This window comes from Bacillus sp. R86525, from assembly GCF_042466195.1.
In the GTDB taxonomy this organism is placed as follows: Bacteria; Bacillota; Bacilli; order Bacillales; family Bacillaceae_G; genus Bacillus_A; species Bacillus_A nitratireducens.
Genome location: NZ_JAXHPX010000007.1, coordinates 3,398,264 through 3,455,934 on the forward strand (window position 1 = coordinate 3,398,264; position 57,671 = coordinate 3,455,934).

General features: G+C 34.7%; 67 protein-coding genes and 1 pseudogene (2 of these 68 running past the window's edge). 15 read left to right on the forward strand and 53 right to left on the reverse strand.

Annotation, left to right across the window (positions count from 1 at the left end; translation table 11 throughout):
- Nucleotides 1-686 carry the 5' portion of an alanine racemase gene (alr, locus tag SJY24_RS20140; RefSeq protein WP_377865936.1) on the reverse strand. Its footprint begins 490 nt before the window's first position, so 686 of the gene's 1,176 nt are visible here — the first part of the coding sequence; the start codon lies at nt 684-686; its stop codon lies beyond the left edge, outside the window.
- Between the two features lie 171 nt (nt 687-857).
- On the opposite strand from alr, the gene SJY24_RS20145 reads away from it, so the two are divergent.
- Nucleotides 858-1,319: a DinB family protein gene (locus SJY24_RS20145; RefSeq protein ID WP_377865937.1), complete on the forward strand. Its 462-nt coding sequence runs from the start codon at nt 858-860 to the stop codon at nt 1,317-1,319.
- A gap of 7 nt (nt 1,320-1,326) precedes the next feature.
- Here the strand turns inward: SJY24_RS20145 and SJY24_RS20150 are convergent, their stop codons facing one another.
- The 17 genes and pseudogenes from SJY24_RS20150 to SJY24_RS20230 form a co-directional block, all read right to left on the reverse strand.
- On the reverse strand, nt 1,327-2,103 hold the full coding sequence (locus SJY24_RS20150) for a Cof-type HAD-IIB family hydrolase (protein WP_377865938.1): 777 nt from the start codon (nt 2,101-2,103) through the stop codon (nt 1,327-1,329).
- Nucleotides 2,104-2,109: 6 nt separating this feature from the next.
- Entirely contained in the window at nt 2,110-2,700 is a 591-nt protein-coding gene (locus SJY24_RS20155) for a histidine phosphatase family protein (RefSeq protein ID WP_377865939.1), read from the reverse strand.
- Nucleotides 2,701-2,814: 114 nt separating this feature from the next.
- Nucleotides 2,815-3,015, reverse strand: a complete 201-nt coding sequence (locus SJY24_RS20160; RefSeq protein ID WP_377867285.1) for a 4-oxalocrotonate tautomerase — start codon at nt 3,013-3,015, stop codon at nt 2,815-2,817.
- Nucleotides 3,016-3,030: 15 nt separating this feature from the next.
- Nucleotides 3,031-3,819 (reverse strand): 2-keto-4-pentenoate hydratase, encoded by a 789-nt coding sequence (locus tag SJY24_RS20165; protein WP_377865940.1) that lies wholly within the window; start codon nt 3,817-3,819, stop codon nt 3,031-3,033.
- 3 nt (nt 3,820-3,822) lie between these two features.
- Nucleotides 3,823-4,848 (reverse strand): 4-hydroxy-2-oxovalerate aldolase, encoded by a 1,026-nt coding sequence (dmpG, locus tag SJY24_RS20170; protein WP_377865941.1) that lies wholly within the window; start codon nt 4,846-4,848, stop codon nt 3,823-3,825.
- Nucleotides 4,835-5,734 carry an acetaldehyde dehydrogenase (acetylating) gene (locus SJY24_RS20175; RefSeq protein WP_377865942.1) on the reverse strand — a complete coding sequence of 300 codons (900 nt, stop codon included), beginning with the start codon at nt 5,732-5,734 and terminating at the stop codon, nt 4,835-4,837. The genes dmpG and SJY24_RS20175 overlap by 14 nt, the downstream gene beginning before the upstream one ends.
- Before the next feature lie 30 nt (nt 5,735-5,764).
- Nucleotides 5,765-6,538 (reverse strand): 2-keto-4-pentenoate hydratase, encoded by a 774-nt coding sequence (locus SJY24_RS20180; RefSeq protein ID WP_000905638.1) that lies wholly within the window; start codon nt 6,536-6,538, stop codon nt 5,765-5,767.
- Between the two features lie 127 nt (nt 6,539-6,665).
- Nucleotides 6,666-8,135: an aldehyde dehydrogenase gene (locus SJY24_RS20185; protein WP_001031173.1), complete on the reverse strand. Its 1,470-nt coding sequence runs from the start codon at nt 8,133-8,135 to the stop codon at nt 6,666-6,668.
- 12 nt (nt 8,136-8,147) lie between these two features.
- On the reverse strand, nt 8,148-8,606 hold the full coding sequence (locus tag SJY24_RS20190) for a RidA family protein (protein ID WP_377865943.1): 459 nt from the start codon (nt 8,604-8,606) through the stop codon (nt 8,148-8,150).
- Nucleotides 8,584-9,622: pseudogene (locus tag SJY24_RS20195) on the reverse strand (amidohydrolase family protein). The gene SJY24_RS20190 and the pseudogene SJY24_RS20195 overlap by 23 nt, the downstream one beginning before the upstream one ends.
- Nucleotides 9,607-10,146 (reverse strand): 3-hydroxyanthranilate 3,4-dioxygenase, encoded by a 540-nt coding sequence (gene nbaC / locus SJY24_RS20200; protein WP_000047731.1) that lies wholly within the window; start codon nt 10,144-10,146, stop codon nt 9,607-9,609. Before nbaC ends, SJY24_RS20195 begins: the two are co-directional and overlap by 16 nt.
- Before the next feature lie 46 nt (nt 10,147-10,192).
- Nucleotides 10,193-10,723 carry an FAD synthetase family protein gene (locus SJY24_RS20205; RefSeq protein WP_001220346.1) on the reverse strand — a complete coding sequence of 177 codons (531 nt, stop codon included), beginning with the start codon at nt 10,721-10,723 and terminating at the stop codon, nt 10,193-10,195.
- Between the two features lie 16 nt (nt 10,724-10,739).
- A complete protein-coding gene (locus SJY24_RS20210) occupies nt 10,740-11,486 on the reverse strand; it encodes an IclR family transcriptional regulator (protein WP_000561977.1) in 747 nt (248 codons plus the stop codon).
- 149 nt (nt 11,487-11,635) lie between these two features.
- The gene (locus SJY24_RS20215) at nt 11,636-13,108 is read right to left on the reverse strand and encodes a 4-hydroxyphenylacetate 3-hydroxylase family protein (RefSeq protein ID WP_377865944.1); all 1,473 of its coding nucleotides are present in this window, start codon (nt 13,106-13,108) and stop codon (nt 11,636-11,638) included.
- A gap of 172 nt (nt 13,109-13,280) precedes the next feature.
- Nucleotides 13,281-14,435 carry a stage II sporulation protein P gene (spoIIP, locus tag SJY24_RS20220; protein ID WP_002075600.1) on the reverse strand — a complete coding sequence of 385 codons (1,155 nt, stop codon included), beginning with the start codon at nt 14,433-14,435 and terminating at the stop codon, nt 13,281-13,283.
- A 71-nt stretch (nt 14,436-14,506) separates the two neighbouring features.
- The gene (locus SJY24_RS20225) at nt 14,507-15,478 is read right to left on the reverse strand and encodes an SPFH domain-containing protein (RefSeq protein WP_016129236.1); all 972 of its coding nucleotides are present in this window, start codon (nt 15,476-15,478) and stop codon (nt 14,507-14,509) included.
- Nucleotides 15,479-15,480: 2 nt separating this feature from the next.
- Nucleotides 15,481-15,909, reverse strand: coding sequence for an NfeD family protein (locus SJY24_RS20230; protein WP_377865945.1), 429 nt, complete (start codon nt 15,907-15,909; stop codon nt 15,481-15,483).
- Between the two features lie 262 nt (nt 15,910-16,171).
- Between SJY24_RS20230 and SJY24_RS20235 the strand changes: the two genes are divergently transcribed.
- Nucleotides 16,172-17,401, forward strand: a complete 1,230-nt coding sequence (locus SJY24_RS20235) for an MFS transporter (RefSeq protein WP_377865946.1) — start codon at nt 16,172-16,174, stop codon at nt 17,399-17,401.
- 49 nt (nt 17,402-17,450) lie between these two features.
- Here the strand turns inward: SJY24_RS20235 and SJY24_RS20240 are convergent, their stop codons facing one another.
- From SJY24_RS20240 to spoIIP (SJY24_RS20260), 5 genes are all read right to left on the reverse strand, one after another.
- Nucleotides 17,451-18,926 carry an amidase family protein gene (locus SJY24_RS20240; protein WP_377865947.1) on the reverse strand — a complete coding sequence of 492 codons (1,476 nt, stop codon included), beginning with the start codon at nt 18,924-18,926 and terminating at the stop codon, nt 17,451-17,453.
- Between the two features lie 187 nt (nt 18,927-19,113).
- Nucleotides 19,114-19,560: an NUDIX hydrolase gene (locus SJY24_RS20245; RefSeq protein ID WP_377865948.1), complete on the reverse strand. Its 447-nt coding sequence runs from the start codon at nt 19,558-19,560 to the stop codon at nt 19,114-19,116.
- Between the two features lie 23 nt (nt 19,561-19,583).
- Nucleotides 19,584-20,324, reverse strand: coding sequence for a M15 family metallopeptidase (locus SJY24_RS20250; protein WP_377865949.1), 741 nt, complete (start codon nt 20,322-20,324; stop codon nt 19,584-19,586).
- A gap of 11 nt (nt 20,325-20,335) precedes the next feature.
- Entirely contained in the window at nt 20,336-20,833 is a 498-nt protein-coding gene (locus SJY24_RS20255; RefSeq protein WP_088007833.1) for a GNAT family N-acetyltransferase, read from the reverse strand.
- A 286-nt stretch (nt 20,834-21,119) separates the two neighbouring features.
- Nucleotides 21,120-22,274 (reverse strand): stage II sporulation protein SpoIIP, encoded by a 1,155-nt coding sequence (gene spoIIP, locus SJY24_RS20260; protein ID WP_377865950.1) that lies wholly within the window; start codon nt 22,272-22,274, stop codon nt 21,120-21,122.
- 89 nt (nt 22,275-22,363) lie between these two features.
- Here spoIIP (SJY24_RS20260) and SJY24_RS20265 point away from each other — a divergent pair, with 89 nt between their 5' ends.
- Nucleotides 22,364-22,669 carry a hypothetical protein gene (locus SJY24_RS20265; RefSeq protein ID WP_377865951.1) on the forward strand — a complete coding sequence of 102 codons (306 nt, stop codon included), beginning with the start codon at nt 22,364-22,366 and terminating at the stop codon, nt 22,667-22,669.
- A 4-nt stretch (nt 22,670-22,673) separates the two neighbouring features.
- On the forward strand, nt 22,674-22,979 hold the full coding sequence (locus SJY24_RS20270; RefSeq protein ID WP_377865952.1) for a permease: 306 nt from the start codon (nt 22,674-22,676) through the stop codon (nt 22,977-22,979).
- On the opposite strand, the gene SJY24_RS20275 is transcribed toward SJY24_RS20270, so the two are convergent.
- From SJY24_RS20275 to cbpA, 4 genes are all read right to left on the reverse strand, one after another.
- Nucleotides 22,952-23,518 carry a DUF1572 domain-containing protein gene (locus tag SJY24_RS20275; RefSeq protein WP_377865953.1) on the reverse strand — a complete coding sequence of 189 codons (567 nt, stop codon included), beginning with the start codon at nt 23,516-23,518 and terminating at the stop codon, nt 22,952-22,954. The genes SJY24_RS20270 and SJY24_RS20275 overlap by 28 nt on opposite strands.
- A complete protein-coding gene (gene csaA / locus SJY24_RS20280) occupies nt 23,499-23,828 on the reverse strand; it encodes a chaperone CsaA (protein WP_377865954.1) in 330 nt (109 codons plus the stop codon). The genes SJY24_RS20275 and csaA overlap by 20 nt, the downstream gene beginning before the upstream one ends.
- A 66-nt stretch (nt 23,829-23,894) precedes the next feature.
- Nucleotides 23,895-25,232 (reverse strand): branched-chain amino acid transport system II carrier protein BrnQ4, encoded by a 1,338-nt coding sequence (gene brnQ4, locus SJY24_RS20285; protein ID WP_483861733.1) that lies wholly within the window; start codon nt 25,230-25,232, stop codon nt 23,895-23,897.
- Nucleotides 25,233-25,666: 434 nt separating this feature from the next.
- Complete coding sequence (cbpA, locus tag SJY24_RS20290) at nt 25,667-26,314, reverse strand: cyclic di-AMP binding protein CbpA (protein ID WP_377865956.1); 648 nt, start codon at nt 26,312-26,314, stop codon at nt 25,667-25,669.
- A gap of 256 nt (nt 26,315-26,570) precedes the next feature.
- On the opposite strand from cbpA, the gene SJY24_RS20295 reads away from it, so the two are divergent.
- From SJY24_RS20295 to SJY24_RS20305, 3 genes are all read left to right on the forward strand, one after another.
- Nucleotides 26,571-27,461, forward strand: coding sequence for a hypothetical protein (locus SJY24_RS20295; RefSeq protein ID WP_377865957.1), 891 nt, complete (start codon nt 26,571-26,573; stop codon nt 27,459-27,461).
- A 210-nt stretch (nt 27,462-27,671) separates the two neighbouring features.
- A complete protein-coding gene (locus SJY24_RS20300) occupies nt 27,672-28,979 on the forward strand; it encodes a hemolysin family protein (RefSeq protein WP_377865958.1) in 1,308 nt (435 codons plus the stop codon).
- Nucleotide 28,980: 1 nt separating this feature from the next.
- A complete protein-coding gene (locus SJY24_RS20305) occupies nt 28,981-29,463 on the forward strand; it encodes a DUF456 domain-containing protein (protein WP_000217328.1) in 483 nt (160 codons plus the stop codon).
- 24 nt (nt 29,464-29,487) lie between these two features.
- Here the strand turns inward: SJY24_RS20305 and SJY24_RS20310 are convergent, their stop codons facing one another.
- The 4 genes from SJY24_RS20310 to cls form a co-directional block, all read right to left on the reverse strand.
- Nucleotides 29,488-30,108 (reverse strand): NAD(P)-dependent oxidoreductase, encoded by a 621-nt coding sequence (locus SJY24_RS20310; RefSeq protein ID WP_377865959.1) that lies wholly within the window; start codon nt 30,106-30,108, stop codon nt 29,488-29,490.
- A gap of 102 nt (nt 30,109-30,210) precedes the next feature.
- Nucleotides 30,211-30,390 (reverse strand): hypothetical protein, encoded by a 180-nt coding sequence (locus SJY24_RS20315; protein ID WP_002171537.1) that lies wholly within the window; start codon nt 30,388-30,390, stop codon nt 30,211-30,213.
- 187 nt (nt 30,391-30,577) lie between these two features.
- Nucleotides 30,578-31,036: a spore coat protein gene (locus tag SJY24_RS20320; protein WP_377865960.1), complete on the reverse strand. Its 459-nt coding sequence runs from the start codon at nt 31,034-31,036 to the stop codon at nt 30,578-30,580.
- Between the two features lie 32 nt (nt 31,037-31,068).
- A complete protein-coding gene (gene cls / locus SJY24_RS20325) occupies nt 31,069-32,253 on the reverse strand; it encodes a cardiolipin synthase (RefSeq protein ID WP_377865961.1) in 1,185 nt (394 codons plus the stop codon).
- A 159-nt stretch (nt 32,254-32,412) separates the two neighbouring features.
- On the opposite strand from cls, the gene SJY24_RS20330 reads away from it, so the two are divergent.
- Nucleotides 32,413-32,499 carry a YjcZ family sporulation protein gene (locus tag SJY24_RS20330; RefSeq protein ID WP_000505094.1) on the forward strand — a complete coding sequence of 29 codons (87 nt, stop codon included), beginning with the start codon at nt 32,413-32,415 and terminating at the stop codon, nt 32,497-32,499.
- Between the two features lie 130 nt (nt 32,500-32,629).
- On the opposite strand, the gene SJY24_RS20335 is transcribed toward SJY24_RS20330, so the two are convergent.
- The 8 genes from SJY24_RS20335 to cotH all read right to left on the reverse strand — a co-directional run bounded on the left by SJY24_RS20335 (nt 32,630) and on the right by cotH (nt 40,335).
- Nucleotides 32,630-33,136 carry an acyl-CoA thioesterase gene (locus SJY24_RS20335; RefSeq protein ID WP_377865962.1) on the reverse strand — a complete coding sequence of 169 codons (507 nt, stop codon included), beginning with the start codon at nt 33,134-33,136 and terminating at the stop codon, nt 32,630-32,632.
- Nucleotides 33,137-33,255: 119 nt separating this feature from the next.
- Nucleotides 33,256-34,125, reverse strand: a complete 870-nt coding sequence (locus SJY24_RS20340; protein ID WP_044444221.1) for a TIGR03943 family putative permease subunit — start codon at nt 34,123-34,125, stop codon at nt 33,256-33,258.
- A 3-nt stretch (nt 34,126-34,128) separates the two neighbouring features.
- Entirely contained in the window at nt 34,129-35,025 is an 897-nt protein-coding gene (locus SJY24_RS20345; RefSeq protein ID WP_000418719.1) for a permease, read from the reverse strand.
- A gap of 199 nt (nt 35,026-35,224) precedes the next feature.
- The gene (locus SJY24_RS20350; protein WP_000932386.1) at nt 35,225-36,166 is read right to left on the reverse strand and encodes a magnesium transporter CorA family protein; all 942 of its coding nucleotides are present in this window, start codon (nt 36,164-36,166) and stop codon (nt 35,225-35,227) included.
- A gap of 186 nt (nt 36,167-36,352) precedes the next feature.
- Nucleotides 36,353-37,732, reverse strand: coding sequence for a putative polysaccharide biosynthesis protein (locus SJY24_RS20355; protein WP_377865963.1), 1,380 nt, complete (start codon nt 37,730-37,732; stop codon nt 36,353-36,355).
- 96 nt (nt 37,733-37,828) lie between these two features.
- Nucleotides 37,829-38,431: an undecaprenyl phosphate transporter UptA gene (gene uptA / locus SJY24_RS20360; protein ID WP_377865964.1), complete on the reverse strand. Its 603-nt coding sequence runs from the start codon at nt 38,429-38,431 to the stop codon at nt 37,829-37,831.
- A 104-nt stretch (nt 38,432-38,535) separates the two neighbouring features.
- Nucleotides 38,536-39,153 carry an NUDIX hydrolase N-terminal domain-containing protein gene (locus SJY24_RS20365; RefSeq protein WP_377865965.1) on the reverse strand — a complete coding sequence of 206 codons (618 nt, stop codon included), beginning with the start codon at nt 39,151-39,153 and terminating at the stop codon, nt 38,536-38,538.
- A 105-nt stretch (nt 39,154-39,258) separates the two neighbouring features.
- Nucleotides 39,259-40,335 (reverse strand): spore coat protein CotH, encoded by a 1,077-nt coding sequence (gene cotH, locus SJY24_RS20370; protein WP_377865966.1) that lies wholly within the window; start codon nt 40,333-40,335, stop codon nt 39,259-39,261.
- A gap of 181 nt (nt 40,336-40,516) precedes the next feature.
- Here cotH and exsB point away from each other — a divergent pair, with 181 nt between their 5' ends.
- On the forward strand, nt 40,517-41,080 hold the full coding sequence (gene exsB / locus SJY24_RS20375; RefSeq protein WP_377865967.1) for an exosporium protein ExsB: 564 nt from the start codon (nt 40,517-40,519) through the stop codon (nt 41,078-41,080).
- A 45-nt stretch (nt 41,081-41,125) separates the two neighbouring features.
- On the opposite strand, the gene SJY24_RS20380 is transcribed toward exsB, so the two are convergent.
- The 6 genes from SJY24_RS20380 to SJY24_RS20405 all read right to left on the reverse strand — a co-directional run bounded on the left by SJY24_RS20380 (nt 41,126) and on the right by SJY24_RS20405 (nt 45,995).
- A complete protein-coding gene (locus SJY24_RS20380; protein ID WP_377865968.1) occupies nt 41,126-41,737 on the reverse strand; it encodes a phosphoserine phosphatase 1 in 612 nt (203 codons plus the stop codon).
- Between the two features lie 13 nt (nt 41,738-41,750).
- Nucleotides 41,751-42,296, reverse strand: a complete 546-nt coding sequence (locus tag SJY24_RS20385; RefSeq protein ID WP_377865969.1) for a short-chain dehydrogenase — start codon at nt 42,294-42,296, stop codon at nt 41,751-41,753.
- Between the two features lie 12 nt (nt 42,297-42,308).
- Nucleotides 42,309-42,725 (reverse strand): FosBx1 family fosfomycin resistance bacillithiol transferase, encoded by a 417-nt coding sequence (fosB, locus tag SJY24_RS20390; RefSeq protein ID WP_377865970.1) that lies wholly within the window; start codon nt 42,723-42,725, stop codon nt 42,309-42,311.
- A gap of 58 nt (nt 42,726-42,783) precedes the next feature.
- Complete coding sequence (locus SJY24_RS20395) at nt 42,784-44,445, reverse strand: peptide ABC transporter substrate-binding protein (RefSeq protein WP_377865971.1); 1,662 nt, start codon at nt 44,443-44,445, stop codon at nt 42,784-42,786.
- Between the two features lie 76 nt (nt 44,446-44,521).
- A complete protein-coding gene (locus SJY24_RS20400) occupies nt 44,522-45,517 on the reverse strand; it encodes a DUF2628 domain-containing protein (RefSeq protein WP_377865972.1) in 996 nt (331 codons plus the stop codon).
- Nucleotides 45,518-45,542: 25 nt separating this feature from the next.
- Entirely contained in the window at nt 45,543-45,995 is a 453-nt protein-coding gene (locus SJY24_RS20405) for a methylated-DNA--[protein]-cysteine S-methyltransferase (protein WP_000283898.1), read from the reverse strand.
- Nucleotides 45,996-46,128: 133 nt separating this feature from the next.
- Between SJY24_RS20405 and namA the strand changes: the two genes are divergently transcribed.
- Nucleotides 46,129-47,166 (forward strand): NADPH dehydrogenase NamA, encoded by a 1,038-nt coding sequence (gene namA, locus SJY24_RS20410; RefSeq protein ID WP_377865973.1) that lies wholly within the window; start codon nt 46,129-46,131, stop codon nt 47,164-47,166.
- A 29-nt stretch (nt 47,167-47,195) separates the two neighbouring features.
- Here the strand turns inward: namA and SJY24_RS20415 are convergent, their stop codons facing one another.
- Together SJY24_RS20415 and SJY24_RS20420 are read right to left on the reverse strand one after the other, a co-directional pair.
- Entirely contained in the window at nt 47,196-47,855 is a 660-nt protein-coding gene (locus tag SJY24_RS20415; protein WP_001042741.1) for an oxidoreductase, read from the reverse strand.
- Nucleotides 47,856-47,971: 116 nt separating this feature from the next.
- Nucleotides 47,972-48,127 carry a hypothetical protein gene (locus tag SJY24_RS20420; protein WP_000540342.1) on the reverse strand — a complete coding sequence of 52 codons (156 nt, stop codon included), beginning with the start codon at nt 48,125-48,127 and terminating at the stop codon, nt 47,972-47,974.
- A gap of 266 nt (nt 48,128-48,393) precedes the next feature.
- Here SJY24_RS20420 and SJY24_RS20425 point away from each other — a divergent pair, with 266 nt between their 5' ends.
- Together SJY24_RS20425 and SJY24_RS20430 are read left to right on the forward strand one after the other, a co-directional pair.
- The gene (locus tag SJY24_RS20425) at nt 48,394-49,344 is read left to right on the forward strand and encodes a metal ABC transporter substrate-binding protein (protein WP_377865974.1); all 951 of its coding nucleotides are present in this window, start codon (nt 48,394-48,396) and stop codon (nt 49,342-49,344) included.
- A gap of 138 nt (nt 49,345-49,482) precedes the next feature.
- Nucleotides 49,483-49,953 carry a GNAT family N-acetyltransferase gene (locus SJY24_RS20430; RefSeq protein WP_113938276.1) on the forward strand — a complete coding sequence of 157 codons (471 nt, stop codon included), beginning with the start codon at nt 49,483-49,485 and terminating at the stop codon, nt 49,951-49,953.
- 137 nt (nt 49,954-50,090) lie between these two features.
- On the opposite strand, the gene SJY24_RS20435 is transcribed toward SJY24_RS20430, so the two are convergent.
- The gene (locus SJY24_RS20435) at nt 50,091-51,041 is read right to left on the reverse strand and encodes a CobW family GTP-binding protein (RefSeq protein WP_002086082.1); all 951 of its coding nucleotides are present in this window, start codon (nt 51,039-51,041) and stop codon (nt 50,091-50,093) included.
- 165 nt (nt 51,042-51,206) lie between these two features.
- Here SJY24_RS20435 and SJY24_RS20440 point away from each other — a divergent pair, with 165 nt between their 5' ends.
- A complete protein-coding gene (locus SJY24_RS20440; protein WP_377865975.1) occupies nt 51,207-52,109 on the forward strand; it encodes an aldo/keto reductase in 903 nt (300 codons plus the stop codon).
- Between the two features lie 24 nt (nt 52,110-52,133).
- Here SJY24_RS20440 and SJY24_RS20445 read toward each other — a convergent pair whose 3' ends face one another.
- A complete protein-coding gene (locus SJY24_RS20445; protein WP_377865976.1) occupies nt 52,134-52,718 on the reverse strand; it encodes a GNAT family N-acetyltransferase in 585 nt (194 codons plus the stop codon).
- Nucleotides 52,719-52,802: 84 nt separating this feature from the next.
- Nucleotides 52,803-54,266: a flavin monoamine oxidase family protein gene (locus SJY24_RS20450; RefSeq protein WP_377865977.1), complete on the reverse strand. Its 1,464-nt coding sequence runs from the start codon at nt 54,264-54,266 to the stop codon at nt 52,803-52,805.
- A 185-nt stretch (nt 54,267-54,451) separates the two neighbouring features.
- On the opposite strand from SJY24_RS20450, the gene SJY24_RS20455 reads away from it, so the two are divergent.
- Entirely contained in the window at nt 54,452-54,643 is a 192-nt protein-coding gene (locus SJY24_RS20455) for a DUF3896 family protein (RefSeq protein WP_377865978.1), read from the forward strand.
- A 104-nt stretch (nt 54,644-54,747) separates the two neighbouring features.
- Nucleotides 54,748-55,767 (forward strand): LLM class flavin-dependent oxidoreductase, encoded by a 1,020-nt coding sequence (locus tag SJY24_RS20460; RefSeq protein WP_377865979.1) that lies wholly within the window; start codon nt 54,748-54,750, stop codon nt 55,765-55,767.
- A 76-nt stretch (nt 55,768-55,843) separates the two neighbouring features.
- Here the strand turns inward: SJY24_RS20460 and SJY24_RS20465 are convergent, their stop codons facing one another.
- From SJY24_RS20465 to SJY24_RS20475, 3 genes are all read right to left on the reverse strand, one after another.
- The gene (locus SJY24_RS20465; protein ID WP_377865980.1) at nt 55,844-56,788 is read right to left on the reverse strand and encodes an alpha/beta hydrolase; all 945 of its coding nucleotides are present in this window, start codon (nt 56,786-56,788) and stop codon (nt 55,844-55,846) included.
- A gap of 265 nt (nt 56,789-57,053) precedes the next feature.
- Entirely contained in the window at nt 57,054-57,509 is a 456-nt protein-coding gene (locus SJY24_RS20470; protein WP_377865981.1) for a DUF3939 domain-containing protein, read from the reverse strand.
- 108 nt (nt 57,510-57,617) lie between these two features.
- Nucleotides 57,618-57,671: the 3' portion of a Dps family protein gene (locus SJY24_RS20475; protein ID WP_377865982.1), read on the reverse strand. 390 nt of this gene lie beyond the right edge of the window; the window shows 54 of its 444 coding nt (coding positions 391-444); its start codon lies beyond the right edge, outside the window; it ends in the stop codon at nt 57,618-57,620.

A 57,671-nucleotide genomic window follows, 5' to 3' on the forward strand; every position in this document is an offset into this window, starting at 1 on the left:
ATTCCAATACCGACACGAACCATATTTTGAAATGTGTTGCTAACTTCCATTGATCCTGCACTGTTTGAACTATGAATATATGGAAAATGAATTCCCAATTCTTTTGCTGTATTTACAGCTTTTTCGAATAAACTTGTTTGCATATTCGTATATGCTTTATCAGTTTCATCAGCGGTAGAGTAATGTGTAAACATTCCTACCACTTCCACATACTCCATACGGTTTAATTCTTCTAAAAATGGTTTCACTTCTTCTTCTTGTAAACCGATACGACTCATTCCTGTATCAATTTTCACTTGAATTTGTGCTTTCTTTTGAAGACGGTTTGCAATTTCATTTATACTTTGTAAGTCTTCAATTCTATAAACTGTCATCATAACGTCATATTGAATTGCATCTTCCACAGCTGCTACTGATGTATAGCCTAAAATTAAAATCGGTACAGTGATTCCAGCTTCTCTTAATTCTATTGCTTCATCTACAAATGCAACTGCAAGTTGGTTTATTCCTGCTTCGATAGCAGCTTTCGCAACTTCAACTGCTCCATGACCATACCCATTCGCTTTTACAGCAGCCATCATTGCAATATTTTCATCATTCACACGTTTTTTAAATTCTTTTACATTATGTTTTACAGCATTTAAGTCAACTTCAACAATTGTATCTCTTCCATATTTCAAGCTCATTGGTCTAACTCCTAACTCAATAATTACATTCCATTCTATTTCACGTTTCATATGACCTTTTACAATATAATACTTTTCAATATGCTAGTCAAACTACTAGAATTTTCGGAATTTTGAGTATGATATAATACCCTTAAGAAACTATTATATACGGAGATGAGGAGAATTACAATGTTTGTACAATCTGCGTTGCACCAACTTAAAGCTGCTGTTGATACTTCTATTCAAATGCTTAACCAATATAATGAAGACGATTTAAAAATACAACCAATTCACTCGAAGCGATCATTATTTGAAATGTGTGCACATCTTTCTCTTATTTGCCATGCAGATTTACTCATTTTAAATGGTATTACGGAAAAAAAATTACATACCTTTTATATAGAACAAATACCAAAAACAATTACTCAAATGCAACAAATGATGATAAAAGGGTACGAACTACTTTCTAAAACTTTCTTATCCTATTCCAATGAAGAGTTAGCGGAAATTATGACTGCTTATTGGGGGATTTCTTATTCTCGATTCGAATGGTTGCTTGAAATCGTTGCACACTTTTATCATCATCGCGGGCAAATTCATATTTTATTGTGCGAGCACATTAAAGATCCTAACATACCTTTATTTCAATAAAGGTATGTTAGACGACATGAAACTTCTCTAAGGCAAATAAAATACCACCTTCACTTGATTTCTTTGTAACGAAATCAGCTCTTGTTTTTAACTCTTCTCCGCCATTCCCCATCGCAATTCCTAATCCTACATACTGTAACATCTCAATATCATTCCCACCATCTCCAAAAGCAATTGCTTCTGATTTACAAATATTTAGGTGTTCCAATACCTTTTGAATTGCAGTTAGCTTCGATACTTTATTATCTTCCAACACATTCATAACGTAACCATGAAAACGTTCAAACGTAAGTGCTGGATATCTTTCAAAGAATTTTCGGGCTTCTGTTTCATCAGCATACAGACATACACAATAAATCTCTTCTGTTAAGTTTCTAACTTTGTCAGGATAACACTCTAAATTTAACGTTTCATTTAATGCTCGTATTACACGTTCGTCTTTTGAGGCAATACCATTCATTACAAATTCTTCTGTAAAATAAGAAACACTATGACCGTGTAATTCAGCAAAACTTGAAATATCATGAAGAATTTCACTTGAAAGTACCGATTTATGTATAACTTCATCAGCACATTTTATATGTGCACCATTTGCAGAAATAAACGTATTTATGCCCAGCTCTTTAAATTGTGAGCATAAACTATATGGTCTCCCTGTTGTAACAACTATGTGAATTCCTTTATCTATTAACCTTTGTATCGCTTCTTTTGTGCTTTCATGCATACTTCTATCAATCTCGCTTAAAAGAGTACCGTCAACATCAAAAAACACTACTTTGTACATAGGTCTTTACATCCCGTCCAAATGATTCGTATCATTAATGAAATGTACCGTTTTTTGTTCACCATCAATTTCAATTAAGCTTATTCCCGTATCTCCTATTTTAAAGTAATAGTCCATTGAGATTGGCATTTTGAAAAATGCACGTAATAGACTATTTATTACACCACCATGTGCAACAATTGCAATTCGGTCATATGTATTCTCTGTCACGATTTTAGAAAAGATTCCTTCTATTCTCATTCTAAATTCAATGAATGATTCCCCGCTTTCAAAACGATCATGAAGAAACTTTGGCTCTGGATATTTTTTCGCCTCTTCAAATGATAACCCGGCTTGTACCCCATTATTAAACTCCATTAATTCCTCTTCTAATTGAATGGGACACCCAATTCCTTCTGCTAATGTTTCACCAGTTTCGCGAGCGCGTTTTAATGTACTTGCCCAAATGAAATCTGGCGGGAAATCTGCTTTCACTTTCTGTACAAGCCTTTGCACTTGCTGTCTTCCCTTTTCTGTTAATTCAAAGTCAGCTCGTCCTTCATGTACATGTAAAATGTCTGCTTCGGATTCTCCGTGGCGTATTAGTAATATTTGCATTCTTATTCCCCCTTATCTCCTTAAAACCAAGATTAAATTTTAACATATTATCAAAAATTTTCAAAATAATAAAAGCAATCCCCATTCATAAAAGAATGAAAATTGCTTTTATTACTAACTTTCTTTTAAACAATCTTTTGACTTTCCTCCAACTCCCCAATGCGAACTTGGGATTTCATTCACTAAAACACGAACCCGTCCAACATCTACATCTAAGTTTTTCGCAACTGCCTCTGTAACATCAAATATTAGATTTTGAATTTGCTCCTGCTTTCTACCTTCTATTATTTGAATTTGTATAATTGGCATTTTTATCTCTCGCTTTACTATTTATTCACAAAACATCGCTACACTTCCTAAATCATCAAATTGTGCAATTATGGAATCTCCTGCTTTAAATGCAATCGCTTCAGATAATGCCCCACTTAATACGATATCACCTTTTTTTAATCCTTCATTTTGTAAACCAAGTTTATTTACCGCCCAAGCAATTGCCTCTGCTGGTTGTCCCAGTACTGCTGCCCCCGTTCCAGTTGTAGCAATCTTACCATTTTTCGACATAACCATCCCTACACTAGCTAAGTCTATTTCTTTAGCATCCATCCATCTACTTCCTAATAAAAACTTTGAAGATGAACAATTATCTGCTATTACATCAGGTAATGTAAATTTAAAATTTAAATACCTGCTATCAATAATCTCTAAAGCTGGCGCAACATATTTTGTTGCCTTTAATACATCATCTGCTGTCACATTCGTTCCCTGTAAATCCTCACCTATTAAAAAAGCAATCTCTGGTTCTACTTTTGGATGAATCAATGTTTCGTATTGCAATGGCTCCCATTCGAACGCTAACATATCTTCCAATAAATATCCGTATATCGCTTCATCAATACCCATCATTTGCTGTTTTGCTTTACTCGTTAACCCAAGTTTCACACCAACTCTTTTAGAACCTTCGTTCATTTTCTGTTCAATTAAACATTTTTGTAATTTATAAGCATCCTCTACTGTTAAATCTGGGTGCTTATCCGTTACTTTTACTACTTCTTTCCTTTCCTTTTCAGCTTGAAGTAAATACTCCACAATTTCTAAATCTGCTCCTTTCACTAAAGCCATCTTTTACACCCCCGTTTTTATCTTTGCTAATTCTGCCGCGACATCTAAAATCATATCCTCTTGCCCTCCAACTACTTTTCTTTTCCCCAGTTCTATTAAAATATCACGGGCATCTACATTAAAGCGTTTTGCCGCTCTTTCAGCATGTAATAAAAAGCTAGAGTATACACCAGCATATCCCATTACTAGACTACCTTTTTGGATTTCTTGTGGTACTGGTAATAAAGGGGCAACAACCTCCTCAGCTACGTCCATCATCTTATATAAATCTATATCTAGCTTATATCCCATACGATCCAAAACAGCTAGCAATACTTCTGTTTGGGCATTTCCAGCTCCTGCCCCAAGACACCGCACGCTTCCGTCAATACGTGTCGCACCTTCCTCAATTGCAGTGACTGTATTCGCTACTGCAATCGAAAGATTATTATGACCATGGAAACCAATTTCTATATTTAAAGATTGACGTAATGCACGAATACGCTCACGTACTTCGTGGGGTAATAAAGCACCAGCCGAATCAGTTACATAAATTGCTTCTGCACCATAATCCTCCATAAGCTTTGCTTGTTCTACTAATTTTTCAACCGGTGCAGAATGTGCCATCATTAAAAAACCGCACACTTCCATACCTAACTCACGCGCAAATTGAATATGCTGAGCTGAAACATCCGCTTCTGTTACATGCGTTGCTACACGAACAAGTTTCGCACCAATATTTGCAGCTTGCTTTAATTCATGGATAGTTCCAATACCAGGAATTAACAAAACAGCTACTTTAGCTTGCTTACACTCATCTACTGCTGCCTCAATTAGCTTCATTTCGTTAACTAATGACTTTCCATATTGTAATGTAGAACCACCTAAACCATCTCCATGACTCACTTCGATATAATGCATACCGGCCTCATCTAATGCCCTTGTAACAGATCGAACTTGTTCTTCTGTAAATTGATGTTTCATTACATGGCTTCCATCACGTAAACAAACTTCCGTTATTTTCACTGGCATTTCACTATTTCGCCTCATTCATTACACCTCTTTTCTTCTCTGAAATGATTTGTGCTGCGAATTCTTCAGCTACTTTTAATGACGCTGCTGTCATAATATCTAAATTACCGGCATAAGGGGGAAAATAATCTCCTGCTCCTTCAACCTCTAAAAATACAGTTACACGATTCCCATCAAACATCGGCTCTTGTTTTAAAGAATAACCTGGAACATACGTCCTAACTACTTCAACCATCTTTTGAATCGCTTCTTGGATAGAAGCCTCATCCATATACTTAACTTCACAATATACTGTATCTCTCATTAATATAGGAGGCTCAGCAGGGTTTAATATAATAAGTGCTTTCCCTTGATCTGCCCCACCAATTTCCTCAATTCCGCGCCTCGTCGTAATTGTAAATTCATCAATATTTGCCCTTGTACCTGGACCTGCACTTAAACTTGAAATTGTAGCAACTATCTCTGCATATGTAACATTTGCTACCTCATTAATAGCATAAACAATCGGAATCGTTGCTTGTCCCCCGCACGTAATCATATTAACGTTTTGCTTATCTACAAAATTATTATTTTGTATAGCAGGGCAAACGAACGGCCCACATGCAGCAGGTGTTAAGTCGATTATTATTTTCCCAAGCTCCCCTAATACTTTTGCATGGTGACTATGTGCTTTAGCTGAAGTTGCATCAAATACAATATCGGCTAAATTTGGATTATCAATAATTGCTTGTATTCCATTATCAAAAATCTCGTATCCCGCTTCTTTTGCTCGCTTTAAACCATCCGATTCCGAATCTATTCCAATCATGGCATTCAGCTCTATGACTTCACTTTTTCTTAATTTATACATTAAATCCGTGCCAATATTACCTGATCCAATAATGGCTACCTTTACTTTCTCCACATCTATCCCCCCTTTTTTCAATCTTTTAATCTATATGAAGGTAACAGAAACCGATCCGAGTGAACCGAAATCAGCATGAATACTATCTTTACTATTTACTGAGACTGCACCAGATAACGCACCTGGTAAAATTAACTCCCCTGCTTTTAATCCAATATTAAACTCATGAAGTTTATTAGCTAGCCAAGCAACAGCTTGCGCAGGATGCCCTAATGCAGCCGCACCAGCACCCGTTGCAATTAAACTATTATTTTTATAAAGTGTCATTCCAGTTGTACGTAAATCTACTTTATCAACGCTAGAGAATGTATCACCAATTACAACTTTTGCCGACGATCCATTATCCGCCACTGTATCAGCAAGCCGAATTTTCCAATCAGCAATTCGACTATCAATAATTTCAAGTGTAGGCACTACATATTTCGTCGCCATTAGTACGTCAACATATGTAATATTAGGCCCATTTAAGTCTTCTGCTAAAACAAACCCTATTTCTGCTTCTATTTTGGGAGCTACAAAGGAACTTATTGAAATTTCACTACCATTTTCTATCTTCATATCGTCCAGTAAATGTCCATAATCTGGTTCATTTACCCCAAGCATCTGTTGCATTGCAACACTCGTAAGTCCAACTTTCTTTCCAATTACACAACGCCCATTCTCCAACTTTCTTTCTACTACTTCAAGCTGAATATTATAAGCATCCTCAACAGATAAATTAGCATATCTCTCAGTAAATGGAGGTATCCCTACTCGTGAATTTTCAGCTTGTAATAGTTCATCAGCTAATTCTTTAATTAACAATTGCTTTCACCTCATTTTTCAAATTTATATATCCCCTATCAACGACAATATAACTAGCCCCCACCTAACTATTTTATTTCCATAAATGTCAGATGAGAGCTTTGAACTTTAAGTTAAAACATCACCTTTATAATTTCATCGTAACCGTCTTAGCTTCCGTATAAAATTCGAAACTATGACGTCCACCTTCTCTACCAATCCCACTCGCCTTCGAACCGCCAAATGGAGTACGTAAATCTCGAACATACCAACAATTAATCCATAATAAGCCTGAATCGATTTGTGAAACCACTCGTTGCGCTCGTCTAAGATCATTTGTCCAAACAACTCCAGCTAGTCCATAAATGGAATCATTCGCAATGCGAATTGCATCCTCTTCCGTTTTAAATGGAATAACAACTAGAACTGGGCCAAATATCTCTTCTTGTGCTACACGCATACTGTTATCAACATCATATAGAATAGTAGGTTCATAAAAGTTTCCTTCTACTAGACTCTCCACTCTTTTTCCACCATAGGCTAATTTTGCCCCTTCTGAAATTCCTATTTCTACATAACGATCAACTGTTTCTAAATGAGATTTTGATACAAGCGCTCCCATATCTGTATCTTCAGAAAGAGGATCTCCAACTTTTATTCTTTTTACAGCCGCTACAAATTTCTCTAAAAACTGTTCATATACACTTTCTTGCACAAGTAATCTTGAACCAGCTAAACAAATTTCTCCTTGGTTCCGATAAATAGCTTCAATCGATCCTTGTACCGCTTCATCTAAATCTGCATCTTCAAATACGATATTTGCTGATTTGCCCCCTAATTCTAATGAAACAGGTATTAAGTTTTCTGATGCATTACGCATAATTGTTTTTCCTGTATTACTTTCTCCAACAAATGAAATTCTTCTTACAGCTGGATGTGTTGTCATTTTTGTCCCGACAGTATTCCCTGGACCTGTAATAATATTAAGTACACCTGGAGGTAGTCCTGCATCATTTGCAATTTCACCAAGCATAACTGCACTTAATGGAGTATAAGAGGCCGGCTTGACAACAACAGTATTACCAGAAGCAAGTGCAGCTGATGCTTTCCACGTCATTTGCATAAATGGCAAATTCCAAGGAATGATTAAACTTGTCACTCCCGCGGGAGCATACTTTGCATATGACATAAAGTTATGTTTGTCATAATGCTCATGCACCATATATTTAGCCATTTCAGCAAAGAAGCGAAAATTATGAGCCGAACGTGGTATATCGAATCCTTTGCTTTCTTTAATCGGTTTTCCAACATCAAGAGTTTCTATATATGCTAGTTCATCCACTCTTTCCATAATCAAATCTGACATTTTGCATAAAATATTCGACCGCTCTTCCACAGGCATTTTACTCCAAATGCCGCTTTTAAATGTACGTTCTGCCACATCAATTGCTCTTTTTGTGTCCTCTTCATTTGCCTTTGCAATAGAAGCAAGTTTTCTATTCGTCGCTGGATTGAACGTATCAAATGTTTCGCCAGATATGGAATCCACATATTGTCCATCAATAAACAATTTCGCATTTTTCACTTTCATTTTGTCAGCTAATAATTCTTTGTTCACCTTCCTTACCTCCTACTCCTCAATTTCTAAAACCATCTCAATTTCAATTGTTGTGTTATTAGGTAATTGAGCCATACCGACTGCAGATCGGGCGTGTTTTCCCTTTTCTCCAAAAATATCTACTAATACATCAGATGCCCCATTCATTACTTTTGGCTGATTAATAAAATCTTCCGTACTATTTACAAAACCAAGTAGCTTTACAACTCGTTTCACCTTATTTAAATCACCTAGTTCGTTTCTCACAACACTCAATAAATTCAACATGGATTGTCTTGCTGCTTTATATCCTTCATCAATTGAAATATCCTTTCCTAACTTTCCGTGATACTCATCTACACCTTGTCCTGCAGTAAACAATAAGTTACCTACTTTTACACAACTAACATAATTTCCAACTGCTGGGCGAATAGCTGGTAGTGTGATTCCTAACTCACTTAATTTGCTCTCAGGTGCTTGTAATCTCTGCATATGCTACACCTCGTTTTTTTATATCAATATTTAAAAATTCCGCAGCATTTCCCCCAAGCATCGCTGCTTTTTGTTCCTCCGATAAACCGACTGTTTCATCAATCACTTTTCCAGGATCAACTTCTCGCAATAAAAATGGATAATCTGAGCCCATGAAAATTTTTTCATGTCCAAATCTTTCAATCATATATTTCAAATTAATAGGATCATAATTTAAAGAATCAAAATAAAATTTCTTTGCATAATAACTAGGAGGGTGTGTAGTCAACCGTAAATGCGGCCATACTTTCCATCCTTGATCTAATCTTGGCAAAATATATGGGAAAGACCCTCCCCCATGTGCAAAACAAACCTTTAACCGTGGAAATTTCTCCATTATCCCACTACATATTAGTGTAGCTGCCGCAAGTGCTGTTTCACTTGGCATCCCGACTGTATACATAAAATTATGATGTGGCATTCTATCGCGCCCTAATGTTTCCCATGGGTGAATAAAAATCGGAACTTGCCATTTTTCAGCCATTCGAAAGAATTCAATAAACGATGGATCATCTAAATTTTTACCATTTACGTTTGTACCAATTTCAATACCATGTAAATTTAATTCCGTTATACAACGCTCCATTTCACGAATTGCAGTTTCTCCATCTTGCATCGGAACTGTTCCTAGCCCTACAAAACGATCTGGATGTGCTGAAACGGTTTCTGCAATAAAATCATTTTGAATACGTGCCATACTTTCGGCTTCCTCTGGTTTTGCCCAATACGAAAATGTAACAGGGATTGGCGATAAAACTTGAATATCTACACCTTCACGGTCCATATCTTCAATTCTTTTCTTAGGGCACCAGACTTGGTCTGTAACGTCACGAAAGTTTTTACCTCCAACCATAATACTTGCACCACATGTACAAGTCCGATTTAATATCGGCAGAACGACCACCACCAAACTTCTCTTCAAAATCCGGAAAAGTCTCAGGAATAATATGTGTATGAAAATCTATTCGCACTTCCATTCCTCCACTTCTTCTGGCATAATGTGACCACAGTGCTTACATGCTCGAATTTCCTTATTCGAATTAAAACTATGAATTGCTTCTTTTACTTGCTTTTCAATATCATTTAATTGAACACGCACACGATGCATTTCATGATTACACTCGTCACAGAACCAAACGAAATCCTCAAGTTCTCCTTGGCTACGTTTTCTTTCAATTACTAGCCCAAATGTATTAGCAACACGGTGTGGTGAATGTGGTACCATAGCTGGCAGCATAAATACATCCCCTTCTTTTACTGTGACGACTTCCCGCTTACCTTCCTCTGTAATACACTCCACATAACATTCACCTTTAATTTGATAGAAAAATTCATCTGAAGGATCTACGTGAAAATCACGTCTTCTATTTGGACCACCTAATATCATGGCAATAAATTCCGAATCTTGCCAAATAACTTTATTATTTACTGGCGGCTTCAATAACTCCTTATTCTCATCAATCCATTTTAGTAAATTAAAAGATTGCAAAGTTTTAGACATATTATTTCCTCCTCTTTATTCCTTCTATTTATATCGTTTTAAAAGACTAACCGAGTAAAGAGCTAGACTTTTGCAACTCTCCATGACATACATAATTTCTAATTCTCGTTGAAGATATTCGCTCACCTTCTTCACAGCAAACATCTTTCACTATAGAAATATTGAAGTGTTCTCTTAGCAGCTCTATATTACCTTCTCGATTTTTTCCGAACCTAAAATCTTGACCAATATAAATGTCTACAGGATTTAGCCTTTTTAAGTCTTGAACAAAACAGCTCGCACTTTTGGTTATATATGACTCATCAAACCGAATTACAATTACATGTTCAACACCGAGATTTTGAAGACGTTTCACCTTCTCTTCTATGGGTGTTAATATTTGCGCCCCTTGAAAATAAGAACGTGGTGGTGGATCAAATGTATACACAACATTTGTTATCTTTAATTCCTTTGCCTTCTCAACCGTATTTTTAATAACAGTTTGATGGCCTTTATGTACACCATCAAAAGCACCAATTGAAACAATTGATTTCATTAATTCAGGTATACACTGCTCATGTATATAAATGATTCTCATCTCTCTTCTTCTAGAGTTAGATTTCTAAATAACCAAATTCCTTTGAAATCAAATTTGCTGTATTCATCACACTTTGAATTATGATTTCACGTTGACTTCCCTGCATATATGAAATGGGACCAACAATATTAAGCGCCGCAATAGTTCTGCCAGTATAAGATCGAATTGGAGCAGCAATTCCATATAGTCCATGTTCATTTTCATTATCACTAATTGAATATCCTTGTTTACGAATCTTCTGTAACTCCACTTGGAATTGTTTCACGCAAGTAATTGTATTAGGGGCTCGTCGTAAAAGTTCTTTTTCTGACGTACATTCTAATGAAGATGAATGGAACGAAAGCAACACTTTCCCTGTACTTGTACAATATGCAGGCTCTCTTGATCCAACATGTGTTGAAATTTGAACTGATTCCCTTGATGACACTTTCAAAATAAATACGACATCACCACGATCATACATACCAATATGCACAGTCCCATTAAAATTTCTAACAAGCTCTTCTACAAGTGGAATTGCTCCGCTATAAATCTCTTGCTGAAACATAACCTGGTTTCCCCACTCTAACAATTTCCAGCCTAATCTATATTTTCTTTGCTCATCTTGAATGAGCATTCCTTCTTCACACAACGTACGAACAAGGTGATGAACCGTACTTGCATTCATATTTAGTTTTTCCGCTATTTCAGAATTACCTAGTACAGGCTCATCACTCGTAAAACAATTTAGAATTTTACAAATTTTACTGATAGAAGCGATCAAATCATTTACCTCCCCTATTCCAGTTACAGTTCTCTAGTTTTAGATGTTGTTAAAAATATAAGAAGATTTACATCCTAACAGTAAAATTCTTGTTATCATCTGTTGCTCCTTCCTTTTCTAAATAAAAATGTAAGCGCAAACATTTTTATTTAACTTAAAGCACCTTCAGATGAACTTGATTGCAAAGCATTGTTTACTAGGGAAAACGTTTGTTGTTTTTTGTACGCATTATAAAACATTCCCATTTTACGTACCGGATCTCCAGAATAATAACGCTCATATTGTAATAACCGTTGTCCAAAAGCTTCTCCACATAAATCCCATGCTAATTTAAATAAACGAACTCGTTCCTCAGAAGATACTCCTTCACGCCCAATATAGTATTTTTCCATATCGTCTTGAATTTCGGGATTCATAAAATCTGCACCTGTCGGTGACATTAATAATCCACCAGCACCAATGGTTTGAATAATCTCAATTGCACGTGGATACATTTTAGGTAATAAACTGCGTATTGTATCAAGTGGCAACCTTGCAGGAATAACTTCTCCATATGGATTCGTTTCATATTCATACTCAGCTACTTGTAAGAGCGCACGTATCGTTTCTACATCTTGCATAAGTTCTGCTAACTGGTTTTGTACATTCAAAAATCCATCTACTCCTATCGAATCTGCTAATTTCATAGCTACTTCAGCAGCGAAAGAAAGCTTTACTAATCCTCTTACTCCAGATTGATGCGCTGGCTGATGACCAATTCCTGTTTTAGGATACAATTGATTCCCAGCTTCTATATTTTGATAAACAAATACTTTATCCCATGGGATAAACACATTATGAAATACTAGTAATGCATCCATTTCCTCAAACCTTGATGCAAGTGGATGATCAAATAGAGAACGTTTTCCATCTTGCATTGGCTCACGACAAAGAATTCTTAGTCCTGGTGCATCAATTGGTACTGCAAAAGAGATTGCATGACGTTCATCACCTGGCTTAAAACTTGGATAGGAATATATAATTACCTCGTCTGTAATAGGGGCGAGTGTCGCTAACATTTTAGCACCACTAACATACATCCCTTCTGCTGTTTCACTTACTACACCTAAATGCATAGTTTCATCTTCTTGTTGATGAGAAGCCTTACTACGATCATTTTGCGGATTAATAATCGCATGTGTTAAAAATAAATCATTATCCCGTATATGTTTATAATAATTCTTTATATTCGCTCCCCATTCTGGATTGAACTTCTCAAAAAACCAAGAATTACTTGCCATTGAAGTTACTGTTACATTTAAAAAATCTGGTGTTCTTCCCATTAAACCGAAGGTAGCTTTTGCCCATACTTCAAATAATTCACGACGTGCTTTTAAATCCTCATAATTTTTTGGCACTAAAAAGGCATTTGAGACCCTTTCCCCTGTCTCTTCGCATATATGAGTAATCTTATCCTGATATTCTAGATTGTGCTGCATATCATATAAGTTAGCAATTTGTAAAATAGGTTCGCGAAAAACATCTTCATTTACTACATCTGTTACTTTTCTTCCACCAATCCAAATTTCAGGATTTCTTTTTCGTAATCCTTCAATATACTGTTCCCCTGTTCTAATTGCCATTCTTTCCCCTCCAATTTCCCATAATAATATACTAAAAAGTTTAGAAACTCTATTTGATGACTGAATTTTCAATCATTATATCAATTTTAATACGTACAATTTCGCTCTTATTTCACATTATGAAATCTTAATTTTTTTTAAACAACACGAAAAAGGAACGGTTTCCCGCCCCTCATCCATTCACTTTCTCTGCATCATTCCAATAATATTTACTAAACGCTTCCGTTAACACATCAATGGTATTATATAGTTCGTCCAGCGTATTATCCACACCACCCACTTCAATTAACATTGCGTTTTTAGATAAGTCTTGATTATATACACCATTTCCGTCTTTTTTATCCTTAGGGAATATTCCTCTACTTATTCCGTAATAGTTTTCATCTAAATAGCTATTGATTGCCCTTGCGATTTTTTCATTTTCAGCACGCCCTTCGTTTTCCATCCCAATTATAAAATATAATCTTGCATACGATTTCCCGTTAATGACTTTTGTTGTTACCTTCTTTCGCTGATCATCACGATGTATATCAATCGGAAACGCAATTTTACTATTCTGTGCTAATGCTTCTTTTACATATCCATGCGATGCTTTATATGACTGATACCATACCCATTTTTTACTAGCTAGTAAATCACCCATATTCGTTTTATCATGAATTACTGGAATTCCTTGTCCTTCAAGTTGCTCCTTAAAACGGTCCCCTAATAAGGACACATTTACATCTGGACTCGATGGATCGGTAGCACCTGGTAATAACGGAAAGAAGGATTCCCAGCTATGTGTATGGTAAATATATACCGCGCTTTCTCCCTTTTTTGTCCCGCTCTTTTTTTGCACTGGATTCTTCTTTTCCGCTTCTGTAACTTTGTCTTTTGCTACTTCTCGTTCTTTCGTTACTTCTTCAATTTGTACACTAGATTCATTAGGAATATTTGTATAGTTCGTCCCTTCACCAGCTACGATAATGTTAGAATAATATTTTGACATACCGGGTACTTCTTTACCAACAAACGTTCTTAAATCTTTAATTTTCAAATCCGTCGCGATAGAGAATAGTAAACTTCCAACTGAGTCTCGTTTATATTTTTTAAAATAATCATATCCATAGTAATGATTCTCACTTTCTATCATTTGCACAAAACCTTGCATCGATACTTTTCCAAACCACTGATTCGCATAATAAGATTTCATTGTATGTAAAAGTGACGTCACAATCGACGCAATAATAATTACTACTAGTGCATATAAAAAGAGTAATGAAATTAGTTTCTTTCCATGTATACGAGTTGCATACTTTTTCACTATATCACCTTCTTTATACATGAATATGTACAAGCTTTATGTAATATACGCACAAAAAAAGAGAAATGGCATCCCATTTCTCTTTCTCACTCTTATTGTTCTTTACCTGTATCATTTGAAGGTAGTTTCTTCGCTTGTTTTTCTTTAAAGATTTCTCCGATTGCACCAAGAGTACCAAGTGTTTCAATTGCATTAGATGGAATAAAGACTTTATTTGCTGGCCCTTTCGCAACCTCAATCAATGATTCAAATGATTTATAAGCCAGTACGCGCTCATCTAAATCTGCTGCACGAAGTAACTCAATTCGATTTTGTTCTGCTTTTGCAATTTCATCAATCGCTCTTGCTTCCCCTTGTGCTTCTAATTCTTTCGCTTCTCGTATACCTTCAGCTTCACGGATACGTGCTTCTTTATCCCCTTCAGCCATCAAGATTTTACTTTGTTTTTCACCTTCAGCACGAAGGACTTTATCTTGTTTTGCTGCTTCAGCTTCTAAAATGATCGCACGTTTATTACGTTCTGCTTTCATTTGTTTTTCCATCGATGCTTGCACATCTTTTGGCGGGTTAATATCTACTACTTCAACACGTTCAATACGAACGCCCCATTTTTCTGTCGCTTCATCAAGTGCTAAACGAATTTCTGTTGAAATTTTTTCACGACCTGATAATGTTTCATCAAGCTCCATTTTACCAATAATTTGACGCATTGTTGCAGATGTAATATTACGAACACCATATTCATAGTTTGAAATACCGTATGTCGCAAGTTCTGGTTCAACAATTTGATAGAAAATAATTGTATCAATTTCTACTTGTACATTATCTTTCGTTATTACCTTTTGCGGTGGTACATTCGTTTGTTGAATACGTAAATCATGATATACACGAACGCGATCTACAATCGGGATTAATAAATTTAATCCTGGGTGCATAATGCGTTGAAATTTACCAAACCTTTCAATAACCCCAACTTTTTGCTGTGGGACAATTTTAATCGTCAATGCTACAAATACAACGACAATCAACGCGAAAATAATCGTTAACGTTAATGCTACTACCATATTTATTCACTCTCCTTTTTTACTTGTAAAATAGTACTATGCCTCTTTGTAACAACGACTTTTTCTCCAGCATCAATAGGAGTATCCGAAATAGCTGTCCAAGTATCTCCATCCACTTTCACAATACCGTTCACTTCACTTGTAATCGCTTGCATAACAATCCCCTTTTTACCAACAAGTTTATCTACTGTATCAGTAAAACCTTTTGCTTCTCGAAAGTTTTTTGAAATTCTTTTCGTAAAGAAGGTCAATGTTAAACTGACAATTGCACCAGCAACAACTTGTAAAAATAGTGCATCAGGAGCAAACAAAGCAATAAGACCTCCGACAACAGCCCCAATCCCAAGCCAAAGCATGTAAAACGTAATCGACAACATTTCCGCGATAAATAAAATACCTGCTATTATGAACCAAATCACCCATCCAGCCATATGCAACCCTCACTTTCTTTCTCATTTTCTATATGTATATGAAGAAAAGAATGGTTTATCCGCCCTTTCTCATAGAGGGGCGTTTGCTACAAGCTATTATATATATTCGCTGTTACAACAAGCATTATTAAAATACTATATTAATATATTCTTCATTATACATGAAAATCCCTTTCAAAAAATGACAAAAAATTTAATTCTTTCAAAAATATAACTTACAGATTATAATAATTACAATAAAAAAACAACATTAATTTGAAAGGTGGTATTCTTATTGCTGAATCGCTCACTAGTTTACTATTTAGGCTCCAAAATATGTATTACCCTTGCTGACATTGTATACGTAATGATTATTACAACTCACATCTATATCACAACTAAATCAGCTACAATTACCGCTCTCTTTCCATTATTACAAGTTATTACAAATCTTATCGCTAACATATCTGCACCACTTATAATGAATTGGCTTCCATCTTATACGTTGCTATATACTCTGCAATGGCTGAAAACAGCTCTTTTGCTATTATTAATGATCTTATTCCCGGTCTTATCCACAAATATTTTAGCTCTATTAACTTTCATTTTTTTCATTTCATTATGTAGTGGCTGGAGTGCTCCATTACTATACAGCATCCTTCCACGCCTAACACCAAAAGAAAAATTGGTAAAAGTAAATAGTATCTTTTCCTTTTCAACACAAATTGCACAAGCGGCAGCTTATTCATTTACAAGTATTATAGTTCTTCTCATTGGCGCTACTTCTACACTCATGATTAATAACATTTTGATGATTTTTGGATGTATTGCATTACACTTTTCATTACGTTCCATACATACCGAACAAGTAACAGAGCCTTCCGCTTCAAAAAGCACCGCTCTATTAGAAGGCTGGAAACTATTATTTCATCACCCTTCTTTGCGCACAGTTACACTAATGGACTTAATTGAAACTTTCGCAGGGACAATATGGATCGGTGCTATTACGATGGCATATGTAACGACTGTTCTACATAAGGGAGAAGAATGGTGGGGATATATTAATACAAGTTATTATGTCGGTACATTAATTGGTGGTCTAATAGCGTGGAGAATGAGTTCATACATTCAAAACAATTTAATACGCTCCATGGCGTTAGGCTCTCTTATGTTTAGCATCCTTACGTTTCTATATGGTGTTACAAGTAACGCATTTATCGCTCTATTTCTTTGCATTCTAATGGGACCATGTTATCAAATTAGAGATATTTCTCAAACAACAGTTCTTCAATCAAGTGTCTCTCCTTCATTATTATCAAAGATGTATACAGCCCATGGTGCACTTCTCTCAACCGCTTCTGGTCTTTCTATGCTAAGTGTTGGCATAATTACTGATACTTTCGGTGTTCGTACTATTTATATCATCGCTTCTTTTCTTATTTTATGTTCTGCTTGTTTGTCTTTTAGCTTATTAAAATATCAGAAGACAGAGAAGCAAGATATTTCATTTTAATCTATAAAGCAAAAAGGACAGGGTTCACCTGTCCTTTTGTATTCTCTATTCATGATAAGTTTGGTATCTTTCTATGTTTTGTCGCTTGTTCAAACGCATATGCTAGTTTAATTAATGCCCCTTCGCTAAAAGCAGCACTTGCAAGAGTAATTCCAAAAGGCCTCCCATTATCCATATATCCCGCAGGCATTGCTACAGACGGATAACCTGCTTTCGCACATATAGTAGATCCTATATAAGAAGGGAACAGTATCGCATCCAGGTTATATTTTTCCAATGCAAAATCAATACCTTGTTCTTGCGAAAAGTATATATCTTCTAATCTTGCCTTTAAATATTCAGGATTTCTTAACGTATTAGGAAAATCTATTCTTCTTTCTAACTTAGTTTGTCCATATTTCAAAGCTCTTTCTGCTATGTTTTTATTAAACTCTATTAATTCCAACATAGAATGTACTGGAGTGGTAGAAGGTAATTTAGAAAGATAGTTATCTAAGCTATGCTTCAGTTCATAAAGCGGAACTCCCCAGCTCCATTCTCTATGAAAAGATGGAATATCAATATCTTCTACTATTGCCGCTCCCTTACTACGTAAAACTTGAATCGTTTCCTTAAACAATTTTTCATCGTATTCTCCAGATTCATAATAATCTTTTGCCGCATTGCTAAATACACCAATCTTCGCCCCCTTTAAACCGTTAACATCGAGGTAAGGTGTATAATCTTGATATGCCATCCCTTCACTTTTATGAGTAGCTACATCCTTCTCATCCACCCCAGTTAGACTCCCTAGTAAAATAGCAGCATCTGTTACTGTTCTAGCAAATGGCCCAGCTGTATCTTGTGAATAAGTGAAAGGCATAATTCCACTACGACTAATTAACCCGACAGTCGGCTTAATACCTACAACCGAGTTTTGAACAGCTGGGCTCAAAATAGAAGCATCTGTCTCTGTTCCAACGGATAATACAGTAAAGTTAGCGGCAACTGCTATAGCAGACCCTGTACTTGAGCCACCAACGAACATATCATCCTCTCCTGTACCGTAAGGATTAATTGTTTGACCACCTCTAGCGCTATATCCAGCCCACATTTCAAAAGACATTGCATTTGCTAGTTCTGTCATATTTGTTTTACCTATTATAATTGCTCCTGCTTCTCGAAGTTTTGTAACGAGAAATGCATCTTCACTACTTATATTTTGTTCTAGGGCAATCGTACCAGCACTTGTATGCATCGAGTCATTCGTTTCAATATTATCCTTAAGTAAAACAGGTATACCATGTAATAGACCCCTTACACCTTTTGTCTTTCTTTCATGATCTAATGCTTCTGCAATAAAGATAGCATCTGGATTAATTTCTAAACTTGAATTAATTTTCGGTCCATCTTGGTCATACTTTGCGATTCTATGAAGATAATACATGACTAGTTCTTTTGAAGTTAAATGCCCAGCTTCCATTTCCTTTTGAATATCATGAATTGTTAATTCTTTTTGCAATAATGTATTAAACTGCATTTCCATAGTCATTCTCCTTTTATAAGCCCTTTTATTGATGACGTGTATTTATTATTTCTTCATTTTCTCCGCTCCTCACATAAATAACTACAATCCCTTTAAAGGACTTCAACTTACCAGTTAAAAAGCCTTTAATTTCCAGAGAAATAAAAAGAGTCTGAAACGAACGCATTGTCGCCTCAGACTCTTTTTATTATTTTACGTATACCTCTTCTAGCAAATGTAAAAACTCTCCTTGTTTACCTGTTAATTCAGGGCATTTATTAATATCAACCCACTCATAACAAAATACTAAACCTTTGTCTTCCTCACCAGCACTCACTATATGCTCCCACGTATCTTTCACATCTGTTAATAATGAAATATGGAAAAAATGGCGTTTTTGATATTCCTTTTTTTCTTTCACAAAAATAATGTAATCGGAAAGAAAGCGCTCGATACAAAAATGGCGTAGTCCTGACTCTTCTTGTACTTCACGTAAAATTGCTGCCTCTAACGTTTCCCCTTCATCTACTGTCCCGCCTGGCACTTGGATACCAGCCTCTCGTATATCACGATGTTTAAAAACGAGTAGTTGCATAACCCCTTCTTTTTCCCTCGTAATGTATGCATGTACCTTTTTCTTATATAACATCGTCATCTTAGCCCTCTCCCCTCAATTCATTACTCTGTTACTTCTTCAAGCGTCAGTTGGTTTTCATATAAATATGTAGCTTGCGGATTCCCAACATACCGTACATGCCACGGTTCATAACGATAGCCGGTAACCCCTTCTTTCTCTTCCGTATATCGAATAACAAAACCAAACCTATGGGCATTTTCAGAAAGCCACTTTCCTTCTTTCGTCTCCCCAAAAACAGTTTCTAACTGAAACTTAGCTGATTGAGATGTAATATCCATAGCTAGTCCTGTTTGATGTTCACTCGTACCAGGGACTGCACTAGACATCGCTGTCTTTGCTTCCCCATCTTGCCTTTTATACATCGTATTTAATGCTTTTTGTCGATCAAAAGATCTAAATCCAGAGACTGCAAAAAGGAAAATCCGCTCATTATTAGCTTGCTGAAACATTTCTTCAAGTGCCAACGCTGCCTCTTTCCTCATCTTTTTCTTCTCTTGATCACCTTCACTAGAGTAACGTACTTTCGGAATAACTAAATCTGGCGGTCTATACCCATCTGGTAATCGCCTATTTTTATTCACAAGTACAAGCATCGAATTTGGATTACTAATGACCGCGATATCTCCATCCATATTAGCAATCGTTTCTGTTGCTTTTGGGAATATATTATTTACATTTACTTCCCGCGCCTCTTGATCCTTGTACATCTTATAATTTATTCCTGCTACTCCAACAATCAGTATCATCGCTACGATACCAAGTAGTGCCCATTTTTTTTTCATATAACGACCTCTTATTTTAATAATTTGGCCATTTCATACTCATCGACACCTTTTCCATCGATGATAAGAGCAGATTTTTTGACACCTTCTTGTTCAAATCCAATTTTGCTATATAGTGCCTGAGCTCTTGTATTGTGGGCCATTACCGTTAATTCTAAACGCCATACATCATGTAATCTTGCCCACTTCTCTACTTCTTTAAACAAACTCGTTCCAATACCTCGGCCACTATACTCTTGCAAAATACCAATTACAATTGTCGCAACATGTCTCTTTCTTTGAATATTATTTCCATTAACTAAAATAAACCCTACTATTCTCTTTTCTTCAACTGCTACAAATATTGTCGCATATTCATTTTCAATAAAACGGTGGACCATCTTTTCTTGTTGCTCTACTGTAGTTTTTCTTTCTCCTGGTTCGTATAACATAAATTTCGTTTCTTCGTCTAACTGCTTACTTAATTGTAAAAATGATGCTGCATCTTCTACTCTAATCTCTCGTATCATCTTGATCCCCTACCCATTCTGTTAGTTAAAAATTTTCCTTGTAAAAAGATTTTCTCCACTATTCTGAAAATTCCTCTCTAAATTTCTTACTATAAATTGACAAATTTCGATATCAATATAATAATAGGGAATATTGTCTATAATGTGACATTTCTTTCTACCTATAGATTATGAACAAACAAATAAACGTAAGCTTCTCACTTACGTTTATCCCGTATTAACGAGTAGCCTGATTAGTAAGGGCTATTAATCAGTAGGATGAGCACTCACCAATTAAATTTTCACTTTATCCATTCACTTTTTCGGCTTGCCAAAAATATTCTCCAAATGCCTTAGCAAGTGCATCAATTGATCGATTTAATTCTTCCTCTGTATTATCTACCCCGCCAACTTCAATTAATATCGCTTGTCCTGATAAGTCTTGATTGTAGACTCCATTTCCTGTTTGGAATCCTTTTTGAATTACACCACGGCTCATTCCCGGATATTTCTTACTAATCGTCTCATGTAACACAGTTGCTAATTGTAAGTTTTTTTCATAGTTTTTGTTACCTTTCCCAATTACAAAAGCAAGCTTAGCATATGATTTATCTCCAATTGTTTTTGTTGTTACATTTTTCCGTGCACTATCACGGTGTAAATCGAAGAAGTATTGTAATTCTTTATTACCAGCCATCGCTTCTTGTACAATTTCTCGTGACAGTTTATAAGAACTATTACTGTTTAATCCTTTACTTATTAACTTTTGACCAACATCAGTTTTATCGTTAGTAGCACCGATCCCTTCACTTTCTAACTGTTCTCGCAATCGATCGCCAACTATTGAAATATTCGTAACAGAACTCGTTGCTTTATTTGGATTTGGATCATTTGTTAAGTTAAGTAACGGCAAATAAGATTCCCAGCTATGTGAATGATATATAAATGCAACTTGTCTTTTTCCAGTCGTTTGAGCTGGTTGTTTTTTCTCTTTATTCGTATCAGGCTTTGGCGCTTGTCCACCTTCTCCAGTCCGTTCTTTCACTACCTCTTCAAGCGGAACACTCGATTCTATCGGTAAGTTGGAGTAATTTGTTCCTTCACCTGCTATAACGATTTCTGTATCATATTTCCCAAATCCCGGAAGTTCTTTCCCGACAAAACTACGTACATCATCAAAACGAATATTCGTAGCCATCGAAAAGAGGAATGAAGAAATAGAAAAGTCTTGATTCAAATTTCGATACTCCTGTGTAAAATAATGATTTTCTTTCCCAATAACGTACATGTAACCATTCATTGATAACTCATTCAACCAATTATATAAATACGTTGACTTCGTCTCTTTCATGGAAGTTACCATTAAACTAATAAGAAAAAAAGTCGCTAATACCGTAGTAATAACAAATAAAATTAATTTGCGTACACTTGTTAATTTTACGTAAAAAAAGCCTCGATTCATACTATCACCCTCTCTATTTCAAGTTATGTACAAGCTCTAGAGAATAGACCGCTTAAATTCCGGCTATATTGTTAATGAGGTGAAATGAATTGAAGCTATTAATAGGATCATTACCAATCGCTCTATCAATTACTTTTTATTTACTTGCTTTACATCCTAAAATTCGTATTGTGCTCCATATTTCTGCGTACCTAGCAGTGTATGTACTTGGGACTATAATTTCTATTACTATATATGATGTTTTAATACAAAATTTAGTTTTCATGACAAGCATTCATGGAATTTTGCTAAATCCATTTTTTCTACTCGCAGGAGTATATATAGGTATATACACGTTGTACTTAATTTTGTCTCAAATTATTATGAAACTAATGAATTCCAAAAATGGAGTGTAGCGAAATGCAGCCACGATTTATCTGTCATAAATGTAAAAAAAGAATAACGAGAAAGAAAGATCTTATTACCTCTACACGGTATTTCCGCTTTTATTTATTTCACAACACTTGTTTCAAAAAACAGCAATTATTTGTCTCACGTTTTATTCCTATAAATACACTCTTTGGTTTCTTTCTTATTACATATGGTCTTATTGCTGGCATCATTCTAATGTTCACGGAGCCCTCTATCATTTGGCTTATTTTTTTGCTTCCTATTTTATATCGGTTTCTTTCATATTATTATGTTGAACGTTTTTTCTCTAAATAACGGGTAGACTGACCTCTAGGAATACTTAAACATTCCCAATCATTTTCTTTTAACATTTTACCAATGTAAATGATTTGTCCAATATGTAAAGCATAATGAGAAATTTGCCTTTCGATCGCTTGCATGACAGTGTGTTCTTCTCCGCGAATGTATACTTTCTGCAAAATCTGCTCTGGCGTTAAATTATCCAAAGCTTCAAAAACATATTCCCACCCTTCTTGCCACGCAGCAAGAGCTTCTTGTTTTGAATTGTAGCCGCCCTCAAATTCATCATCTCGATTACGATCTGTTTTTTCACCATCAGACGTTAAAAAATCCGTCCATCTCGAACGCATATTACCATGCAAATGTTTTATGATAATCGCAATACTATTTGTCTCCTCATGAGAAGACCACATTATCTGTTCATAAGATAATTGAGAAAGCACCCGTTCTCCTTGGTTTTGTGTTGCTTTGAAATTCGAAATTGCACATTTTAAATATTCTTGTCCGATATCCAAATTAACACCCACTTTCACACTAACTAATTTTCGTTCCATTCGGTAGTTCCATATTAGGCTGAAGTAAAACAACATCGCCAGCTTCAGGAACACCACCCAATACAAGCACTTCCGATTTAAATCCTGCCACACGCTTTGGTGGGAAATTCACAACAGCAACCACCTGTTGACCGATTAAATCTTCTGGGCTGTATCTTTTCGTAATTTGAGCACTGGATTGCTTAACCCCTAACTCTCCAAAATCAATTTCTAACTTAATTGCAGGAACCCTTGCTTCTTTAAATTCCTCCGCCTTCCTTACCGTCCCAATACGCAAATCCAAATTTAAAAAATCTTCAAAATTAGCCATTTTATCATTCCTCCCAATTATTACTTAGACAAAATATAAAAATCCCCTTCAAAAAAAGAAAGGCGCCTAAGCACCTTTCTTTTGCAATTCACTTGATTCATTTGATTTATAGAAGAAGAAACCGAGAATCCCGCCAATACATGATGGGATTAACCATCCTATTCCTTCTTTATATAACGGTAACATTTGTAATACGTTAGAAATCGCGTCAATTTTAATGTTCGCACTTTCTAAACCGTTAAAGAAACTAATTAACAATGCGCCTAAAATAGCTCCAATATAAATTGTATTACGCTTCCCAATCCATTTATGGAAGTAAGAAAGTACGATTAATACGATTGCAACTGGATAAATGATCATTAGCACTGGTAAAGTGACTGCAATTAATTGTGTTAAACCTAGGTTAGATACAATTAAACTAAACACACATACCATTGTTACAATCGTTTTATGCGAAAGTTTTGGGAATAAGTTTGTAAAGAAGCCCGCACAAGCAGATGTTAATCCAACAGAAGTTGTTAAACAAGCGAGTATAATAACAAGTCCTAATAAAATTTTACCACTTGTTCCATATAACTCATTTACAACATTCGTTAAAATAAGTCCACCATTCTCTGAGACCCCAAGTGATGTACTTGTTGAACCAAGATAAGCAAGTGATAAATAGATTAACGTTAAACCAAGTACAGCAATAATACCTGATACAATTGTTATTTTTGCAACTTGACTACTCTCTTTTATCCCTTTAGAGCGGATAACTTGTACAACGACAATTCCAAATACGAGCGCGCTAATTGCATCCATCGTTAAATATCCTTGAATAAATCCACCAAAGAAAGCATTTTCTTTGTATGCCGCTAGCGGCGCAGCTGCTTCTCCAATCGGATCAATAATTGCCTTTCCGACAATAACAGCAACAATCAAGACTAACAATGGTGTAAGAAATTTCCCGAACCAATCCACTAATTTAGATGGATTTAATGATAAATACCACGTTATTCCGAAGAAAACTATAGTGAAAAGAAATAGCATGTACCACTCAGAAACCATTGTCTCTGATAGAAATGGCTTCATACCCATTTCAAATGAAACAGCTCCAGTACGCGGAATCGCGAAGAATGGTCCAATCGCTAAATAACTAATCAATGGGAAAATAAACGCGAATATAGGGTGAACTCTAGAAGATAGCGCTTTCAAGTCCCCCTCTACAAACGCGACAGCTGTTACAGCTAATAGGGGTAATCCGACTCCCGTTACAAGGAATCCAATTGTAGCAACCCAAACATTCTCTCCAGCTTGTTGCCCTAAAACTGGCGGGAAAATTAAATTCCCTGCTCCTAAAAATAGTGCAAATAACATTAAACCAATCGCTACCGTATCACCTGGCCTTAAACGTCCCTTCATGCTTTTCATTTGCATAGCACTTTTTCATTGTTTATCTCTCTTTTCACAATATGCTATGCATCCTCCTCTCTGCTCAAGATGATAAAATATGCCCCTTACAAAGCAGTGTCTTTCTCCATAATTTCTCCACTCCCCTTATTCTTACTCTAATTATTAATTTTGATTTTTTTGAAAATTCAAACCATTAGAGTGGTATTGCTTGGAGTATAGTTGTCAGACCTCTTTGTTTTTATCACACATATAGTAACATATTTAGTTGAAAAATAAAAACATATTTTCAAATTGATTTTTTTGAAAATCAAAATTATCTACATTTTTTATTCTTTTACACAAATATTGTTACAATCTCACCTGTTACCCTATCGTTATTTTAAAATAATTCCATACACGTAACATAGCAAAAGCCATCCAACATAATTAGATGGCTTTGCATGTTACTCTATCGTTTCAACTTCACGTGGATTTTTCATCTCTTCCACATACACAACTCTAAATCCATGATCTTCTAAATCTTTCAATAACGTCTCTAATTCACCGTCGTTAAACTCTTCTCCTAATGTAAACATAATTCTACGAACTAATAAGGCATCATTATCAAAAGTCATTAAACTTTGGATACCTGTATATTTTTTTAACACTGTCGATAATTTTTGAATTGCCCCATTATAATCTTGTGTTCCAATCATGACAGAATATTTACTAGAATGGACTCCCCATGCATCTTCTAATAGTTCAAAAACTTTTTTATGAGTTAAAATACCAAGGAAGACCCCTTTTTCATCAACTACTGATAAATAGGGTAGCTTTTTAATTGTAAAAAATACTTTAAAGAAGGAAGAGTCTTCTCTCACGTACCCATTTTTATCGTTCAATAATTGTAATACATTATCTTCAAGTGAACCTTTATATTCTAAAATATCTACTTTGTATACATTTCCTAAAAACTTCTCTTTTTTTTCATCTAAAACTGGTACACAACGATACCCCGTTTTATTTAAATGCTCCAGCGCTTCCCCTATCGTAATTGAACTTGAGCAGAACAAAACTTCTCTTTTTGGCACATAATTCCCTTTAATCCTCATAAAAAGCCTCCTTATGCTAAAATACTTTCTGTGCCATAACTATATTATATTTTCAGAAAAAAATAAATATATTATTTTATTTTTCTGAAAATTATTCGTTTTTCCGTCATAATTTATTCATTAATCATACACTTGTTTAATCACAGTATAGTACATTCTCTCTAACCTACTTCGAGAAAAATATGTTGTAACTTCATCCGAAAAAGGCTAAAATAAGAATAAGAATTTTCTGAATATTCTAAGAGTAGGTGATTGTATGTCCTCCTTATTGCGCTCACATATATGTAAATTTATAGTCGGTGTTTTGATTATTTTTGTCATAAGTCCTATTCCATCATTATTCATGACTCATAATTACTCTTATTTAACTGGATTTGTAAGCATTTTTCATAATTTTGCACAGCCTTCTTCCATTTCAATTCCAACAATTGACTGGATGCATGAACCTATCCTTTTCTCAGCAAGTCAGCTTATACATGCACAAAATATAATACATACCTCTAACCATTCGTCACCACTGTCCCCCTACATATGGGAAATATATTTTTTATCGATCGTTCGTTTCACATTCACTCTTGTAATCGGTTTCTTTATAAGTCTAGGAATTGGTCATCTATTTTTAAAAGCACCCAATTCATTAAAAAAGTGCAGTTCTTTATTTCGCTGGATACCATATTCTTTTAGCACTGTGATATTACAATGTTCAGTCCTATTATCACTTCTCTATATCGCGAAATTCATAAAGTTTCCTTTCTTCTCCTCTTTTATCATCGTATGTAGCACTTCCATGATTATCGTTATGCAAGCAATTAAAAAATGGCTACCGTTCTTAAATAATACTAATGAATACGAAATAAAAAATTCATCTTTCCTTATTGATACATTATTTATTGCACTTACTTCCAATCATAAATCTATTTTAAGTTCCATTATTCTTTCATTCGTTTTTATGGAATGTATTTTTCACACAAACGGACTATTACAATTTGTCGTTCAATTTGGCGGAAAAGCACCTATAATTGTTACAATTGGTTTATTACTACTTTATATTCCATATAGCATCTTATCGTTTCTCCAAGCTTTATGGACAACAAACTACACTAAACAAAATACCTATACTTTAACTAGAAGTATTTCGAAACCATAACATAGAATAACCGTCTACTTAAATTAAATGTAGACGGTTATTCCTATTATATAGAGGACAAAATAACAGCAAATTAAAAAACTACTATTAAAACCTACCATTATTTACCCATTTTCTTTGACTAATCTTTTCATTTGGATTTATTATAAAAGTATAACATAATTACAGGAGGTGACATCTTTATTCCAAACTTTGGAATAGAGAACACACTTGGACATATTAAATATTTTTCTCATCTTTATACTTATCCTTATTTCTGGCTTTTTCGTTGCATCAGAATTCGCTGTTGTAAAAGTACGAAAAAGTCGAATCGATCAACTTGCCAATGAAGGTAATAAGCAAGCATTAGCTGCAAGAAGCGTCTTATCTAACTTAGATGTTTATTTATCCGCTTGTCAGCTTGGCATTACTATCACCTCTTTAGGACTTGGTTGGCTTGGTGAACCAACTGTGGAGCATTTACTACGACCGCTATTTGAAAAAATCAATATTACTGGAACGATGGCTAACACGTTATCCTTTATTATTGCTTTTAGTGTTATTACTTTTTTCCATGTTGTATTAGGAGAGTTAGTTCCTAAGTCTTTCGCAATCCAAAAAGCAGAAGCAATCACATTAAAATTTGCAAAACCACTTATTTTATTTGATAAAATTATGTATCCGTTCATTTGGCTTCTCAATAGTGCAGCTATATATTTCACAAAATTACTCGGTTTAGAACCTGCAAAAGAAAATGAACTTGCTCATTCCGAAGAAGAACTACGACTCATTTTAGGTGAAAGCTATAAAAGCGGCGAAATTAATCAAACCGAATATAAATATGTAAATAATATTTTTGAATTTGATGATCGTGTTGCTAAAGAAATTATGGTACCTAGAACTGAAATGGTTTGTTTATCTACTGAAAATACGTTAGAAGAAAATATGAAAATCGTTGCAACTGAAAAGTATACACGTTATCCTATTATTGAAAAGGATAAGGATGATATTATCGGAATGATAAATACGAAAGAGATTTTTCATAATCAAACAAAAGGCATTTACAAACCACTTGATGCCTACATACATCCTGTTTTAACTGTATTTGAAACAGTTCCCATTCGTAAAACGTTAATACACCTCCAAAAGAACCGCGTACAAATGGCGATTGTTATGGATGAATACGGTGGAACTGCTGGCCTTTTAACGATGGAGGATATTCTTGAAGAAATTATCGGAGAAATTCAAGATGAATTTGACGCAGACGAGTCACCAATGATTGAAAAGCGTACTCCTAAGCTTACTGTTTTAGATGGGAAAGTACTCATTTCTGAAGTAAATGATATGTTTGGCCTACATATCGATGAAAGTGATTTAGATACAATTGGTGGTTGGCTTCTCTCTCAATCAATTGATTTAAATATTGAGGCTGGCTATACAGTTGAATATGATGGTTTTCAATTTAAAGCATTAGAACTTGATGGGCATCAAATTAAAAAGATTGCTGTACATAAATTAGATACTACAAAGGAGTTATAAAGTGACTGTTTTACTTACAATTTGTATCATTGCTTGTTTTATTGTTTCATTTCTTGCCTTTATATACCCCATTATCCCTGGCATCCTTGCCGTATGGGCTGGCTATTTCATTTATCATTTTGGAATAAACGGCGGAGAGTTAACGACATCTTTTTGGATTATTCAAGTCATTTTTACACTCTTCATTTTCGTTGCTGACTTTATTGCAAATGGATACTTCCTAAAAAAATACGGAAGTACAAAATCGGGCGAACGTGTTGGTATGGTTTCTATCATTGTCGGATCGTTCTTCTTCCCACCATTCGGGCTTATTATCATACCATTCTTATCTGTATTTATTACGGAACTAATGCATAAAAAGGCGCCAAAAGACGCCCTATTAGTCGGAATTGCAACTGTAGTCGGTTTTTTAAGTAGTACAGTAGCCAAAGCCATTCTCCAAATCATTATGATTATCATCTTTGTATGCTATATCATTTTTTAGCCATCCCTATTTTGGGATGGTTTTTTAATATGAAATACCTACTCGGCTTTTCTCGTATAAGCTTTTATTACGTAAACCCCATGTAAAATGAGCTGTATCACCAACTGTGATTTTCGATCCATCTGATGGCAACATATCTTTTTCAGTTCGATATACACCTGTTACATCACCATCTATTAAATGCGTCGGACAAACAACAGTCCAACATAGTTTACTATTATTCAGCGCTTCATAAGCAGCTAAATGATCTTCCGCAGCTGTTGTCATTTTTCTTTTCGATTCTTTTGATTGGAAACGATATATACTTGGGTTTGTTCGCGCTTGTAAAATACCAGCAGTTCCTATTGTAACAATTTTCTTTATGCCCTCTTCTTCCATTTGCTTTATAATAATCGGTAAACTCTTCTCTAACGTCCCATTCCGATCAGTTCCAAGAGCACTAATTACAATATCACATCCTTTAATCACTTCCTTTATTTCATTTCCGTTTAACACATTTCCCTCTATAATATGTAACCTTTCATGCTCTATTTCTACTTTACTCAAATCACGAACTAATACCGTCACTTCATATGAATCATGTAATGCCAATTTCATAATGTGTGATCCTACTCTACCTGTCGCTCCTAATATACATACTTTCATTTACTTTCTCCTTTTCAATTCTTTCTCTCTATTTTTCCGCAAAACTTACAAATACGCAACAAAAAAGCTCCCTCATATATGTGAGGAAGCTCTATTATCTATTTATTTCTTTTCTTTTGAATCAGAAGACTTTTCTGTTCCACTTGTTTCTTTATCTTTCTTTTCATCTTGCTGCGTTGTTGTGTCATCCTCTTTCTTTTTATCCTCACCTTTACTACAACCTACCATTAATAAAGAACTTGCAAGTGCCATAGCAGTTAATGACTTAACCCATTTGTTCATTTGCGTTTCCTCCCTTTGATAGAATATGTACAATCCCATATTACTCTTTATTTTTAAAGGAAAGATTTAAAAATAGTAAAGATACAGTAAATTTATGTAAATTTCCTGATAACAAACCCACTCTTTAACCTTCACCCTCTAATTGGACATAAAAAAACTAAGGCGCCTTTCATTCCGCCTTAGCTTTTCACGCGAATTTTTCATTTTCATATACATGTTTAATCTTATATTCCTTCTTCACAACATATTGCCAAACATTATATGCATATCGGTTCATTTTCAAAAAACAATTTTCCAGAAAAGAACGAAACTCCGGGTTCGCAACTTCTACTGCCACTTGAGCAAACTTTAATGCTAATCGTTTCAAATGTGTAATATAACAAATAGCAATCCCAATATCCCCTGTATACTCATTATCTGTTTCCCTATCCATTTCAGTAAATTCCGGCCACATTTGTTTACAAGTTATATGTTGTATATTTTCTCCTTCTTGAAAATTCACTTGTTCATTATATGCTTGTAACATATACGGCAAATGATGCTGCAAAATATCCTTTAATTCTTCATCTCGAACCTTGCTCGTGTATTCTCCAACTTTATATATAAGTGTGTAACTATATGTCATCAATTCTTTCATACAATCCATTAAAGCGCCTCCCTTCCTATTTCATCTCTATACTATAAATATGATGCGATAACATTTGATATTCTTGCTAGAAACCAATCCCATCTACTAATTTTCTCAAAATCTTCTTCAGAAAATCGTTTTGATTTATGAAAGTCTTCTTTTAATCGACTCCAGACGTCAGCAACGACTGTCTTATCATATATGAAACAGTTAGATTCGTTATTTAAGTAAAAACTTCTATTATCAAAATTTGCTGTACCAATATCAACCATTTCCTCATCAATGATTGTTACTTTCCCATGAAAAAATCCATTTCGATATTGATAAATCTCCGCTCCAGCATCTAACATGTCTTTCAAATAAGGATAGGCAGCCTGTTTTAACAATACGGCATCACTTTTAAATGGGACGAGGATTTTTACACGGACACCACGATTTAATGCATCTTTCAGCCCCTTCACCATTTCTTTACTCGGTACAAAATATGGTGTAGCGATAATTAAAGAATGTTTTGCCTTCTTTAAAAACGCTCCATACTCCTTCCATAAACCTTTTCCATTCGAAAATACGTATTGATATTTTACATTTCCTTTTACAGGTAACTCTTGATGTATAGGAAACTTTTCTCCCGTATCTTCTTGCCAATCTTCCGCAAACTTCCTTTCCATATCAGTAGCTCCATTCCCTTCGATGCGTACATGATAATCACGCCACGGACCAAATTTAGGATCCTGTCCAAGATATTCCTTTCCGATATTGAAGCCACCAATGTACGAAACTTTCCCGTCTATTGTAACAATGCGTCTATGATTACGTTGATGCAAAGAATAAAATAAGTTTTTTAATTTAGGTTTTTTACTAAATGTAAACTTCACGCCTTTTTCTTTTAATTGATTAATTATCTTTTTCTTAAGCTTATATCCGCCAATGCGGTCTACTGACAATTTCACATCTACTCCGCTAGATGCTTTTTTCTCTAATAACTGTAAGAACTTTTGGCTTACTTCATCTTTTCCTACAATATAAAAATGAATATACACATTCTTTTCTGCACGATTTATATCCTCAAATAAACTTTTATATAACTCATCACCGTTCGTATATAATTGAAAATCCCCTAATCGAATTTTTTCTAATTCATATCCACTAGCCATTTTCTTCCCCATTTCCACATCGATGTTCATCCATATGAATACACCTATAAAACAAAGTATTACAATTAAAAAGTGCTTCATGGATATGTTCCTTTCTCTAAATACTGTTATTCCTATATCTTTCCTTTTTTTTAACATTACCATTCAAAAAATATGTCATTGCATGATATACGACCATATCAAACAGGAGCTCATTTGCATATTGTATGTTGTATCTTAAAATAAAAGGAGGAAATAACAATGGGCTTCGCACATGGTAATGGATTTGCGCTACTAGTCGTATTATTTATCCTCTTAATTATCGTAGGTGCTGCTTGCTTCTGCTAAGCAGTTATTGTAATACGATATGCGGATGAAAAAACTATAAAAGCGGACACCTATTTTTAGGTGTCCGCTTTTCATTTCAATAATCCCCTAGCCTATTCCAATAATAGTACCACCGGGAAAGTATATTTCATCAAAAAGTTAACAGTGTAGCTACCTTCTTACTCTCTGCCTTACGAATATGGCGTTGTTCTGCACGTAACACAGCAATTCGATGCAATTCTTTCTCCTCTTCTGTCTCAGGGATAACACGCGGTACAGGAACCGGATTATTCTCCTTACTAAGCGCAACAAAAGTAACGAATGAAGTTGCCGCTACACGTTTTTCACCTGAAATTAAATCTTCTGCTACTACTTTCACAAAAATCTCCATAGAAGTTCTTCCCGTCCAAATTACGAAAGATTCATAACTAACGCAATCTGAAGAACGAACTGGGTGTAAGAAATCTACCCAATCCATAGACGCTGTGACACATTCCATTCTCGAGTGTCTCGTTGCTGAAATTGAAGCAACCATATCCATCTCCGCCAATATCTTTCCACCAAATAGCGTGTTATGATCATTTAAATCTGTTGGAAATACTCGGCTCGTTTTAAACACTCTTGATTCATTTGCAGTTTTCCCCTGTACTTCTGCCATTGTTATCGCCCCTTTAATTATTTATCCTTAATATCCCAATATACACTACATCTCATGAACTACACGTTTAATATTAACAATTTTTAGAACTTTTAGTCCATAAAAAAGAACCGATTTTATCAATCGGCTCCTCTAAATACATATTGTTCTTTCGGCTGTTCAACTTTATTCCATTTCGTTACCTCTAAAACAGGAATATTTGCATGGAACGGCTGATAAAATTCAGTTGAAATTTCTCCCTCTACCTGAATCCAATCATCATTTTTCCACTCTACACCTTCTGGTTTTTTAACTAACATACCATATACACCCGAATCCGCTACACAATGTATAATACCGAAACGGAATAAGAAATATTGTTCCTTTTTAGAAGAATCATCTCGGAAAACAAATCCTTTATAAGACAGGGTTTTACCAGTGAATTCACCAGGATAATTATAAATTGTCTCCATACCCTTTAAGAAATCTTCATCTTTTAAAGTGATATTATCTTTCGTAACAAACTCTTTCTTCCCTTTTTCCATTACACCACGGTATCCTTCTTTCCCGTAATAAATGCTCGTGTCAGGCCTTAGAAATTGCCTTGTCATAAATGGATCTTTACTTTCTGCTTGCGCTACTGGAAAATGGAATCCCTTCGCCTTAACAATATCGGAATCTAATGTTGCAATTGGGAAAAACAATCCTGTAATGATTGGAAAACAGAATAACGTGTAAGAAAACACTTTTTTCCACCATGTATTCTCATCTTTCGAATGATCATGCCCACAATGACTATGATCACAACTACAATCATGTTTCTCTTTTTCCTTTTGGTGCTCTTTTTGGAAAACGATAATAATTTGTACAATCGTTAAGAAACCTAAAATAATAGCTGCAGTTTTTGATAAATAGGCGTACTTCATATTTATATATTTCGTAATATTACCTGAAATATGAAGCTGCCCAATTAATATTGTAAAACCTAATAATATATATGCTCGAAACATAACCTACCACCCCATCGCATAAATGAGTAGTGAGCTTGCATATACAACAAGTGTAACTGTAACCGTCACGACAATTACAAATTTTGTTTTAAATGTTGCAAGCATCATAAACATATTTTTAATATCCACCATCGGTCCATAAACGAGGAACGCGACAAGTGACGCTGTTGAAAATGTACTTTGGAACGAAGAAGCAATAAATGCATCCGCCTCTGAACATAGTGATAAAATAAAAGCAAGCCCCATCATAACAGCTGATGACGAAAACGGACCTTGTCCAATAGCAAGCAATGTTGATGTTTGTACGAACGTTTGAACTGCAGCAGCAATTAACGCTCCTAACACTAAGTATTTTCCCATTGAGAAAAATTCCTCAACAGCGTGTGTACATACATCCCACATTTTTGTACGTAATGGACGCTTATGGTTCACTTCTGGGAAGTGATCATCTCTTAATTGATGTTCTTTAAACATAAATGATAATATAATTCCAACAATAATTGCTACGATAATCGCTACAATAGAACGATACCATACCATGTGCATACTACTTCCAAAAGCAACATATGTTGCAAATAGTACAACTGGATTAATAATCGGTCCAGTTAACATAAATGCAATCCCTGCGTATGGTGGAACGCCTTTTCCGATTAATCGTCTTACAATCGGAACAATTCCACATTCACATCCTGGGAACATCATGCCTAAAAAAGTAGCTAATAAAACAGACAGAAATCGGTTCTTCGGCATCCATTTTGCCACCATATCTTCTGTCACAAACATTTGAATGAATCCTGAAATAAATACACCAATTAGCACAAACGGAAGTGCTTCGATTAATATTGAGATAAAGATTGTATTCATTTGCAGGAATGCTTTCGGTAATTGAAACAATTCCATGATGTATTTCCTCCAACTTTTCTTTAACAATATGTAATTTTAACCCCATTTTATTATTTGAACAAGGGTTATACCGAATTCACAACCTTCATACACATTACATTTTACAATATATATTCTGTTCCAAAATTGAGATTTCATAGCAAAAAAAGCTGATCTAGCGCAGTTTTATAACTATGCTAGATCAGCTTTCCTATCATTAAAAGTAACGTTTCTTCCAAAAAACAAATGCTAAAGTGAAAGATAATGTTACACATATAATAAGTACAATTACAAAACCATGTGCTTCCCCTTCAAACGGAACCTTTACATTCATTCCAAAGAAACTAGAAACCATCGTTGGTAATGATAAAATGATTGTAATAGAAGTCAACAGTTTCATAACACTATTTAAATTGTTAGAAATAACCGAACTAAATGTATTCATCATTCCACTTAAAATGTGACTATATATTTCCGCCATTTCAATAGCCTGCTTATTTTCAATTAATACATCTTCTAGTAAATCTTGATCGTCTTCATACATTTTCAAAAATGTACTGTTTCGCATTAATTTTTGAATTACAATCTTATTGGCCTTTAATGATGTTGTAAAGTAAACTAAACTTTTTTCAAGGCCAAGCAATGTGAAAATTTCTTTATTTTTCATCGACTTATTTAATTGGTGCTCTAAATCGATTGTTTTTCGATTAATTTGCTTTAAGTATCTTAAATAATAAGTAGAAATTGTATATAAGAGCTGAAGTGCGAAGCGCGTCTTTTTAAACGTATAAAATTCTTTAATACGTTGATTAATAAAGCGTTCAAAAATTGGATTTTCTTCTAAGCAAATAGTAACAAAACAATCTGGCATTACAATCATACCTATTGGAATCGTATCATAAATTGAATTTCCTTCTTCATCATGTCTGACTGTCGGTATATCCACGATAATTAAAGTATTATTGTCTTCCTTTTCAATACGAGAGCGTTCTTCATCATCCAAAGGGTCTTTAATGAAATCTAAGTCTACATTTAAAGTTTGTACTAGATACTGAATTTCTTCTTCTGTTGGATGAAGTACATTAATCCAGCAGCCCTTTTGCATTTCCTCAATCTCTTGTAGTTTTCCGTTTCGGTCTGTTAAATAAATATTTAACATACTATCACCCCGATTCTTTTTACATGTAGGAATCTACCTCACTTAAACAACAGTTTTTGAACCGCTATTTTCAGCATATGGAACAAATGATTAAATTTCAATAGAAAAATTATTTTGAAAACGTTTTTTTAAGAAAAATCTTGTAAACATAGAAAAAGACAGAGTATTCTCTGCCTTTAAAAAAGCTTATGTTGCCTTTATAACATATTTAGAAAGCATCCACAAGTTAAAGCCGACTGAAATCGTATAGCCAGCGTATGTTGAAATGATAAAACTCACATAATCAAAATACGGTAGCAATACAATATTTAAAACTATCTTTACAATAATTCCGATTACTAATCCTAGCACTGTTTTCTGCTGTTGATTGATTCCTTGTAGCATTGCAGCCGTTACTGTGAAGAGTGAAAATAGTATACAAGCAGGAGCATAGTACTGTAAAATGACCCTCCCCATCTCCGGATCATTCCCGGCACCAAATAAAAGAGTATATACTGGCTTAGCTAATACCATCATCCCAATTGCTGCTGGTACCGTAATCCCTACTACTAATACATTCGTCCTCGTAAAATGTTTGTACAACAATTTTGTATTTCCTGCTGTATAAGCTTTCGTCATCTCCGGTACAAGAGACATACTAAAAGCGGTCGCAACGGAAACTGGAATGAGTACAACCATCTGAACAAGACCAATTATCGCATTAATCTTTTCAGCTTCTCCTTGCATATATCCTATTTGTATAAGTAGTTTATTAATTGTAAATGTATCAATTGTCTGATACAACGGAATTGCTAAACCAACCACAACAAACGGTATTGAATATGTAAAGAGCTCCCTATATAACGAGAAAAAAGATTTCGTTGTTTGTTGTATACTTGCCATCTCTTTTTTCTTTAAGTGCCTTCTCCTTTTTACATAATACGCACTTAAAACCGTTAATCCACCTATAGCTCCCATAAATGCACCAAACGTTGAAATACCGACCGCTAGCGAAATAGACTCTTTTAAAACATATAAAACAACAAAACTTCCTATTAAAATGGTTAAGACCCGAAAAAATTGCTCAACAACTACACTTAGTGCAGAAGGCCCCATCGATTGAAATCCTTGAAAGAAGCCCCTTAACAAACTCATTACTGGTACAAGTATTAGCGCAAAACTTACAATTTGAATGTTATTTGCGACCGCAGTTATACTATTCCCGGTTTGATCATTTCCATCGATTACAAGTTTAGCTAAATGTGGAGCTAATATATATAGTGTAAAACACGAAATAACTCCCATTATAAACATAAAAACGATGCCACTCTTTAATACTCTTTTAACCGTATGATAATCATTCAATTGATCATATTTTGATACCATTTTTGAAATGGCAAGTGGCAATCCCATCGTTGCAATACTAAGCATAATTGTATAAGGACGGTATGCATACGTATATAATACGTACCCACTCGTACCTACCATTGCTGTAAATGGTATAACATATATGAACCCTAACATTTTAGATATCATCGTTGCCATCGTTAAAAATATCGTTCCACGTAAAAACGGTGATCCTTTCATCACATTCCCCCGCTACGCTTTATTATTACACATTATGGACAACTCCTTTTTTTTAGAACTGAAACAATAAAAAAAGCCAATGAAAAATCATTGACTTTAACGCGCTGCTTTTTTCTTTTTTAAATACTTTAAACCGAAGTATAGAGCAACAAAGAGAACAGCTCCTATAATTATGTAATGTGTGTAATCAGATGCATACTCTTTAATATGTCGCCAATTTCCACCAAGCTTTTCACCTAAGTATATAAATAGTATTGACCATGGAATAATCGCTACAACTGTATACAGTGTGAAAAGTTTTAATGGCATCTTAGCTAGTCCTGCCGGAATAGAGATTGCATGACGTACAATTGGGATAAAACGTGCCGAAAATATTACTCCAGCTCCGTAACGCTTAAACCAATTTTCTGCTATGTCTAAATGGTGTTTATTAATAAGTAGATATTTTCCATATTTCTCTACAACTGGACGTCCTCCATAGTATCCAAGCCAATATAAAAAGATTTGGGCTAAAGTACCACCGATTGTTCCAGCAATAACTGCACCGACAAAACTAATTTTTCCTTCTGCAACTAAAAATCCTGCATATGAAAGAACAATTTCACTCGGGATAATTTCAATCATTAAACCTAGCGCTACTCCAAAGTATCCTAGACTTGCAAAGAATTGCAATAACTGATCTATTATGTTTGCTAACATTTTCTTTTCTATCTCCTTTTTTCTTCACATACCATCCCATTATCACATAAAGATTGGCATCTGCCAATATCTTCATTTTAACAATATGTACAATTCAAGCAGTATTAATCTATTATTTTTTCCTTCTGCGGGTCTTTCATGTAGGCAAACATTTCTTTAATTTGCTCTTCTGTATTTCTAGCAATCGATAAATTAGGCAATTCATTCTCATCAAAAAACTCCACATCTTCTGTTTCAATACTAGTTTTCTTTTCGCCACCAATAATCTTACAGCCAATAAAAATTTTATATACATGTGTTGCTGAAGGCGATGGTTGATGTTTTTCTTTATCAAATATAGCGAGTAGCTTAAAATCATCTACTTCATAACCCGTCTCTTCGAAAACTTCTTTTGCTGCTACTTCTGTTGGCGTATAACCAACATCAGCCCATCCACCTGGCAATGCCCATTTCCTATCACTTTTTTCTTTCACAAATAATAGTTTTTCATTTTGAAAAATAACTGCTCTTATATCAACTTTAGGTGTTTGATAGCCTGTCCCACTTGCAAATAACTTCTCTACAACTTCCCAATCTGTCTTTGTGTAATGTGACATCATCGAGATGGAAATATCCCGTAATTGTTGGAAACGCTCTATATCATACACATCCTTAGAATACGTTAAACCCGCTTGAGCTATAGATTGTATTTGTTTTACCCAATCAATCCACTTGACCGTCATGTTTCCACATCTCCATTCTTTATTAAGTAACTATTACGTCAATTCAATTGATACATCTTTATTATACAAAAAAAGAGATTGATAATGTTCCAATCTCTTTCAAAATTAATCCAATTCATGTAAGTGGTCTTGTATATACTTCCTTCTTTTATTTATATATTCATCAATCATATCAGCCTCTTGATCAAATGTTTCTAATTTTTCTTTCATATATGGATCTTGTAGTAAATATGGACGAATCGATTCACACAAACTTTCTACTTTCGGCATCATAAACGAAACGGTAAATTGTTCTTCTAATATTTCTTCCAAAATACTTCGGTATTGTTTTCTAAATACAGGTATATCTAACAATCTTGCACTTAACGTATTATAACCTTGAATACGAATATATTCATGATTAAGTGGTCTCCCTTGTACATCTCGCCCCCAAGTCGCATCATAATCCCACGGTATCACTTCAAATAAATTTGTCTCATCGTTATGATATAGTGCATAGTTATGGACGAAACCATCAAAGTTTTGCGTAAAAATAACTCCAGCTAACCATCGTAAATATTTATCTACATGTAGAAACTTCCCGATTTCTTTTTCATAATCTTCCCTCGACAAAGTATTCGCTTGAAATACAAATTCACTCAGTTGTTCTTCACTATTTTTATTCGAATATTTAAATTCATAACCCGCAAAGAGCTCTGTCTTAACATCTTTATCTCGCTCACTCATTAACGAAAAATTCGCGTCATCATCTATCGCATAATAAATAGAACCACTCGGTAACCCTCTATTTTTCAAAAAGTTTTCATCAACTGATTCTAACTGTAAATACACACCTTGAATTTGACCATTAATTTTTATAAATACATGTTGTGATTTTGGCGAAAGTACACCAATATCATGAAAAAAATCTAAAGATAACTTATTTCGTATGAGAGACGGATCCATAAACTCAGAATTCAAATGAAACTCTTTCGCGCCTTGAAATTTTTTCGGTTTATAAAACAAAACATGATAAGACTTTTTCTCAAATTCGCGAATATGAGCCCCTCGGTATACGATATCAATGTCATACTTCTTTTTTCCATAAGTTAATTTTGCTGGCACTGGACTATCTGACCAAATGTCCTTTTTCAATTCCACTAAGTACATTGGATGAACAAAAAAATCATATGAAGGCAGCATGTTTTCTCATCCCTTCTCAGTTCTCTTCATTCAATGTATGCGCCTTGTCTTGTCCATACATCCGCTATCATCTATTTATATAAAATTACACTCTTGTCCTGTTCAGAAAGACGTCATATCTCATATCATGTTAAGGAAAAAGAATACCTTTTCACTTTAATGCATGATAAGGAGGATTTCTATGAAACGTGATATTAGAAAAGCTGTTGAAGAAATCAAAAGTGCTGGGATGGAGGATTTCTTACATCAAGATCCAAGTACATTTGAGTGCGATGATGATAAATGTACAACTGGATGTAAATGTACAACTGGGGGTAAATGTCCAAGAACAAGATGTACTCGCGTGAAACATTGTACGTTCGTTACAAAATGTACGCATGTAAAAAAATGGACATTTGTTACAAAATGTACTCGTGTACGCGTTCAAAAATGGACGTTCGTTACGAAAGTGACACGTAGAAAAGAATGCGTTTTAGTTACAAAACGTACTCGCAGAAAACATTGTACGTTCGTTACAAAATGCATACGCTTTGAAAAGAAATTTTTCTGGACAAAACGAAGTTTCTGTAAAAAATGCGAATTCTTCCCTAACGGTCATGGTGGCTCTTGCGATGATGATTGTGATCATGGTAAAGACTGTCACGATGACGGGCACAAATGGAATGATTGCAAAGGCGGACATAAATTCCCATCTTGCAAAAATAAGAAATTCGATCACTTCTGGTATAAAAAACGTAATTGCTAGTTTTTTATGTCCACCAAAAAGGTCGCTCTGCGACCTTTTTTACGTTTACTGAAAATGACTTATATCTGCAAATTGTTTTACTTTACCACGGTTTTCATCAAATTCAATCACACTAAGACTCGCGCTATGCATAAATGGATCTTCCCATACATGTTCAATTTCAAAACCTGCAAAATGCCCTACGAGTAATTTCGCTGCTGCAGCATGAGTTACTATTAAAATGTTTTCTCCTTTATGCTTTTCTAAAAGAAAGTGTATCCCTTCAATTACTCTTTTATGAACGGCCGCAAAGTTTTCCCCTGATGTTGACTGAAAAAGATGTGGTTCATTCCAAAATAAATGTACTTCTTCTGGATATTGCATTTCCAAATCAGCAATTGTTTGCCCTTCCCATATCCCCATGTTTATTTCATAGAAACGTTCATCTTCTATAATTGGAATATTGCGTTCCCCTTTAATCAATTCAGCAGTATGAAGCGTTCTTTCGCTTGGACTACTATATATGACATGGAGTGGTAAATCCTTCATACGCTCCCCTAATTGTTTCGCTTGTATCATACCATTCTCTGTTAATGCTGAATTTTTCCGTCCTTGCATCCGTCCTGCTACATTCCATTCTGTCTCACCGTGCCTTGTTACATATACCGTTGTCTTCATTTCACATGCCCCCTTACCATTTTGGTCGCGATTCCCACGGCTCTACTCTCCCTACCATCCATTCTGTGCATTTACTTTCAATTCCTTTTATAATTCCGTCAGCAATCTCTTCATGAGTAAGCCATCTTGCATATGTATCTTCTAAAATAAACCCTAATATAATTCTATAATAACTACATAATGCCCCACCTATTTTTTGTGACTTCGTACGCGATGCACTACTACCTAATATATGAAATAAACTGTACTTTTCCGATGACAATTCAATCTCATTACAAATGAGTCGTAATGCATGCTTAGCACTCGAATGTACCCATGCAACTACTAATGTAATTGGACCATTCTGTTCAATTGTATTTGTAATAGATCGCTTTAGATCATCGTCATTTTGATAATCTAAAGGAAGACATGAAATATTTTTTGGTGCGGAACTAGCTTGCTTAACATTTTCTAATTTCACTTCATCTCGTCCAATAACAGACACACGAAATCCTTGATCACAAAGCCACATAGAAACTTTCTTTAACATTCCTGTTCCACCAATTACAAGTGCATGCAACTTCTTTCCCCCTTAGTAAAATGTCATATGAGGTTTCTCTTCCCTATAATAATTTAGACGGTCTTGCAATGTCCCTGAATGAAACTCAAATTTATGGCCATCTGGATCTTGAAAATATATAGATTCACAATCTCTCACATCTCGTTCTCTGCCCTTTAAAATATGAACTTCATTTTCTTCTAATCGCTTTAACAAACAATTAAAATCTTCTTGTTCTACAGTGAATGAAATGTGCGTATAAGATTGATGAATCTCATTTCTTGGAATATGTACCTCTTCATTAAGTGCTACCCACACTCCGCATATATTAAAATATGCTAGCTTTCTTCCTTTAACCAATAATTCTCCTTCTAGTATCTTTTCGTAAAACACAATAGATTTTTCTAAATCTGAAACCGAAAAACAAAGATGATTGATTCCCTTTAACAACTCTAATTCCTCCTATACAAATAAAAGATGAGCGAAAATTCACTCATCTTTTATTATACTATTTCTTTGTAATATATGCCCATTTATAACTGAAGTCTCCACCAAACGTATGGTTAGCGATACCTTTTACATATGTCTTCTCTAAATAAGCCGTACTTTGCTGATACGTAGGTGAGATTGCAGCGTCTTGACCAATTAAGATTTTTTCAGCTTCCGCAAGTGCTTTCCAGCGTGCTGCATCATCTTTTAATAACTCTCCTTTTGATTTTGCTACTAAATCATCATACTTCGGATTAGAATAATCCATTTCATTAAATGAGCTTCCAGTTACAAACATATCAATATAAGTCATTGGATCTGGATAATCTGGACTCCAAGCAGATAATGAGAATTCATATTCAAATTTCTTTTCTAACTCTAGCTTCTGCTTATATGGTTGTTGTTTCAAATTCACCTTTAGCCCCGGTAAATTTTTCTCTAACTCTTCTTTAATAAAGTCGCCCACTTTTTTACGGCTACCGTTATCATCATTTAGAAATTCTACTGTAATTGTATCTTGTCCAAGTTCTTTCTTCGCTTCTTCCCATAATTTTTTTGCTTTTTCTGCATTATCTTTACTGTCACGGAAATTTTTATTTACAGAACGGAAATCTTTCCCATCTGGCCCTGTCGTAAATTTTTCAGGTACTAAGAAATATGCTGGCAATGATCCGTCATTTAAAATAACATTCGCAATTCCTTTTTTATCATATGCCAAGTCAATTGCTTCACGTACTTTTTGGTTTTTAAATGTTGCATTTTTTTGGTTAAAGCGCAAGAAATACATACGTGGATCTAACTTCGTTTTAAATTCATCTGGCTTATTCTTTTTATATTTATCAACAAATTCAGAACTTAAAATAACTCGATCTGCTTGATCACTATCATATAAATTTACTCCTGTGCTCGTTTCCTTCACAATACTTACATTAATTTCTTCTAACTTTACAGTATCTTTATCCCAATAATTAGGGTTTTTCTTTAACTGATAACTTTGTTCATGTTTCCATTGACTCATAGTAAATGGTCCATTGTATAATAGTTTATCTGCCTCTAATGCATATTTATCCCCTTGTTCTTTTACATATTTTTCATTTAAAGGGAAAAATGTCGGGAATGAAGTCAGCTCAAGGAAATATGGTGCTGGTTGTTCTAATTCTACTACTAACGTTTTATCATCCTTCGCTTTCACTCCTAATTGATCTAGCGGTAATTCTCCTTTATTTACTTTCTGTGCATTTTTCACATCAAATAAAATAAATGCATACTCAGCTGCCGTTGCTTTATCTAATGCACGTTGCCATGCATATACAAAGTCTTGCGCTCGAACTGGATCACCATTAGACCACTTTGCATCTCGTAATTCAAATGTATACGTCGTTTTATCCTCACTAATCTTCACATCTTTTGCCATACCTGGCGTTGGCTTATTATCTTTATCTAAACGATATAGCCCTTCCATTGCATTTACAAAGGCCCTGAATGATACAGAGTCCGTTGATTTTGATGTATCCATTGAAGGAATTTCTGCTGTTTCTAGTAAGTTTAATACTTGCTTATCTGCTACTCCCTTACCTGCTTCTTTCTTTGTTGTAGATGCCTTCTCCCCATTTCCGCAACCTGCAACCAATACACTAGTTGATAATGCAATTGCAGCAATCATTGTTACCTTTCTCTTCATTCTTCCTTCCCCCAATCTATATGTATAAATGAAATCCAGTATAATACATATTATTATACAAAAGATTCAGATTATTTCAAATATTATTTTTCATACACAAAAAAGAAGCAGATAGAAAGTTCTTTCCATCCGCTTCTTTTTCTATCAGTTTTACTTGCAATCCATCCTCTATTTCAAACGGATTTTGAACCTTGAATATTTCTTCCATCATCTTCAAAAACTCTTCTTCATTTTTAGATTCGCCATTAATCATAAGGGAGTATGGTTCAATTTCACTCAATTTATAATCAACAATAAATTGAATTGTAACTTTTTGTCTTGGCATCCCTGGGCTATATCCTTGAAATTCTACTAATTCCATACCTTCCGATCCACGATAATATATCCAACCTGAATTTTGAAAATAGCTTTCAAACGATTCACCAATCGAAAAGAATGGATATTCATAAAGCGAACTTGTACGTACTTTTTGTATAATATCTCGATCAGTTGGAAAAAAGAAATGGCTTAAAAGAAGGCTAGCAACTGCTAAAACAGTTACGATTGTTGCTCCCATTTTACTCGTTCCACCACTATCACGGATGAGATAATTTTCAACCGATTCATCTTTAATTCCCCGTGCTTTTATTCGATATATACGCCTTTCTGCAAATTGATAATATAATCCATTCGCAAAAATCCCCATCCCAAATAGAATAAAAACGAGTAATAAAAACGTAAGAGGTACCATATTAATGATTGGCAATGCTACGTTGAACCCCATATAATAAGAAAACGCATCACATGCTACTAATAACAGTATAAATAAAGCAGCAGGTAAATAATGCTTACGATATCCAAGCCAACCTACATTGAAAATAGTAGCCAAACCATTCCAGCTCCACCTAGCAATTCGCTTGTTCTCAAGCTCCCATTTTCTTTTGTAATACGGATATTGTCTCCCTACATATACTTCTAATTCTTTGTCTATTAACGAGCTACTTTCCCCTTGTTCATTCTGCAAATTCCGTTGACAATTTGCACAATTTAACTGATCATTAGTACAAGGTCGCCCACAATTTATACATTTCAAAACGATCCCTCTTTCCATCCACACTTCATTTTAAAATCCCTTCATGCTTCAATAACCACTCTTTCCTCCATAAACCACCCGCATACCCAACAAGCTTTCCACTCTTTCCTATTACACGGTGACATGGAACGATAATTGAAATTGGATTCCGGCTATTTGCTCCTCCTATCGCTCGTACAGCTTTTGTATTGCCGACCTTCTCCGCAATATCTAAATATGAAGCACTTACGCCGTATGGAATAGTATAGAGCGCATCCCATACATTTTTTTGAAATAATGTTCCCTCAGCAGACAACGGAACCGTGAACTCTTTTCTTTTCCCCTTAAAATATTCCTCTAGCTCATTTATACACTGATCTATCATTTCATTTGTACGTTCTTCTTGTCGTTCATCAACAAATATAACAGACGTAATTCCTTTATCATTCGCTGTAATTTCCAGCAAACCTAATTCACTTTCATAATAAGCCTGATACATATGTCATCCTCCAATTCATTTCATATTAGTCATTGTAACACGAATAGACAAAATTTTTCGTATAAGCGTTTTGTTAGGGAAACAAAAAAGAGAATGATACAATGTAAGAAAATTCAATCAAGGAGGCTATTTGATGCATTCCCAACTTTTTTCAACCTATACAATTAAGGACGTTACACTAAAAAACCGTATCGTTATGTCGCCTATGTGCATGTATTCGTCAGAGAATGAGGATGGCCAAGTAACTAATTTTCATCTCGTCCATTATGGAACCAGGGCCGCTGGTCAAGTAGGTCTAGTTATGATTGAAGCAACAGCTGTGTTACCTGAAGGACGAATTTCTAACAAAGACCTAGGCATTTGGGATGACATTCTAATTGAAGGCTTACATAAAACGACAACTTTTATACATGATAACGGTGCAAAAGCAGCCATTCAACTCGCTCATGCCGGAAGAAAGGCTGAATTAGAAACAGATGCTTTCGCCCCCTCAGCAGTTCCATTTAGCGACGGAATGAAAATACCAGTAGAAATGAATAAACAGCAAATTAAAGAAACTGTTTCTGCTTTTCAAAAAGCAGCTTTCCGCTCTAAACAAGCGGGATTTGACATTATTGAATTACACGGCGCTCACGGTTATCTTATTAATGAATTTCTTTCTCCACTTTCCAATAAGCGGACTGATGAATACGGGGGCTCACCTGAAAATCGCTATCGTTTCTTACGCGAAATCATCGACTCTGTAAATGAAGTTTGGAACGGGCCGTTATTTGTTCGTATTTCGGCAAATGATTATCATCCTGACGGGTTAACGGTTCAAGATTATGTACAGTATACAGGATGGATGAAAGAACAGGGGGTCGATTTAATCGATTGTAGTTCTGGTGCTGTTGTACCGGCACATATTGATGTGTATCCTGGGTATCAAGTACAATATGCTAAACATATTAAGGAACATGTTAACATTGCAACAGGCGCAGTAGGATTAATTACAACTGGATCACAAGCAGAGCAAATTTTAAAAACTAACGAGGCAGATTTAATTTTTATCGGACGTGAGTTACTTCGCAATCCATACTTCCCAAGAATAGCCGCCAATGAACTAGGCTTTGAATTACAAGAACCATATCAGTACCGACGAGCACCTGGAAACATTAAAACTAATAAATAAAACCGAGAAGAATGACTTCTCGGTTTTATTTATTCTATCGTTGTAATTTCATTTGAATTATAAATATGGATACCCGATTCCTCTCGTAGCGCCGTTATATACATTCCTTTCGCCACATCTTTAGCTGAAATTGGTTTGTACTTTTTAAAAGCTCCTTTAAATATAAACGGAAGAATACGAGATAATTTCTCAGCCATTCTTTCTCCAAAACGATATTCTTGTCGATTTCCTACTAATAATGAAGGCCTAAAAATGTGTATGCCACCAATAACTAGCTTTTTCAGCTCCTCTTCCATTCTCCCCTTCACTTGCGAGTAAAAGAAGAATGATTTAGGTTTCGCTCCCATTGATGAAATAACAAGAAAATTTTGCACGCCTTGTTTTTCAGCTAAGCAAGCAGCTCGCAATGTATATTCATAATCTACTTTTTTAAAATTCGCCTTCGACTTCGCTTTTTTTATCGTTGTCCCTAAACAACTGAATACATCATCTACTGCAAAAAATTCTTTATATTCCTCTAACACTGAAAAATCCACCTGTTTCTGCTGTAATTTCTCATGTTGTAATTGTAATGGTTCCCTTACAAAAATAGTAACCGAATCGTAGTAATCTGAGTCAAGTAATAGTCGCGTTATTTCTTGTCCAACTAACCCACTTGCACCAAGTACTAACGCTGTTCGCTTATTCATATATGTGTATACCTCTTTATTTACTATTCTCCCCTATAGCTATTCGTCGCTAACAGGAGTTTCCATTCTCCCATTTTACCATAAGTAAAGCACTATGCGTACGCATAGTGCTTTACTTACTCTTTTTTCTTTTCTTTTTCTTCCATTGGTAATTTTGTTATTGTTGTAGCATCTCCTAAATTACTTATTAATCTCCTTAAAAAAATTAAAACAAAAGATAATGGCAAAACGACCGCAAGTATTAATAAGATGGCCTCCATGAAGTAACCCAAGCACTCATCCCCTTTTTTCTACTCCCTCCCAATATATGAAAGTAACATTGTCACATATGCACTAATAATAAAAATTAATACCTTTCTTTTTGACAAATTTATAACAAAATCAAATCGTAATGATTATTATTTATTGCAACTTTCATAAAGATGTATTATACTAGGTTCGCGAACTAAAACGTAATTATTCCGTTTTGCATTAAAACGATATTTTCTTCTTATATTTGGAGAAAATATAATTGTAAAAAAGAAAAGAGGAGAATTATATGCCTAAAAAATTAGCTCTATTTTCATTTATACTTATTTTCACACTCATCTTTGCTGGATGTTCTAACAACAAAGATGGTGCAGCGAAAAAAGATAGGAAACTTTCTGTTTATACAACCATTTTCCCACTCGCTGACTTTGCCAAAAAAATCGGTGGTGATTATGTAAATGTAGAAACAATTTACCCACCTGGTGCGGATTCTCATACATTTGAACCAAGTCAAAAGCAGACTGTACAAGTTGCGAAAGCCGATTTATTTGTTTATAACGGCGCAGAATTAGAACCATTTGCCGAAAAAATGGAAAAATCATTAAAAAAAGAAAACGTAAAAATTGTAAATGCATCTAAAGATATCGAACTTCGTGCTTCATCTGAAGAAGAGCAGCACGATCATGGAGACGGTCATAAAGAAGATGAACATCATCATGATAAAGACCCACACGTTTGGATAGATCCTACTCTTGCGATGAAACAAGCAGAAAAAATTAAAAATGCACTTGTAGAATTACAGCCTGAACATAAAAAAGAGTTCGAAAAAAACTTCGCGGCACTACAAACAAAATTTACTGATTTAGATGATCAATTTAAAGCAGTTGTTGCAAATGCAAAAACGAAAGAAATATTAGTTTCACACGCAGCTTACGGCTACTGGGAACAACGATACGGTTTGAAACAAATTCCAATCGCTGGAATTTCAGCATCTGATGAACCATCTCAAAAACAGCTTGCTGACATTACAAAAACAGTAAAAGAGCACGGTCTACAATATATTTTATTTGAAACATTCTCTACTCCAAAAGTAGCATCAGTTATTCAAAAAGAAACAGGTACAAAAATTTTACGCTTAAATCACCTTGCTACTATTTCTGAGGATGATGCAAAGAACAATAAAGATTACTTCACATTAATGGAAGAAAACGTAAATACTTTAAAAGAAGCAACAAGCTAATCAACTATATTTTCTAGGCAGCTGAATATGTCATTCAGCTGCCTTTTTATGTATTTATCCTTGACTTGATCGAAATAACAAGTAGAATTATCCATATTAGCTTGTAAGCTATACTAATTTAGAAGGTGAGTTGGAACTATGAATCTTCACATTTGTGAAGTAACAGCAGCAAATTGGCGTTCAGTAGCTGCTTTAAGCGTAACAAAAGACCAGCAGCAATTTATTGAAAGTAATGCGTTTTCCTTAGCAGAATCATTATATGAAGAAAACGGAACGTCAGTAGGCTTATATGACAAAGAAACACTCGTTGGATACGCAATGTATGGATGGTATTCCCAAAAACATGAAAGCGTATGGTTAGATCGTTTTATGATTGACCAACAATTTCAAGGAAAAGGATACGCAAAACGTTTCCTTCGCTTACTAATTCAATTCTTGCAACAAAAATTCGAATGTAAAATAATTTATTTAAGTTTACATCCTGACAACAAACACGCAATGGGACTATATGAGTCATTTGGCTTCCGTTTAAATGGGGATATTGATGACGAAGGTCCAGTTGTAGGTGTTGTAATGGAATTACTTATAGATGAAAATACAAGCCTGTGAAAACAGGCTTTTTATTATGCATTTATCAATGTTATGTTTTCTATTTTTAGTTTCTTTCCCTTATATACTTCATTTTTGTAATCTAGTATTATCTCATTAAAATGCTCATAAAAAATAAGCCTGCGATTTACGCAGACTTATTTCACACATTCTTCAAAATGTTCTTGGAACCATTCTTTATTAATATCTCTTCCGATGAAAACTACTTCGCTTACTCGCTCTTCGCCCTCTTGCCACTCTCTATCGTACGAAGCAGCAAATAACGTATGCACACCTTGGAAAACAATACGTTTATCTACTCCATCAATAGATAAAATTCCTTTGTAGCGATATAAATGCTCCCCTAGTTCTTGAACAACAGCTGACATCCACTCATTCAATTTTTGTAAATCTAACGGACGTTCTTCACGTAGTACAAACGATTTTACACCTTCTAGATGGTTATGTTCTGTATGAGGGTAAATTTGCAGCGTATCTTTCGTTTTAAACGTTTGAATTTGTAATAACGATGGAATATCTACCTCACAGTTAGTCGCCTCGATTAACTTTGCAGTCGGGTTAATTCCTTGAAGTTCATGCAAGAGATTTTCTTTCTCATTTTCTTCAATTAAATCTAATTTATTAACTAACACAACATCAGCAAAGGCAATTTGTTCTTTTGCTTCTAGTCCCTTTTCAAAATGTTTATGTATATGATAGCTATCTACAACTGTTACAACACCGTTAATTTGGTATGCAGATTGAATAACTGGATCTAAAAAGAAAGTTTGAATAATCGGACCTGGATTTGCAAGACCTGTTGTTTCAATTACTAATCCATCAAAGTCCATTTTCCCTTCTGCTTTCACATCCAGTAATTGTTTTAAAGCAACAAGTAAATCTTCACGCACAGTACAGCATAAACAACCGTTTGTCATTTCCATAATTTCTTCTTCAACGTTCATAATTAATTGATTATCGATACCAATTTGCCCTATTTCATTTACAATCACTGCTAATTTCTTGCCGTGATCCTCTGATAAAATTCGATTTAATAATGTCGTTTTCCCTGATCCAAGAAAACCAGTTAGTATTGTTACTGGAATCATTCCTTACATCTCCTTATAGCTATATGTTTCTACATTATAGCATATAGAGAAAAACGTTTTTGTAGTAAAACATATTTATTGTATGTACAATCGGGTAACTATATAATAATATGTAGCAAGAAAGCCTTTTCAAAAATATTATCATTCATCAAGGGGGTACTTATAATGGAACGAGTTCAAATGGCCGAAACACTAGAATTTTCTCGTATTATTCAAGGGTTCTGGCGTTTAGCAGAATGGAATATGACAAAGCAAGAGTTACTTTCTTTTATTGAAGACTGTATGGATTTGGGGATTACTACTTTCGATCACGCTGATATTTATGGCGGATATACATGTGAAGGATTGTTTGGAGAAGCGTTACAACTCAAGCCTTCCTTACGCGAAAATATGCAAATCATCACTAAATGTGGAATCGCTCCCCCATCACCTAAATTTCCAGAGCGATATGTTGCTCACTACAATACGAGTGCTGAACATATAATAAAAAGCGCGGAAGATTCATTACAAAACTTACATACAGATTATATTGATGTATTGCTCATCCATCGCCCAGATCCATTTATGGATCCAACTGAAGTGGCAGAAGCGTTCTCACGCTTAAAGCAAGAAGGTAAAGTTCGCCACTTCGGTGTATCTAACTTTTTACCTTCACAATTTAATATGTTAAGTTCGTATTTAGATTTCCCGCTCATTACAAATCAAATTGAAGTTTCTGCGATGCAGCTTGAGCATTTTGAAAAAGGTACGATTGATTTATGCCAAGAAAAACGAATTAATCCAATGATTTGGTCACCTCTTGCTGGTGGTGAAATCTTTACTGGTCAATCAGAACGTGCCATACGTGTACGTGAAACTTTACAAAAAGTTGCTACTGAACTAGGTGTTACTAGCATCGATACTGTTATGTATGCATGGTTACTCGCTCATCCAGCTAACATGATGCCAATCGTTGGCTCTGGTAAATTAGATCGTGTAAAAACAGCCGCTCTTGCTACAAAAGTTGACTTAGACCGCCAACAATGGTTTACAATTTTCGAAAGCTCTAATGGAAATCCTGTACCATAATACACAAAAAGAAGAGCTGTTTCTTTACAGCTCTTCTTTTTCATATGTATTTCTCGTCATTGCAAATACACACATATCCCTTAATCCATTTCCATCCACAGCAACACTCGCACTTTCTAAAGTACCCTCTAATTTAAAGCCTAATTTCTCTGGTATCGCTCTACTCTTCTTATTTAGAGAATCACAACGAATTTCTACGCGGTTTGCTTTCAATTCAGTGAAAGCATAATCTGTTATACCTTTTGCAGCCTCTACCATATAGCCCTTTCCACTAAACCTTGAATCAATCCAATACCCGATTTCAAATTGAGGTATATCCCAATTAATACGATGTAATCCGGCAGATGCAATAAATTCACCTGTTTCGTTCGAAAAAACTAGTAATCTCAAATCTTCACGCTGCAAAAATTGAATATGCGATTTTCTAATACTCTCTTCTATTTCTTCCTCTGCTTGCTCTTTTTGTGCAAAGACCATCCAAGGTTTTAATTCTTGTATTGAAGCTTGAATTGCGTCATATACAACTTTACCATCACCTGGTTTTGGCATTCGAATAAAAAGCCTGTCAGTATAAAATTCAGAAGGAAAATCGAATAATAACGGATTCACTGTAAACACTCCCTATAATTCTTTTATATATAATAATATCCATCTCAAGTTATATAGTAAAGAAATTTCTGAATTTTAAACTTTTTAATCATTCACTTCCATCGCCACACGAACTCCGGATTCAATCGCACCTTGAATCCATCCGTGATACAGCGTTGTATGATCTCCAGCAAAGTAAATTCTCCCCTCAGGTTTTACAATGACTGGCTGTAATTCAGATTCTTGGCCAGCTTGAAATAGTGCAAACCCTCCAAGCGCATATGGATCTAATGTCCAACTCTTTGATATTCCAGACATGAACTCATCATATACTTGACCACCTAATATTGTTGCTAAATTTTGTAATGTGTAATAGATACGATCCCCTTTTGATAAGCCATCCCACAGTAATGCATCGTATGACCACGTATAACTCCCAAGCATAATGGCTGGTCCTTTTGAACCGATTCCATGACTTGGATAATACGCATAACGTATAGGAAGATCTGTTATAATTCTGCCGCCTAATTGCCCTTGTTTTTCCCAAAATCGGCTTTTAAATTGAATTCCTATTTTCGTCGCAGGCATATAATGTAATTCACGAATTGCTTTCCATTTCGCATGAGATATAGAATCAAATGGATCTACTTCCACAAAACGCATTGTCGAAAATGGAATCGTCACAATAACTAAATCCCCTGTAATACTACTATATTCAAAAGTTTCCTCATTCCGATAGTAAGCTGTCACACCGTTATCGTGTTGATGTAGCTTCATTAATTTTTGATTATATATAATATTTTCTTCTAATTGTGGTAAAAAAGACTTTGGTAATCTATCGTTTCCACCTACTATTTCGCAAAATCCACTTTCCTCTTGCATAATGTATAAAAAACGTAACGTCTCAGCGAAAGATCTTTCCAAGAAACCTTCTAAGTCTAATAGAACACCGATCATCTCAATTGTTACCGGGGAAAAATACGTATTATATTGATAAGGATGATACTTTAAAAATTGCCCTGTAGAGTACCTCCCAAAATCCTTTACTACAATATCCCAATTCTTCTCTGGGTTCTTTTTTATAAAATTTATAATGGGCTGTACCGCTAACATTAATAGTTCCTCAGACGTTTTCCCGACTTCATTCATCTCAACAGGATATCTTAAAACACTCGGGTCTTTTTCGTATTGTTTCAATGTCGTTTTTCGGCCATTGGCATAAATAATATCTGTGTCATTTCTATTAATAAAAGGGCTAACCTGTAATCCGAATTTTTTTATATATGCCATTGTTAGCTTATGTGAATACGGGATTCTCATCGCCCCGACATCTAAGTATAATCCGGTATCTTCCATTCTAACCGTCTCTATACGACCACCTACACGATTATTTGCTTCAAAAATTTTAACTTGATGTCCTGCATCCTTTAGTAAAGATGCCGAAACTAATCCAGCCATACCAGCTCCAACTACAATAATTTGTTTAGGGAGTGTCGTCTTCGGCAGCCCTTTTTTTATTATTGTTTGTATTTCATCCATCTGTGTATCAAACATTGTATCTTTCTGCACCATTCCACCCCTTACTTCATGAAATACGAATTAGTGGTTTAGTGCATTTTATTCATAAATCCCCTTAAACATAACACCATGGCAATTTGAAAATCCACTAAAAATACATATCGTGTAGCTCTCCCTCTTCTACATGCTTCATACAATAAATATATATAGTAACTGTAGAGAAAGGATGGATACACATGAAGCGTATTTACGACTATCATGCTACAAAAAAACATTTAGAATTAAAGAAAGAACAGCTTTGTAAAAAACTTACTAGCATTAAATTAACTGCAGAAGAACGCAAGCAAATATATTTAGAAATTGATAACTATGAATATATATTAAACTTAGTCGAAATGAATCATTATGAACGAGGGTTTTCTCGTTAAAAGTGGATATATTATCATCCTCTTTTTTGTGTGAGCATTTCACTACGCATTTTTCGTAAGTAAATATATAATAGAATGTACATTAAGATTGAGAGGTATATTCTATGATCAAATTAAGTGTATTAGACCAATCACCTATTTCTGATGGCAGTACAGCAGCTGAAGCTTTTTCACATACAGTAACACTTGCACAAGAGGTTGAAAAACTAGGATTTACACGTTTTTGGGTATCTGAACACCATAATTCTGTAAGTCTAGCAGGTTCAAGTCCAGAAATACTTATTTCACATATTGCAGCAAAAACGAATCGTATTAGAGTTGGCTCGGGTGGTGTTATGTTGCCGCACTATAGTCCATATAAAGTTGCCGAGAATTTCCGCGTGTTAGAGGCTCTTTATCCAAACCGTATTGACCTTGGTGTTGGTAGAGCGCCTGGTGGTATGCCAATAGCAACTCGCGCACTCCAAGAAGGTAAAATGGTCTCACTTGATCAATATCCAGAACAAATTGCAGATGTTGCTATGTACTTACATGATCAAGTACCAGAAAACCATCATTATGCAAACTTAAAGGCTACTCCAGTTATCACAACATCTCCTGAAATGTGGATGCTTGGTTCTAGCGGGGAAAGTGCAATGATTGCCGCAAAGCAAGGCGCATCCTTTGCATTTGCACAGTTCATTAACGGATACGGTGGCCCTGAAGTAATGAAAGCCTATCAAGAACAATTCCAACCTTCCTATTTAGGTGATAGACCAAAATCAATCGTCTCTATTTTTGTTATTTGCGGAGAAACAAACGAAGAAGCGGAGAATATAGCAGCAAGCCTTGATTTATCGATTTTACTATTAGAACAAGGAAAACGGACTACTGGAACCCCGTCTATCGAAACTGCTCAAAATTATTCGTATAGTGCTTATGACCTATTTCGTATTAAAGAAAATCGTCAACGTATGATCGTCGGCGATCCGTCTTCTGTAAAAGAAAAAATATTGAACTTAAGCAAAGCATACAATGCTGAAGAGTTTATGATTGTCACAATCACTCATCAATTTGAAGATAAATTAAACTCTTATCGCTTATTGGCAGACGCTTTTAATTTATCCCGCATTAACGGGCAGTAAGACTCCTACTGATTAAAGTTTCACTTTATAATTTTAAAAGAGAGATACATCATATATGATGTATCTCCCTTTCTTACTACATATTATTTTTTCTTCCTATATACTCAATAGCTTCTTTTAATAACTCCTCAAAATTCTCAGGATAATCATGATTTAAATTAGGCACAACTTTATACTTATGTTCTATATTTTTATCTTTTAATAGCTGTACAAGTTGCTTCGTACCTTCAAAACAATCTTCATCTTGATCCCCGCATATTATATATCCTTTTATACTTTTATCATGTAATATGCCAAACATGTCTTCCCATTCTTCAATTTCCGGGAGCCACGGTGCCACAAAAATAAAACCGTTCACTTTTATTTCACCTTGCAAAATGGAGTGTAACGCTACTCTTGCCCCAGCAGAAAATCCACCAATGATAATGTTTTCAAATGTATTACTCAACATAATCTTATTGTAATGTCCTTTTAACTCTTCTCTTCCTCTTTCGACATTATCCCAAACATATCCATCTGAAAATTGAGTTTGAGACGATTGAGGAAACACTAACATATAATCTTGTTCCAAAGCTGGATGCCAATAAGGTTCTACTATTTTTATATTTTCTTGATCCCCATGCATTGTTATTAATAGATTTTCATTTTGTTTGCTGTATTTATATTTCACGTCTGCTTGTTCCGATTGCTTTGCTAATTCTTCTCTTTCTTTACATAATTGAATCATTCTATGAAACTCTTCAAATTTATGTAATGGTTTTAAATCATCATCGGAAATTAAATACTCACCTCCGTACCAAAACCCATTTTCTATAATTGCTTTCTTCATTAAATGCAACGCTGCTTCTTCAAGTCCTGCTGCACTTGCTAGCGCATATTTAAAGTTATATATTTGTGCTTCATTACCCACTACACCTTTAGCATGCTCCATTATATAAGTGTACGCTTCAAAACTTCCTTTTTTTGCATAACAATCTAGCGTTTCATTTAATAATTGAATATAAGTCATACTATTTTTCATATAGAAATCCCCCGTAACCTTTTATAATAATTTTTTCTCCAATCATCCTATCATTCTAGGTTCACGGTATAAGTAGTATAATTCTAAAATTCAACTTAACAATACCTGATTCTCAGAATGATATTTAATAATTAATGTATGTATACGCATAATACACCACTCCTTCCTATCCACTAGTTATAGTATAAAATTAAATAGACTGAAAAATCAATATTTTAAAAAACAAAAAAAAGACAACAATATATTATTGTTGTTCTCATAACATCTACCCAGTATTCTTTTTTTTCTTATCTGGTTTACTTGAAACTAAATAATGCTTTTCTGAAATATATAAATTTCTTTTTAATATACGATTTAAATATGGTCCTAGCTTCATTCCACATATGAGGCGATCTTCGCTACCTTCAACAATTGGGAACATTTCTTTTTCTGTTACATATTGATCAACGGCCTTTTGTACGACATCAATTTCTTTAACTAGGTTTAAATTTTCTTCTGTATGCTCAAATACCTCAAGCGTTTCCTTCGTAATAAGAAAAAAATTGGTTGGAAATGCAGGTAAATAGGGCTTTAATAAATCATAATTTACTGTGTAATCATCATTTACTAATACTGTATAAACGATATTAGCATTCGTTTCTAGAAACTTAGCCATCGCTTGTTCTAATTCATCTTTCGTAATTTCCCGCTCTTCTTTTCCAGTTCTGAAAAAGCGAAACATCGCATCGCCTCCTTTTTACTATATTATAGCATAAAAGGAAACTGAAAAATCATAAAAAACTCTATTGAAAGAATTTTTCAATAGAGTTTTCCTTTAATCCATTTATGTTTATTTTAAGAATGCACTTAACATCCACACATGTTGTTCTAATGTCGTATGAAT

Bases quoted from the DNA above. Each gene is read 5' to 3' on its own strand.
- SJY24_RS20145 (WP_377865937.1), top strand. From the start codon at position 858: ATGTTTGTACAATCTGCGTTGCACCAACTTAAAGCTGCTGTTGATACT.
- SJY24_RS20150 (WP_377865938.1), bottom strand. From the start codon at position 2,103: ATGTACAAAGTAGTGTTTTTTGATGTTGACGGTACTCTTTTAAGCGAG.
- SJY24_RS20155 (WP_377865939.1), bottom strand. From the start codon at position 2,700: ATGCAAATATTACTAATACGCCACGGAGAATCCGAAGCAGACATTTTA.
- SJY24_RS20165 (WP_377865940.1), bottom strand. From the start codon at position 3,819: ATGGCTTTAGTGAAAGGAGCAGATTTAGAAATTGTGGAGTATTTACTT.
- dmpG (WP_377865941.1), bottom strand. From the start codon at position 4,848: ATGAGGCGAAATAGTGAAATGCCAGTGAAAATAACGGAAGTTTGTTTA.
- SJY24_RS20190 (WP_377865943.1), bottom strand. From the start codon at position 8,606: ATGCAGAGATTACAAGCACCTGAGAGCAAATTAAGTGAGTTAGGAATC.
- nbaC (WP_000047731.1), bottom strand. From the start codon at position 10,146: ATGTCTAAAACTTTGCAATCTTTTAATTTACTAAAATGGATTGATGAG.
- SJY24_RS20205 (WP_001220346.1), bottom strand. From the start codon at position 10,723: ATGAGAATCATTTATATACATGAGCAGTGTATACCTGAATTAATGAAA.
- SJY24_RS20215 (WP_377865944.1), bottom strand. From the start codon at position 13,108: ATGGCAATTAGAACAGGGGAACAGTATATTGAAGGATTACGAAAAAGA.
- spoIIP (WP_002075600.1), bottom strand. From the start codon at position 14,435: ATGTATAAAGAAGGTGATATAGTGAAAAAGTATGCAACTCGTATACAT.
- SJY24_RS20225 (WP_016129236.1), bottom strand. From the start codon at position 15,478: ATGGTAGTAGCATTAACGTTAACGATTATTTTCGCGTTGATTGTCGTT.
- SJY24_RS20230 (WP_377865945.1), bottom strand. From the start codon at position 15,909: ATGGCTGGATGGGTGATTTGGTTCATAATAGCAGGTATTTTATTTATC.
- SJY24_RS20240 (WP_377865947.1), bottom strand. From the start codon at position 18,926: ATGGAAATGCAGTTTAATACATTATTGCAAAAAGAATTAACAATTCAT.
- SJY24_RS20245 (WP_377865948.1), bottom strand. From the start codon at position 19,560: ATGACGATGTTATATAAGAAAAAGGTACATGCATACATTACGAGGGAA.
- SJY24_RS20250 (WP_377865949.1), bottom strand. From the start codon at position 20,324: ATGAAAAAAAAATGGGCACTACTTGGTATCGTAGCGATGATACTGATT.
- SJY24_RS20255 (WP_088007833.1), bottom strand. From the start codon at position 20,833: ATGATACGAGAGATTAGAGTAGAAGATGCAGCATCATTTTTACAATTA.
- spoIIP (WP_377865950.1), bottom strand. From the start codon at position 22,274: ATGAATCGAGGCTTTTTTTACGTAAAATTAACAAGTGTACGCAAATTA.
- SJY24_RS20270 (WP_377865952.1), top strand. From the start codon at position 22,674: ATGCAGCCACGATTTATCTGTCATAAATGTAAAAAAAGAATAACGAGA.
- SJY24_RS20275 (WP_377865953.1), bottom strand. From the start codon at position 23,518: ATGGAACGAAAATTAGTTAGTGTGAAAGTGGGTGTTAATTTGGATATC.
- csaA (WP_377865954.1), bottom strand. From the start codon at position 23,828: ATGGCTAATTTTGAAGATTTTTTAAATTTGGATTTGCGTATTGGGACG.
- brnQ4 (WP_483861733.1), bottom strand. From the start codon at position 25,232: ATGAAGGGACGTTTAAGGCCAGGTGATACGGTAGCGATTGGTTTAATG.
- cbpA (WP_377865956.1), bottom strand. From the start codon at position 26,314: ATGAGGATTAAAGGGAATTATGTGCCAAAAAGAGAAGTTTTGTTCTGC.
- SJY24_RS20295 (WP_377865957.1), top strand. From the start codon at position 26,571: ATGTCCTCCTTATTGCGCTCACATATATGTAAATTTATAGTCGGTGTT.
- SJY24_RS20310 (WP_377865959.1), bottom strand. From the start codon at position 30,108: ATGAAAGTATGTATATTAGGAGCGACAGGTAGAGTAGGATCACACATT.
- SJY24_RS20315 (WP_002171537.1), bottom strand. From the start codon at position 30,390: ATGAACAAATGGGTTAAGTCATTAACTGCTATGGCACTTGCAAGTTCT.
- SJY24_RS20320 (WP_377865960.1), bottom strand. From the start codon at position 31,036: ATGGATTGTATGAAAGAATTGATGACATATAGTTACACACTTATATAT.
- cls (WP_377865961.1), bottom strand. From the start codon at position 32,253: ATGAAGCACTTTTTAATTGTAATACTTTGTTTTATAGGTGTATTCATA.
- SJY24_RS20330 (WP_000505094.1), top strand. From the start codon at position 32,413: ATGGGCTTCGCACATGGTAATGGATTTGCGCTACTAGTCGTATTATTT.
- SJY24_RS20335 (WP_377865962.1), bottom strand. From the start codon at position 33,136: ATGGCAGAAGTACAGGGGAAAACTGCAAATGAATCAAGAGTGTTTAAA.
- SJY24_RS20340 (WP_044444221.1), bottom strand. From the start codon at position 34,125: ATGTTTCGAGCATATATATTATTAGGTTTTACAATATTAATTGGGCAG.
- SJY24_RS20345 (WP_000418719.1), bottom strand. From the start codon at position 35,025: ATGGAATTGTTTCAATTACCGAAAGCATTCCTGCAAATGAATACAATC.
- SJY24_RS20350 (WP_000932386.1), bottom strand. From the start codon at position 36,166: ATGTTAAATATTTATTTAACAGACCGAAACGGAAAACTACAAGAGATT.
- SJY24_RS20355 (WP_377865963.1), bottom strand. From the start codon at position 37,732: ATGAAAGGATCACCGTTTTTACGTGGAACGATATTTTTAACGATGGCA.
- uptA (WP_377865964.1), bottom strand. From the start codon at position 38,431: ATGTTAGCAAACATAATAGATCAGTTATTGCAATTCTTTGCAAGTCTA.
- SJY24_RS20365 (WP_377865965.1), bottom strand. From the start codon at position 39,153: ATGACGGTCAAGTGGATTGATTGGGTAAAACAAATACAATCTATAGCT.
- cotH (WP_377865966.1), bottom strand. From the start codon at position 40,335: ATGCTGCCTTCATATGATTTTTTTGTTCATCCAATGTACTTAGTGGAA.
- exsB (WP_377865967.1), top strand. From the start codon at position 40,517: ATGAAACGTGATATTAGAAAAGCTGTTGAAGAAATCAAAAGTGCTGGG.
- SJY24_RS20380 (WP_377865968.1), bottom strand. From the start codon at position 41,737: ATGAAGACAACGGTATATGTAACAAGGCACGGTGAGACAGAATGGAAT.
- SJY24_RS20395 (WP_377865971.1), bottom strand. From the start codon at position 44,445: ATGAAGAGAAAGGTAACAATGATTGCTGCAATTGCATTATCAACTAGT.
- SJY24_RS20405 (WP_000283898.1), bottom strand. From the start codon at position 45,995: ATGTATCAGGCTTATTATGAAAGTGAATTAGGTTTGCTGGAAATTACA.
- namA (WP_377865973.1), top strand. From the start codon at position 46,129: ATGCATTCCCAACTTTTTTCAACCTATACAATTAAGGACGTTACACTA.
- SJY24_RS20415 (WP_001042741.1), bottom strand. From the start codon at position 47,855: ATGAATAAGCGAACAGCGTTAGTACTTGGTGCAAGTGGGTTAGTTGGA.
- SJY24_RS20425 (WP_377865974.1), top strand. From the start codon at position 48,394: ATGCCTAAAAAATTAGCTCTATTTTCATTTATACTTATTTTCACACTC.
- SJY24_RS20430 (WP_113938276.1), top strand. From the start codon at position 49,483: ATGAATCTTCACATTTGTGAAGTAACAGCAGCAAATTGGCGTTCAGTA.
- SJY24_RS20435 (WP_002086082.1), bottom strand. From the start codon at position 51,041: ATGATTCCAGTAACAATACTAACTGGTTTTCTTGGATCAGGGAAAACG.
- SJY24_RS20440 (WP_377865975.1), top strand. From the start codon at position 51,207: ATGGAACGAGTTCAAATGGCCGAAACACTAGAATTTTCTCGTATTATT.
- SJY24_RS20455 (WP_377865978.1), top strand. From the start codon at position 54,452: ATGAAGCGTATTTACGACTATCATGCTACAAAAAAACATTTAGAATTA.
- SJY24_RS20460 (WP_377865979.1), top strand. From the start codon at position 54,748: ATGATCAAATTAAGTGTATTAGACCAATCACCTATTTCTGATGGCAGT.
- SJY24_RS20465 (WP_377865980.1), bottom strand. From the start codon at position 56,788: ATGAAAAATAGTATGACTTATATTCAATTATTAAATGAAACGCTAGAT.
- SJY24_RS20470 (WP_377865981.1), bottom strand. From the start codon at position 57,509: ATGTTTCGCTTTTTCAGAACTGGAAAAGAAGAGCGGGAAATTACGAAA.